Source organism: Enterobacter huaxiensis, assembly GCF_003594935.2.
GTDB classification, from domain to species: domain Bacteria; phylum Pseudomonadota; class Gammaproteobacteria; order Enterobacterales; family Enterobacteriaceae; genus Enterobacter; species Enterobacter huaxiensis.
The window spans coordinates 1891055-1948725 of the sequence record NZ_CP043342.1; the positions used below are offsets into that span (position 1 = coordinate 1891055).

Annotated in this window: 52 protein-coding genes (1 of these 52 cut by a window edge); 36 read left to right on the plus strand and 16 right to left on the minus strand. The window is 56.5% G+C overall.

Annotated features, from left to right (window positions below; translation table 11 throughout):
- Positions 1 to 613 precede the first annotated feature (613 nt).
- From flhD to cheW, 6 genes are all read left to right on the plus strand, one after another.
- Entirely contained in the window at positions 614 to 964 is a 351-nt protein-coding gene (gene flhD / locus D5067_RS09020) for a flagellar transcriptional regulator FlhD (RefSeq protein WP_199746099.1), read from the plus strand.
- The gene (flhC, locus tag D5067_RS09025; protein ID WP_199746100.1) at positions 961 to 1545 is read left to right on the plus strand and encodes a flagellar transcriptional regulator FlhC; all 585 of its coding nucleotides are present in this window, start codon (positions 961 to 963) and stop codon (positions 1543 to 1545) included. The genes flhD and flhC overlap by 4 nt, the downstream gene beginning before the upstream one ends.
- Positions 1546 to 1668: 123 nt before the next feature.
- Positions 1669 to 2556, plus strand: a complete 888-nt coding sequence (motA, locus tag D5067_RS09030) for a flagellar motor stator protein MotA (protein WP_119937193.1) — start codon at positions 1669 to 1671, stop codon at positions 2554 to 2556.
- Complete coding sequence (gene motB, locus D5067_RS09035; protein ID WP_119937194.1) at positions 2553 to 3482, plus strand: flagellar motor protein MotB; 930 nt, start codon at positions 2553 to 2555, stop codon at positions 3480 to 3482. Before motA ends, motB begins: the two co-directional genes overlap by 4 nt.
- Before the next feature lie 4 nt (positions 3483 to 3486).
- Positions 3487 to 5499, plus strand: a complete 2013-nt coding sequence (gene cheA / locus D5067_RS09040) for a chemotaxis protein CheA (protein ID WP_119937195.1) — start codon at positions 3487 to 3489, stop codon at positions 5497 to 5499.
- Between the two features lie 19 nt (positions 5500 to 5518).
- The gene (cheW, locus tag D5067_RS09045; protein ID WP_119937196.1) at positions 5519 to 6022 is read left to right on the plus strand and encodes a chemotaxis protein CheW; all 504 of its coding nucleotides are present in this window, start codon (positions 5519 to 5521) and stop codon (positions 6020 to 6022) included.
- Between the two features lie 97 nt (positions 6023 to 6119).
- Here cheW and D5067_RS09050 read toward each other — a convergent pair whose 3' ends face one another.
- Positions 6120 to 7379, minus strand: coding sequence for a dicarboxylate/amino acid:cation symporter (locus D5067_RS09050; protein WP_119937197.1), 1260 nt, complete (start codon positions 7377 to 7379; stop codon positions 6120 to 6122).
- A 429-nt stretch (positions 7380 to 7808) separates the two neighbouring features.
- On the opposite strand from D5067_RS09050, the gene D5067_RS09055 reads away from it, so the two are divergent.
- The 11 genes from D5067_RS09055 to cheZ all read left to right on the plus strand — a co-directional run bounded on the left by D5067_RS09055 (position 7809) and on the right by cheZ (position 19428).
- Entirely contained in the window at positions 7809 to 8381 is a 573-nt protein-coding gene (locus D5067_RS09055) for a Csu type fimbrial protein (protein ID WP_119937198.1), read from the plus strand.
- A gap of 8 nt (positions 8382 to 8389) precedes the next feature.
- Positions 8390 to 8935 carry a Csu type fimbrial protein gene (locus D5067_RS09060; RefSeq protein ID WP_119937199.1) on the plus strand — a complete coding sequence of 182 codons (546 nt, stop codon included), beginning with the start codon at positions 8390 to 8392 and terminating at the stop codon, positions 8933 to 8935.
- Positions 8936 to 8951: 16 nt separating this feature from the next.
- The gene (locus D5067_RS09065; RefSeq protein ID WP_119937200.1) at positions 8952 to 9713 is read left to right on the plus strand and encodes a fimbrial biogenesis chaperone; all 762 of its coding nucleotides are present in this window, start codon (positions 8952 to 8954) and stop codon (positions 9711 to 9713) included.
- Positions 9689 to 12073 (plus strand): fimbria/pilus outer membrane usher protein, encoded by a 2385-nt coding sequence (locus tag D5067_RS09070; protein ID WP_119937201.1) that lies wholly within the window; start codon positions 9689 to 9691, stop codon positions 12071 to 12073. The genes D5067_RS09065 and D5067_RS09070 overlap by 25 nt, the downstream gene beginning before the upstream one ends.
- The gene (locus tag D5067_RS09075; protein ID WP_119937202.1) at positions 12070 to 13035 is read left to right on the plus strand and encodes a Csu type fimbrial protein; all 966 of its coding nucleotides are present in this window, start codon (positions 12070 to 12072) and stop codon (positions 13033 to 13035) included. Before D5067_RS09070 ends, D5067_RS09075 begins: the two co-directional genes overlap by 4 nt.
- Positions 13036 to 13118: 83 nt before the next feature.
- Positions 13119 to 14786, plus strand: a complete 1668-nt coding sequence (gene tar, locus D5067_RS09080) for a methyl-accepting chemotaxis protein II (RefSeq protein ID WP_119937203.1) — start codon at positions 13119 to 13121, stop codon at positions 14784 to 14786.
- A gap of 44 nt (positions 14787 to 14830) precedes the next feature.
- On the plus strand, positions 14831 to 16432 hold the full coding sequence (gene tap / locus D5067_RS09085) for a methyl-accepting chemotaxis protein IV (RefSeq protein ID WP_119937204.1): 1602 nt from the start codon (positions 14831 to 14833) through the stop codon (positions 16430 to 16432).
- A 19-nt stretch (positions 16433 to 16451) separates the two neighbouring features.
- The gene (gene cheR, locus D5067_RS09090; protein WP_119937205.1) at positions 16452 to 17321 is read left to right on the plus strand and encodes a protein-glutamate O-methyltransferase CheR; all 870 of its coding nucleotides are present in this window, start codon (positions 16452 to 16454) and stop codon (positions 17319 to 17321) included.
- The gene (locus D5067_RS09095) at positions 17318 to 18367 is read left to right on the plus strand and encodes a protein-glutamate methylesterase/protein-glutamine glutaminase (protein WP_119937206.1); all 1050 of its coding nucleotides are present in this window, start codon (positions 17318 to 17320) and stop codon (positions 18365 to 18367) included. The genes cheR and D5067_RS09095 overlap by 4 nt, the downstream gene beginning before the upstream one ends.
- A gap of 16 nt (positions 18368 to 18383) precedes the next feature.
- The gene (cheY, locus tag D5067_RS09100) at positions 18384 to 18773 is read left to right on the plus strand and encodes a chemotaxis response regulator CheY (protein ID WP_010432528.1); all 390 of its coding nucleotides are present in this window, start codon (positions 18384 to 18386) and stop codon (positions 18771 to 18773) included.
- 10 nt (positions 18774 to 18783) lie between these two features.
- Positions 18784 to 19428 (plus strand): protein phosphatase CheZ, encoded by a 645-nt coding sequence (cheZ, locus tag D5067_RS09105; protein ID WP_119937207.1) that lies wholly within the window; start codon positions 18784 to 18786, stop codon positions 19426 to 19428.
- 48 nt (positions 19429 to 19476) lie between these two features.
- Here cheZ and D5067_RS09110 read toward each other — a convergent pair whose 3' ends face one another.
- From D5067_RS09110 to D5067_RS09125, 4 genes are all read right to left on the minus strand, one after another.
- The gene (locus tag D5067_RS09110; RefSeq protein WP_119937208.1) at positions 19477 to 20643 is read right to left on the minus strand and encodes a fimbrial protein; all 1167 of its coding nucleotides are present in this window, start codon (positions 20641 to 20643) and stop codon (positions 19477 to 19479) included.
- The gene (locus D5067_RS09115; RefSeq protein ID WP_235843300.1) at positions 20633 to 23104 is read right to left on the minus strand and encodes a fimbria/pilus outer membrane usher protein; all 2472 of its coding nucleotides are present in this window, start codon (positions 23102 to 23104) and stop codon (positions 20633 to 20635) included. Before D5067_RS09115 ends, D5067_RS09110 begins: the two co-directional genes overlap by 11 nt.
- 92 nt (positions 23105 to 23196) lie before the next feature.
- Positions 23197 to 23889: a fimbrial biogenesis chaperone gene (locus D5067_RS09120; protein ID WP_119937210.1), complete on the minus strand. Its 693-nt coding sequence runs from the start codon at positions 23887 to 23889 to the stop codon at positions 23197 to 23199.
- A 138-nt stretch (positions 23890 to 24027) separates the two neighbouring features.
- On the minus strand, positions 24028 to 24603 hold the full coding sequence (locus D5067_RS09125; RefSeq protein WP_119937211.1) for a fimbrial protein: 576 nt from the start codon (positions 24601 to 24603) through the stop codon (positions 24028 to 24030).
- 506 nt (positions 24604 to 25109) lie between these two features.
- Here D5067_RS09125 and flhB point away from each other — a divergent pair.
- The 5 genes from flhB to bglB all read left to right on the plus strand — a co-directional run bounded on the left by flhB (position 25110) and on the right by bglB (position 31710).
- Positions 25110 to 26258: a flagellar biosynthesis protein FlhB gene (flhB, locus tag D5067_RS09130; RefSeq protein WP_119937337.1), complete on the plus strand. Its 1149-nt coding sequence runs from the start codon at positions 25110 to 25112 to the stop codon at positions 26256 to 26258.
- Entirely contained in the window at positions 26251 to 28329 is a 2079-nt protein-coding gene (gene flhA / locus D5067_RS09135; protein WP_119937212.1) for a flagellar biosynthesis protein FlhA, read from the plus strand. Before flhB ends, flhA begins: the two co-directional genes overlap by 8 nt.
- The gene (gene flhE / locus D5067_RS09140) at positions 28329 to 28721 is read left to right on the plus strand and encodes a flagellar protein FlhE (RefSeq protein ID WP_119937213.1); all 393 of its coding nucleotides are present in this window, start codon (positions 28329 to 28331) and stop codon (positions 28719 to 28721) included. Before flhA ends, flhE begins: the two co-directional genes overlap by 1 nt.
- Positions 28722 to 28982: 261 nt before the next feature.
- Entirely contained in the window at positions 28983 to 30566 is a 1584-nt protein-coding gene (locus D5067_RS09145) for an MFS transporter (RefSeq protein WP_119937214.1), read from the plus strand.
- Between the two features lie 4 nt (positions 30567 to 30570).
- Positions 30571 to 31710 carry a beta-galactosidase BglB gene (gene bglB / locus D5067_RS09150; protein WP_119937338.1) on the plus strand — a complete coding sequence of 380 codons (1140 nt, stop codon included), beginning with the start codon at positions 30571 to 30573 and terminating at the stop codon, positions 31708 to 31710.
- Positions 31711 to 31745: 35 nt separating this feature from the next.
- On the opposite strand, the gene argS is transcribed toward bglB, so the two are convergent.
- Positions 31746 to 33479 (minus strand): arginine--tRNA ligase, encoded by a 1734-nt coding sequence (gene argS, locus D5067_RS09155; RefSeq protein WP_119937215.1) that lies wholly within the window; start codon positions 33477 to 33479, stop codon positions 31746 to 31748.
- 239 nt (positions 33480 to 33718) lie between these two features.
- Here argS and D5067_RS09160 point away from each other — a divergent pair, with 239 nt between their 5' ends.
- On the plus strand, positions 33719 to 34279 hold the full coding sequence (locus D5067_RS09160; protein ID WP_119937216.1) for a VOC family protein: 561 nt from the start codon (positions 33719 to 33721) through the stop codon (positions 34277 to 34279).
- 78 nt (positions 34280 to 34357) lie between these two features.
- Complete coding sequence (gene cutC / locus D5067_RS09165; protein ID WP_119937217.1) at positions 34358 to 35101, plus strand: copper homeostasis protein CutC; 744 nt, start codon at positions 34358 to 34360, stop codon at positions 35099 to 35101.
- A gap of 261 nt (positions 35102 to 35362) precedes the next feature.
- Here the strand turns inward: cutC and cmoB are convergent, their stop codons facing one another.
- From cmoB to D5067_RS09190, 5 genes are read right to left on the minus strand one after another with little or no spacing between them, the layout of a single operon-like run.
- Entirely contained in the window at positions 35363 to 36334 is a 972-nt protein-coding gene (gene cmoB / locus D5067_RS09170) for a tRNA 5-methoxyuridine(34)/uridine 5-oxyacetic acid(34) synthase CmoB (protein ID WP_119937218.1), read from the minus strand.
- Positions 36331 to 37074: a carboxy-S-adenosyl-L-methionine synthase CmoA gene (gene cmoA, locus D5067_RS09175; RefSeq protein WP_119937219.1), complete on the minus strand. Its 744-nt coding sequence runs from the start codon at positions 37072 to 37074 to the stop codon at positions 36331 to 36333. Before cmoA ends, cmoB begins: the two co-directional genes overlap by 4 nt.
- A gap of 40 nt (positions 37075 to 37114) precedes the next feature.
- Positions 37115 to 37510 (minus strand): MAPEG family protein, encoded by a 396-nt coding sequence (locus D5067_RS09180; protein WP_119937220.1) that lies wholly within the window; start codon positions 37508 to 37510, stop codon positions 37115 to 37117.
- Between the two features lie 52 nt (positions 37511 to 37562).
- On the minus strand, positions 37563 to 38381 hold the full coding sequence (locus D5067_RS09185; RefSeq protein WP_119937221.1) for a DUF72 domain-containing protein: 819 nt from the start codon (positions 38379 to 38381) through the stop codon (positions 37563 to 37565).
- On the minus strand, positions 38378 to 38944 hold the full coding sequence (locus D5067_RS09190; RefSeq protein ID WP_119937222.1) for a hydrolase: 567 nt from the start codon (positions 38942 to 38944) through the stop codon (positions 38378 to 38380). The genes D5067_RS09185 and D5067_RS09190 overlap by 4 nt, the downstream gene beginning before the upstream one ends.
- A gap of 264 nt (positions 38945 to 39208) precedes the next feature.
- On the opposite strand from D5067_RS09190, the gene aspS reads away from it, so the two are divergent.
- From aspS to ruvB, 6 genes are all read left to right on the plus strand, one after another.
- The gene (gene aspS, locus D5067_RS09195; RefSeq protein WP_119937223.1) at positions 39209 to 40981 is read left to right on the plus strand and encodes an aspartate--tRNA ligase; all 1773 of its coding nucleotides are present in this window, start codon (positions 39209 to 39211) and stop codon (positions 40979 to 40981) included.
- A gap of 1 nt (position 40982) precedes the next feature.
- Positions 40983 to 41426: a dihydroneopterin triphosphate diphosphatase gene (gene nudB / locus D5067_RS09200; protein WP_119937224.1), complete on the plus strand. Its 444-nt coding sequence runs from the start codon at positions 40983 to 40985 to the stop codon at positions 41424 to 41426.
- 27 nt (positions 41427 to 41453) lie between these two features.
- Entirely contained in the window at positions 41454 to 42194 is a 741-nt protein-coding gene (locus D5067_RS09205) for a YebC/PmpR family DNA-binding transcriptional regulator (protein WP_010432574.1), read from the plus strand.
- A 34-nt stretch (positions 42195 to 42228) separates the two neighbouring features.
- Positions 42229 to 42750, plus strand: coding sequence for a crossover junction endodeoxyribonuclease RuvC (gene ruvC / locus D5067_RS09210; RefSeq protein ID WP_006176048.1), 522 nt, complete (start codon positions 42229 to 42231; stop codon positions 42748 to 42750).
- Between the two features lie 80 nt (positions 42751 to 42830).
- Positions 42831 to 43442 (plus strand): Holliday junction branch migration protein RuvA, encoded by a 612-nt coding sequence (gene ruvA, locus D5067_RS09215; RefSeq protein WP_119937225.1) that lies wholly within the window; start codon positions 42831 to 42833, stop codon positions 43440 to 43442.
- Between the two features lie 8 nt (positions 43443 to 43450).
- The gene (gene ruvB / locus D5067_RS09220) at positions 43451 to 44461 is read left to right on the plus strand and encodes a Holliday junction branch migration DNA helicase RuvB (RefSeq protein WP_119937226.1); all 1011 of its coding nucleotides are present in this window, start codon (positions 43451 to 43453) and stop codon (positions 44459 to 44461) included.
- 84 nt (positions 44462 to 44545) lie between these two features.
- On the opposite strand, the gene znuB is transcribed toward ruvB, so the two are convergent.
- Both znuB and znuC read right to left on the minus strand, forming a co-directional pair.
- Positions 44546 to 45331 (minus strand): zinc ABC transporter permease subunit ZnuB, encoded by a 786-nt coding sequence (znuB, locus tag D5067_RS09225; protein WP_119937227.1) that lies wholly within the window; start codon positions 45329 to 45331, stop codon positions 44546 to 44548.
- The gene (znuC, locus tag D5067_RS09230; RefSeq protein ID WP_119937228.1) at positions 45328 to 46083 is read right to left on the minus strand and encodes a zinc ABC transporter ATP-binding protein ZnuC; all 756 of its coding nucleotides are present in this window, start codon (positions 46081 to 46083) and stop codon (positions 45328 to 45330) included. The genes znuB and znuC overlap by 4 nt, the downstream gene beginning before the upstream one ends.
- 77 nt (positions 46084 to 46160) lie before the next feature.
- Here znuC and znuA point away from each other — a divergent pair, with 77 nt between their 5' ends.
- The 3 genes from znuA (at position 46161) to lpxM (ending at position 49532) form a co-directional block, all read left to right on the plus strand.
- Positions 46161 to 47105 (plus strand): zinc ABC transporter substrate-binding protein ZnuA, encoded by a 945-nt coding sequence (znuA, locus tag D5067_RS09235; protein ID WP_125913469.1) that lies wholly within the window; start codon positions 46161 to 46163, stop codon positions 47103 to 47105.
- A 15-nt stretch (positions 47106 to 47120) separates the two neighbouring features.
- A complete protein-coding gene (gene mepM / locus D5067_RS09240) occupies positions 47121 to 48440 on the plus strand; it encodes a murein DD-endopeptidase MepM (protein ID WP_119937230.1) in 1320 nt (439 codons plus the stop codon).
- A gap of 120 nt (positions 48441 to 48560) precedes the next feature.
- Entirely contained in the window at positions 48561 to 49532 is a 972-nt protein-coding gene (lpxM, locus tag D5067_RS09245; protein WP_119937231.1) for a lauroyl-Kdo(2)-lipid IV(A) myristoyltransferase, read from the plus strand.
- 39 nt (positions 49533 to 49571) lie between these two features.
- Here the strand turns inward: lpxM and pyk are convergent, their stop codons facing one another.
- Positions 49572 to 51014 carry a pyruvate kinase gene (gene pyk / locus D5067_RS09250; protein ID WP_119937232.1) on the minus strand — a complete coding sequence of 481 codons (1443 nt, stop codon included), beginning with the start codon at positions 51012 to 51014 and terminating at the stop codon, positions 49572 to 49574.
- Positions 51015 to 51129: 115 nt separating this feature from the next.
- Entirely contained in the window at positions 51130 to 51999 is an 870-nt protein-coding gene (locus D5067_RS09255) for a MurR/RpiR family transcriptional regulator (RefSeq protein WP_119937233.1), read from the minus strand.
- 357 nt (positions 52000 to 52356) lie between these two features.
- On the opposite strand from D5067_RS09255, the gene zwf reads away from it, so the two are divergent.
- The 3 genes from zwf (at position 52357) to kdgA (ending at position 56558) form a co-directional block, all read left to right on the plus strand.
- Entirely contained in the window at positions 52357 to 53832 is a 1476-nt protein-coding gene (gene zwf, locus D5067_RS09260; RefSeq protein WP_119937234.1) for a glucose-6-phosphate dehydrogenase, read from the plus strand.
- 233 nt (positions 53833 to 54065) lie between these two features.
- Positions 54066 to 55877, plus strand: a complete 1812-nt coding sequence (gene edd, locus D5067_RS09265; RefSeq protein WP_119937235.1) for a phosphogluconate dehydratase — start codon at positions 54066 to 54068, stop codon at positions 55875 to 55877.
- A 39-nt stretch (positions 55878 to 55916) separates the two neighbouring features.
- Positions 55917 to 56558, plus strand: a complete 642-nt coding sequence (gene kdgA, locus D5067_RS09270) for a bifunctional 4-hydroxy-2-oxoglutarate aldolase/2-dehydro-3-deoxy-phosphogluconate aldolase (protein WP_006811025.1) — start codon at positions 55917 to 55919, stop codon at positions 56556 to 56558.
- 42 nt (positions 56559 to 56600) lie between these two features.
- On the opposite strand, the gene purT is transcribed toward kdgA, so the two are convergent.
- Positions 56601 to 57671 carry the 3' portion of a formate-dependent phosphoribosylglycinamide formyltransferase gene (gene purT, locus D5067_RS09275; protein WP_119937236.1) on the minus strand. 108 nt of this gene lie beyond the right edge of the window, so 1071 of the gene's 1179 nt are visible here — the last part of the coding sequence; its start codon lies off the right edge, out of view — the gene reads right to left on this strand; its stop codon occupies positions 56601 to 56603.

Consider the following 57671-nt stretch of genomic DNA (forward strand, 5'->3'; position numbering starts at 1 on the left):
CACATTTTCTATTCTGCATCATTAAATCGTTTTAACGGGTTATTAACGCAAACGAGATGATAACCCTGCGAAACTTAATCTTTGCCCCTGCGTGCTAACTTCTTGTTTTGCATCTGAAAATAAGTACGTCCCAAAAGCCGGTCAAGCCCCTGTTGCCTGGCCCTGCTAAAGCCAGAGGGAAAAGCAAAACCTGGCGCCTTTCACTTCATTCATCTGCATGGGTATTCGTTCATTAAGAATATAAACGAGTGCCGATTGGTGGAAAAATGGACAATTTACAAGTCGTGCTGATGGATTTATAGGATATATTCGCTTAAATTTTGTGACGCAGATCACATTTTTTTTAAATTTTGGGGCGGGCTGCATTGTATGTGTCAAAACTGACGAGTAGAGTTTGCGTCGAATTAGGAAAAATCTTAGTTATTTGTAAGAAATGATAAAAGGTGTAACGACGCTACCGCGTTGTATGGTTGTTGCATGTTTTACGGCATACAAACCTTAATTCAACTATGCATTTGGCCTTTTCTTTTTTATACCGGGTGATTTCCCGGCGACATCACGGGGTGCGGTCTTTCCGCATAAAAATAATAGTTGGTTATTCGGGATGGGAAAAATGCATACATCCGAGTTGCTAAAACATATCTATGACATCAATTTGTCGTATTTACTGCTCGCGCAGCGTTTAATTAGTCAGGATAAGGCGTCCGCAATGTTCCGTCTGGGCGTTAGCGAAGAAATGGCAACCATGTTGGGCGGAATAACGCTCCCTGAAATGGTGAAACTTGCTGAAACGAATCAACTCGTTTGCCAGTTCCGTTTCGACAGCCCGCAGACCATCACGCGTCTTACCCAGGAATCTCGCGTTGACGATCTTCAGCAGATCCATACCGGTATTCTTCTCTCCACGCGTCTGCTCAACGAAATCAGCCAGCCTGATGACGCAGCCCGCAAGAAAAGGGCTTGAAAATGAGCGAGAAAAGCATTGTTCAGGAAGCTCGTGACATACAGCTGGCAATGGAACTCATTACGCTCGGTGCGCGTTTACAAATGCTGGAAAGCGAGACGCAGCTGAGCCGTGGTCGCCTTATTAAGCTGTATAAAGAATTACGGGGTAGCCCACCACCGAAAGGTATGCTGCCGTTTTCAACAGACTGGTTTATGACATGGGAGCAGAACATTCACGCCTCGATGTTCTGTAACGCATGGCAGTACCTGCTGAAGACGGGGCTGTGCAGCGGCGTCGATGCCGTGATCAAAGCCTATAAACTTTACCTTGAGCAATGCCCACAGCAGGAAGAGGGTCCCCTGCTGGCGCTGACCCGCGCATGGACGCTGGTGCGTTTTGTTGAAAGCGGAATGCTTGAACTGTCACGCTGCAACTGCTGTGACGGTAACTTTATCACCCATGCACACCAGCCTGCTGGCAGCTTCGCCTGCAGTTTATGCCAGCCGCCATCCCGCGCAGTAAAAAGACGTAAACTTTCCCGGGATGCTGCCGATATTATTCCACAACTGCTGGATGAACAGATCGAACAAGCTGTTTAACCCGAACGTGTGGGCAAGATTCCAGCAGCGGTAAGCCATTACCGCTGCTTTTTTTTACCCCGCATTCCGGTTACGCGCTCGAAATGAACGTCCTGCCATAGTCACTAGCGGAAGGATGATGTCGTGCTTATCTTATTAGGTTACCTGGTAGTTCTCGGTACAGTTTTCGGCGGTTACATGATGACCGGCGGGCACCTTGGAGCACTCTATCAACCGGCTGAACTTATTATCATCGGCGGCGCAGGGGTAGGGGCTTTTATCGTTGGCAACAACGGTAAATCGATCAAGGGTACGCTGAAAGCTATTCCACTGCTGTTCCGCCGTTCGAAGTACACCAAAAGCATGTACATGGATCTGCTGGCGCTGCTCTATCGCCTGATGGCGAAGTCACGCCAGCAGGGTATGTTCTCGCTGGAGCGTGACATCGAAAATCCGAAAGAGAGCGAAATTTTCGCCAGCTATCCGCGCATTCTGGCGGACGCGATGATGCTTGACTTCATCGTGGATTACCTGCGCCTCATCATCAGCGGCAACATGAACACCTTCGAAATTGAAGCGCTGATGGACGAAGAGATCGAAACCCACGAGAGCGAATCCGAAGTGCCGGCAAACAGCCTGGCGCTGGTGGGCGACTCGCTTCCGGCCTTTGGTATCGTTGCCGCCGTAATGGGGGTAGTTCACGCCCTGGCGTCTGCGGATCGTCCGGCGGCGGAGCTGGGCGCGCTGATTGCCCACGCGATGGTCGGTACCTTCCTCGGTATTTTGCTGGCATACGGATTTATCTCCCCGCTGGCGAGCGTTCTGCGTCAAAAGAGCGCAGAAACCACCAAGATGATGCAGTGCGTGAAGATCACGCTGCTCTCTAACCTGAACGGTTACGCCCCGCCTATCGCCGTTGAATTCGGACGTAAAACGCTCTATTCCAGCGAGCGCCCATCGTTTATCGAGCTGGAAGAACACGTGCGTGCGGTGAAAAACCCAAACCAACAGACGACGGCTGAGGACGCATGAAAAACCAGTCCCATCCGATCGTCATCGTAAAAAAGCGCAAGCATAAGGGGCATGGGCACGGCTCTCACGGCTCCTGGAAAATTGCTTACGCTGACTTTATGACCGCCATGATGGCGTTCTTCCTGGTGATGTGGCTGATCTCCATCTCCAGCCCAAAAGAGCTGATCCAGATTGCGGAATATTTCAGAACGCCGCTGGCAACGGCGGTGTCAGGTGGGCCGCGTATCTCTAACAGCGACAGCCCCATTCCTGGCGGTGGCGATGATTACACCCAGCAGAAGGGTGAGGTAAAAAAAGAGCCGAACATCGACGAACTGAAAAGACGGATGGAGCAGGCGCGCCTGAAAAAACTGCGCGGTGACCTGGATCAGCTGATTGAGGCCGATCCCAAACTGCGCGCGCTGCGCCCGCATCTGAAGATCGATCTGGTGCAGGAAGGGCTGCGTATCCAGATTATTGATAGCCAGAACCGCCCAATGTTTAAAACCGGGAGCGCGGAAGTCGAGCCGTACATGCGCGACATTTTACGCGCCATCGCCCCGGTGCTGAACGGTATTCCCAACCGGGTCAGCCTGTCGGGACACACGGATGATTTCCCGTATGCCAGCGGTGAGAAGGGATACAGCAACTGGGAGCTTTCTGCCGATCGTGCCAACGCCTCGCGTCGCGAGCTTGTGGTGGGTGGGCTTGATGATGGCAAGGTACTGCGCGTGGTCGGCATGGCAGCAACCATGCGCCTCACCGACCGCGGGCCGGATGACGCCATCAACCGTCGTATCAGTCTTTTAGTGCTGAACCAGCAGGCGGAGCAGGCCATCCTGCATGAAAACGCCGAAAGTCAGAATGAGTCACTGGACGATTTAAAACAGCCTGGGGCCGTACCTTCGGCTGCCGTTCCAACATCGCCACCAGCGAATCCGAGGTGATAGCGTGAGCATGGATATTAGCGATTTTTACCAGACCTTCTTTGATGAAGCCGACGAACTGTTGGCTGATATGGAGCAACACCTGCTGGACCTGGTGCCCGAAGCACCGGATTCAGAGCAGCTTAATGCCATCTTCCGCGCGGCGCATTCCATTAAAGGCGGTGCCGGAACCTTTGGTTTTACCATTTTGCAGGAAACCACGCACCTGATGGAAAACCTGCTTGATGAAGCACGACGCGGTGAGATGCAGCTCAATACCGACATTATCAACCTGTTTTTGGAAACCAAAGATATTATGCAGGAACAGCTCGACGCCTACAAAAGCTCGGCAGAGCCTGATGCCGCCAGCTTTGAATACATCTGCAATGCGCTGCGCCAGCTGGCGCTGGAAGCCAAAGGTGAAGTCGCCGTAGTCGCTGAACCGGCGGCCAAACTGAGCGTAGTTGATGCGGTTGCCGCACAAGACGCTCAGCCCGCCAAGCTGCGCGTTGTGCTGTCTCGTCTGAAAGAGAGTGAAGTTAATCTGCTGGAAGAAGAGCTGGGCAACCTGGCGACGCTGAGCAACGTGGTCAAGGGCAAAGACAGCCTGGCCGCGACGCTTGACGACGGCATTGGCCAGGACGATATCGTGGCGGTGCTGTGCTTTGTTATCGAAGCCGATCAAATTACGTTTGAAACGGAAGCCGCAGCGGTTGAAGTGCCCGCAGAGGTGGAAGAGGTTGCTGTCGTTGCGGCGCCTGCCGCGGTACCCGCAGCCCCGGTGCTGAAAGCCGTACCAAATGAATCTGCCGCTCCAGCCCGCGGTGAAAAACCGGCTGCCCGTTCCAGTGAATCCACCAGCATCCGCGTGGCGGTTGAAAAGGTAGACCAGCTGATTAACCTGGTCGGCGAACTGGTGATCACCCAGTCGATGCTGGCCCAGCGTTCAAACGAACTGGACCCGGTGACCCACGGCGATCTGATTACCAGCATGGGTCAGTTACAACGTAACGCCCGCGATCTGCAGGAATCGGTGATGTCCATCCGTATGATGCCGATGGAATATGTCTTCAGCCGCTTCCCGCGTCTGGTGCGCGATCTCGCCGGTAAACTGAATAAACAGATTGAGCTAACGCAGCTAGGCAGCTCAACCGAGCTGGATAAGAGCCTGATTGAGCGCATTATCGACCCGTTAACGCACCTTGTGCGCAACAGCCTCGACCACGGCATCGAGTCCCCGGAGAAGCGCATTGAGGCCGGTAAATCCCCGGTCGGGAACCTGATCCTGTCTGCCGAACACCAGGGCGGCAATATCTGTATCGAAGTGACCGATGACGGTGCGGGACTGAACCGCGACCGCATTCTGGCGAAAGCGATATCGCAGGGCATGAACGTCAACGAAAACATGACTGACGAAGAAGTGGGCATGCTGATCTTTGCGCCGGGCTTCTCGACTGCCGAGCAGGTGACGGACGTTTCCGGGCGCGGCGTGGGCATGGACGTGGTGAAACGTAACATCCAGGAGATGGGCGGCCACGTTGAGATCAAGTCGAAGCAAGGCTCAGGCACCACCATTCGTATCCTGCTGCCGCTGACGCTGGCGATCCTCGACGGCATGTCCGTGAAGGTGGCAAACGAAGTCTTTATCCTGCCGCTGAACGCGGTGATGGAGTCACTGCAGCCGCGTGAGGAAGATCTGCACCCGCTGGCGGGCGGCGAGCGCGTGCTTGAAGTGCGCGGCGAGTACCTGCCGCTGGTGGAGCTGTGGAAAGTGTTCGAAGTGGACGGTGCGAAAACCGAAGCGACGCAGGGCATCGTGGTGATCCTGCAAAGTGCCGGGCGCCGCTATGCGCTGCTGGTCGACCAGCTGATTGGTCAGCACCAGGTGGTGGTGAAGAACCTCGAAAGCAACTATCGCAAAGTGCCTGGCATTTCTGCAGCCACCATCCTGGGTGATGGTAGCGTCGCGCTGATCGTCGATGTGTCGGCGCTTCAGGGATTAAATCGTGAACAACGTGTGGCGTACACAGCCGCCTGATTAAGTAGAAGGTAAAAACATGACCGGTATGAGTAATGTAACGAAACTGGCGGGCGAGCCATCAGGGCAGGAGTTCCTGGTTTTCACTTTAGGTGACGAAGAGTACGGTATCGACATCCTCAAAGTGCAGGAAATTCGTGGTTACGATCAGGTAACGCGCATTGCGAACACGCCGTCCTTTATCAAGGGCGTCACAAACCTGCGCGGCGTGATTGTGCCTATCGTCGACCTGCGCGTGAAGTTCAGCCAGGGCGACGTGGAGTATAACGACAACACCGTGGTGATCGTCCTGAATCTGGGGCAGCGCGTGGTGGGTATTGTGGTGGACGGCGTATCGGATGTCCTGTCGCTGACGTCCGACCAAATTCGTCCTGCGCCGGAGTTTGCGGTAACGCTGTCTACCGAATACCTGACCGGTCTGGGCGCGCTCGGCGACCGCATGCTGATTCTGGTGAACATCGAGAAGCTGCTGAACAGCGACGAGATGGCGCTGCTGGATATCGCGGCGAGTCACGTGGCGTAGGTAAATGCAAAACGGCAACTGTGTTGCCGTTTTTAGTATTTGCACCCTCTCCCTGTGGGAGAGGGCTGGGGTGAGGGCATCAGGCCTCACCCTGCCATTACGCTTCCCGCTCTACCAGCTCAGCTTCCGCTTCACGCGCCTCTTCATTCTGCGACAGCATCGCCGTTGCAATGCCATTCCCCAGCACGTTAATCGCCGAGCGGCCCATATCCAGGAAGTGGTCGATCCCCATCAGCAGCAGAATGCCCGCTACCGGAATGTTAAAGCTCGGAATCGTTGCCGCCAGCACCACCAGCGAAGAGCGCGGCACGCCCGCAATGCCTTTTGACGCCAGCATCAGCGTCAGCATCAATACCGTCACTTCTGTGAAGCTAAGGTGAATGTTATACGCCTGGGCGATAAACATGGAGGCGAAGGAGCAGTACACCATCGAGCCCACCAGGTTGAAGGAGTAGCCAATCGGCAGAACGAACGAGGCGATGCTGCGCGAGCAGCCAAAGCGCTCCAGCTGCTCAAGCGTTTTTGGATAGGCCGCTTCAGAACTGCTGGTGGTAAACGCAACCAGCACCGGATCTTTCAGCATGCTGACCAGGCGGAACACCTCTTTTTTTAGCACCATATAGCCCACCGCCAGCAGCACCAGACAGGTCAGCAGGATCGCCACGTAGTAGCCGCCAATAAAGGACGCATAGTTCAAAAGAATGCCGAGCCCTTGGGTGGCGATAACGGACGAAATGGCGGCGAAAATAGCCAGCGGCGCGACGTACATCACGTAACCCGTTACCTTCAGCATGATGTGGGAAACCACGTCCAGCGCCGCCACCAGGGGGGCGTTGAATTTCTGCCCCAGCGATGCGCCGCCGATCCCGAAGAACATCGAGAACACCACAATCTGCAGAATTTCATTGTCCGCCATCGCCCCGGCGATGCTGGTTGGAATGGTATGAGACAGGAACGCTTTGAGCGTCATTCCGCCAACGGCCAGCCCGGTATCAACGGCTTCGGTCGGTATGGTCAGGTTCAAACCGCTGCCGGGCTGTTCCAGGGTGACGATAAACAGCCCCACCAGAATTGAGAGCACGGACGAGCTGATAAACCAGACCATCGCCTTGCCGCCGACGCGACCAATCGTGGACGTCTCGCCCATTTTCATAATGCCGACCGTGAGAGTGCTGAACACCAGTGGCGCAATCACCATCTTAATCAGCCTCAGGAAAATGTCGGTCAGAAGGGTAATGTTATCTGCCCAGCTTTTGATGGCCTCCGCCGAGGCATACTCGTGTATGGCCGCCCCTGAAAGAATACCCGCCAGCATGAATATCACGATGAAGAGTGTGAGTTTGTTTGCACTTGCCACGAAAAAAGACCCTCTATGCGCTTACGTTTATTCCGCGCTGATACATATAAATTTTTAATTGCAACGCGGAAATTCATTCGGCACATAAATTGAAGTAAAGCGCGTTGGGATACAACTCCTTTTTAATTTTTATTAGTTTTGTTGTAGTTGCCGCAACGATATATTGTGATGCTTATCACACTTTAGTGGATATATCCTCAATGCAAAGAATTTATAACCTCCCTTTTTACGAATAATCTATTGTTTTTTAAATAAATATTATGTCAATAACGCAAAAGGTTTAGGGGCGAAGCGGAAAGTGGTTGAAGCGGTAACCATAAACTAAATTCTGAGTAACCCCCCTCTGAGGAATGTTTAGCGGGGCTAACATATTGAGCTGTATAAATAAAATATGGCAATTGACCGGAAACATCTTCTGGAGGGTGGTAAATGAAAACAAAACGCCTTTTGATATGTGCAGGTGCTCTGCTGACGGCTTCGACAGTCCATCAGGCGCTGGCGGTAACCAGCAGCGGCACGATTGGTGCGACGCTGACGTTGACCAACGGCTGTCTGATCAACGGATCGCCTACCCAAAACGGTATCAACTTCGGGACGCTGGATTTCGGGACCCATCCTGCAACGTTTTCCACGCTGACCACCCAGCTGACCGGGGCCAGCGGAGGGAACACTTTCACCATTCAATGTACAACCGCCAGCTATACGGTAGCGATCACCGGGAACACCAACGCCACGGCCCCCGGCACCGTCGTCGGTACGCCAGGCACGCCCGCGCGCTATTTGATCAATACCGCGAATGCGGCCCAGGGCGTGGCCTATAGCCTCTATAGCGACAGCGGATTTAACAACATCATCGCCAACAACGCGGCGCTGCCCATCGCCTCAACGGCGGGAGGGGTGAATAGCTACACCCTGTACGGGCGTATAACCGGAGGGGGTAACAGCGTCACGGTTGTACCGGGAACCTACACCGACACCATCAACGTCAGCGTAACCTACTAGCTCCAGCCATGAAGGCATTTTTACGTCTGCGCAAAAGCGCAGAGGGATCCCTGCACCCTTTTTTTGCGCTGGCGGTGGGGCTGATGTTAGCCCCCATCGCCGGGGCGGTGACGTCACAGTCCTTCAGGGTCAGCGCTACCGTGGTGCCGGGCTGCTCAATAACCACCGGCACCGGCGGGGTTTACGGCACCCTGGATTTTGGCACCCATACCGGGGTAGAAAGCGCTCCGGTTAGCACCAGTTTTGTCCCCAACGGCGCGCTGTCCATCGCCTGTACGCCGGGGGTGGCGCTGAGCATGAGCATAAACGGGGGGCAGAACTACGCCTCCGTTCGGCGAATGACGCGCTCAGGCGCAGCCGACGCGGTGGGCTACCGCCTCTACAGCAGCAGTTCGCTGGCGGCGAACAGCGAGATTGGGGTTAACCAGGCCATTCCGGTGACCTATACCAACAGCAACAACATTGCGCTGCCACTGTTTGGCGTGGCGCTTCTGACCGGATTCAGCCCGGCAGGTTCGTATTCAGATCAGCTCACCGTGACCTTGTCATGGTGATAAAGGGAGAGCATCGATGAAGCCATTATTCAGGCGGTTTTGCCTGGTCAGTCTGTTGGGCGTAACGGCCGTTGCCGCGAGCGAGGCGCGTGCGGCGGCGACCATTTTGCTATGGCCTATCGATCCGTGGCTCTCGGCCGATGCCAAAGCGACGGAGCTATGGATCCAAAATCAGGGAAACAGCGCCACGACAATGCAGGTGCGCATTGTACGCTGGAAGCAGGAGGGGGGATATGAACGCTATACCGCACAGCAGGATGTGGTCGCCAGCCCGCCGATTGTCACCATCGGAAAGGGCAGCAAGCAGCTTATTCGCCTGATTAAGCAGGGCTCCATCCCGATGGGCGTTGAGCAAGCGTACCGCATCATCGTGGATGAGATCCCCCAGCCCGACGCTAAAGCCGACCCCACCATCGGCCTCAAGCTGCAGATGCGCTATTCCATTCCGCTCTTTGTCTACGGACAAGGCATTCCGACAATACCCGAGGGCGCGCACCATGCCTTTGTTGAGACGAGAAACCTGAGCTGGCGGGTGACGCAGGAAGGCGGTCACCCGGCGCTCGAGGTGCGTAACAAGGGGGATGTACACGTCAGGCTCAGCCAGGTGGCGCTGGAGCAGGGAGGGCAGAAACGCACGGTTGCCGACGGACTGCTGGGCTATGTCCTGCCCAACAGCACCCGCAGCTGGCCGATACCGACAGGAATTCGCCAGCCCAGCCGGATGAGTGCGCAGATTAATGCCAGGGATACGCAATGGCAGTCGACCCCCGTCAACTGAAACCGGCGATGATAATCCTGCTCTGCGTCAGTACCAGCACCTGGGCCGAGCCCGGCGATGACAGCCTGCCGCCGCCCCCGGAGGCCCGGTCGGTGAACGATGAGGCGATTTTCCAGCTCGCCCTCGTGCTGAACCACTATGATACTGGTCTCGTGGTGCCGGTGACGCAACGCAGCGGCGCTTACTTTATCTCCAGCGCCGATCTTCTTCGCGCCGGGCTGCCGCCTGAGCGCGTGCCGAACGGAGAGGTCAATCTGTCCACGCTTGCGCAGGTGCGCGTGGAGTATGACAGCGCCGCACAGCGCCTGCTGATGACCGTGCCCCGCGACTGGGTTTCATCCCGCGTCACCTCCTTCAGCGGACAGACGGCGCAGAGCAAACCCCACTATGGCCGCGGGGCGCTGCTCAATTACGATTTTTATACCAACCGTACCGAGCACGCTGGCGGGCAGGCGTCGCTCTGGCATGAGTTCCGCTATTTCAACGACAACGGCTCGTTTTCCTCTACCGGCTATGCCCGAGAAAACTTCAGCGGCAGCAGCGGGCAGCAGGAAGGCTATGTGCGCTATGACACTACCCTGCTGATGACGAATGAAGATGACGCCACCACCTGGACCGCCGGTGACGTTATCAGCGATGCCCTGAGCTGGAGCAGCAGCGTGCGTATGGGCGGGATTAGCTACGGCCGTGATTTTTCCCTGCGCCCGGATCTGGTGACCTGGCCGCTGCCGGCGTTCTCGGGTGAAGCGGCGGTGCCGACGTCTGTCGATCTCTTTATCAACGGCTACCGTTCGGGTTCCACACAGCTTCAGCCCGGCCCCTTCACGCTTACCAATCTGCCCTACATCAACGGCGCCGGGGACGCGGTGCTGGTCACCACCGATGCCCTGGGACGCCAGGTGAGCACGACGCTGCCGTTCTATGTCACCAGCGATTTGCTCAAGCAAGGATTGAGCGACGGCGCCGTCACCCTGGGGAGCCTGCGGCGCAACTATGGTATTAAGAATTTCGACTATGGCCCGGCGGCAGGCAGCGGATCGTATCGGTATGGCCTGACGGACTGGCTAACGCTTGAAGGCCACGCTGAGGGTGCGGAAGAGCTGGCCCTCGGCGGCGCGGGAACGGTGGTGAAGCTTGGCCGCTTTGGCGTCGTGAACTCCTCTTACAGCCACAGCCGAATGCGCGGCGACGACGGCGGGCAAATCAACTGGGGATACCAGTACAGCACCAGTGAATTCAGCCTCGCGACCCAGCATACCCGGCGCAACCGCGACTTTGGCAACCTGGCGCTGTACGACCAGCCGACGGTGTACGATGAAAACGACAGGCCTATTGCCAGCTTTAGCCGCAATACCGATCAGTACTCTCTGACCTTCAACCTCGGACAGTACGGCAGCATCGGCGCGGCCTGGATTGGCGTCGAAAGCTTCGACAGCCAGAAAACGGAGCTGCTTAACCTCTCCTGGAGCCGCAACCTGTGGGGCTCCAGCAGCATTTACCTGGCGGCCAGCCGTGACCAGCAGCGGGGCGACTGGACGGTCGCGATGTCGCTGCAGGTGCCGCTGGGGGAACGTGACAGTGCCGCCGTCACCTTTGAAAACACCCCGGATGCAGGCAGCACGCAGCGCATCAACTATAACCACTCGATGCCGTCCGACGGTGGCCTGAGCTGGAACATGGCGTGGGCGAACCAGTCGCAGCGCAAAAACTACCAGCAGGGCACGCTGGGCTGGCGCAACAGCAATATTGAACTGCAGGGCGGCGGGTACGGCGAGCAGGACATGATGACGTGGTGGGGCGAGGCGATGGGCTCAATTGTGCTGATGGACGGCGAACTGTTCGCGGCGAATAAAATCAACGACGCGTTTGTGGTGATCAGCACCGACGGTCACCCGGACGTGCCCGTCAGCTACGAAAACCAGCCCGTCGGTAAAACCAATCGTAACGGCTATCTGCTGGTGAGCGGCGTGTCGGCCTATTATCCGGCAAGCTACAGCATTAATACCCTGAATCTGCCTGCCGATACCCGGCTGAAGGAGACGGAGCGGCGCGTGGCGATCCGCCGCAACAGCGGTTATCTGGTGGATTTTCCGATGGAGCAGGAGCGGGTGGCCAGCGTGATCCTCCATGATGCGCAGGGGCAGGCGATCCCGGTAGGAAGCCAGGTGAGGCGCGCCTCGCAGAGCACCGCCGTGGTGGGCTATGACGGTATTGCCTGGCTGGAAAATCTCAGCGATGTGAATCTACTGGACGTGACGACGCCCGCGGGAAAACGCTGCACGGCGTCGCTGACCATTGGCGCAAACCCGGAGCATAAGCTGCAAACCTACGGCCCGCTGACCTGCCGGGGGGGACGGTGAAACGTCTGCTGCTGATGCTCCTGCTGCTGTTCTCCGGCGGCAGCTGGGCGGCCTGTAACGTGAGTACGGTGAATGCCTCGTTTGGCAGCGTCACCTCGTTCGCGCTCAGCGGCACCGGGGAGGTGGCAACCACCGGCACGCTGGTTGTGGCCTGCGATGCGATTTTGAACCTGCTCACCAGCGATTCGGTGACGCTTAACTTCATCTCGGCGTCGGTTTCAGCCAACGGTCGGGCGACCATGAAGCGTACCGACAACGCAACCATCACCGACGTAGTCCCGATCCGCCTGTGCGGGCAGTCTGGCTGCGCGAGCAGTAGCGAAGTGCAGACCACGAAAAGCTATACCTGGGGCGGCAGCACGCTGTTAAATCTGATTGGCGGCAAACAATATAATATTCCACTCTATTTCCGCACCGTTGCAGGCCAGAATGTCACGGCGGGGCCGTATCAGGTGACGCTCAACTTTAGCATCACCTACAGCGTCTGCTCCACAGGGGTGCTCAACCTCTGCCTGTCAGGGCAACAAACCGGAACCACCAACACCAGCATTACGGTGGACATGAACGTCACCAACGACTGCAGCGCGATGACCACGCCTGACGTGAACTTCAACAGCGCGCCGCTGGTGCAAAATTTCCCCACCGTGTCACAGGCTATCGCCGTCACCTGCACCAAGGGCAGCACCTACACCATCGGTATTAACAATGGTGCCAACGCGCTAAACAACGTACGTCGTATGGTTAGCGGCACCAACTATATGAGTTACGACATCTATAAAGAAGCAAGCGGTAACCGCTGGGGCGGCAGCGGTACCGAACGCTGGGCCAGTTCGGCCTCGTCGCAGCTGAGCGCCGACGGTTTACTGCGTACCTATAACTACACCGCCAAAGTCCTCACCAGCCAGGCAACGCCCCCCGCCGGAACCTATACCGACACGCTGATCGTCGACGTCACGTTCTGACCCACGCTTTTCCCTTTCGCAAATGTAAAGTTCCTGTGGCCTGTGCCGATAACACCGTTAATAAATCTATGAGAAGGTGTTGTATGTTGAACCGTATCCGCGTTGTCACAATGCTCATGATGGTGCTGGTCATTTTCGCACTTCTTCAGCTTATTTCCGGTGGCCTCTTTTTCTCGTCGTTAAAACAAAACCAGGACAGCTTCGCGGCCTCGAACGACCTGCGCGTGCAGCAGAGTGAACTCACCACAACGTGGGATCTGATGCTGCAAACGCGCATCAACCTGAGCCGCTCCTCCGCCCGCATGATGATGGATCCGAACAATCAGCAGAGCAGTGCGAAAACGGATCTGCTGAAAAACGCGCGCGCGACGCTTGCGGACGCGGCAAAACATTACGACGCCTTCAAAAAGATTGCCCCGCAGCCTGCAATGGAGCAGGCGAGCGCCAGCATCGATGAAAAATTCAACGCCTACTTTGCAGGCCTGACGGAGCTTATTCAGTTCCTTGAAGGCGGCAACATGGATGCCTATTTCGCACAGCCGACGCAGGGTATGCAAAACGCGCTCGGCGCGGCGCTGGGCGAGTACGCCAGGGCCAGCAGCGATTTGTACCATTCGGCCTTTACGGAAAGCCAGAACGACTACCGCTTTGCCAAATGGCAGATGGCGATCCTCGCGCTGGCGCTGGTCATCGTGCTGATGGCCGTGTGGTACGGCATTCGCCATATCCTTCTTAACCCGCTTGGGCGCGTTATTGCGCACATCCGCGATATCGCCAGCGGCGACCTCACCAAAACGCTGACGGTTTCCGGGCGTAATGAGATCACCGAGCTGGCAAACAGCGTGGACCATATGCAGCGCTCGCTGATGGATACCGTCACCAACGTGCGCAACGGCTCGGATGCGATTTACACCGGCACCAGCGAAATCGCGATGGGTAACAACGATCTCTCGTCCCGCACCGAACAGCAGGCTTCTGCGCTGGAGGAGACTGCCGCCAGCATGGAACAGCTGACCGCCACCGTGAAGCAAAACGCCGATAACGCCCGTCAGGCGTCGAAGCTGGCTGAAAGCGCCTCTGAGACGGCGCAGCGCGGGGGACGCGTGGTGGACGGGGTGGTCAAAACCATGCACGACATTGCCGACAGCTCGAAGAAAATTGCCGACATTATCAGCGTCATCGACGGCATCGCCTTCCAGACCAATATCCTGGCGCTCAACGCCGCCGTTGAAGCGGCGCGTGCCGGTGAACAGGGGCGTGGGTTTGCCGTGGTGGCCGGTGAAGTGCGTAACCTGGCGAGCCGCAGCGCCAATGCGGCGAAAGAGATCAAAGCCCTGATTGAAGACTCCGTTTCACGCGTGGATACCGGCTCGGTGCTGGTGGAAAGTGCGGGTGAAACCATGAATGACATCGTGAATGCCGTCACGCGCGTGACGGACATCATGGGTGAAATCGCTTCTGCATCGGATGAGCAGAGTCGTGGTATTGACCAGGTCGCCCTGGCGGTATCGGAAATGGATCGTGTGACGCAGCAAAACGCCGCGCTGGTGCAGGAGTCCGCCGCGGCGGCCGCTGCGCTGGAGGACCAGGCGAGCCGTCTGAAGATGGCCGTCTCGGCGTTTCGTCTTACTTCCAAACCTACAAATACGGTCAGCTCGCGTGCCTCGTACGCTGAGACAATCGCCGCGCCTGGGGCATCACGCACGCGCGCAGCGGTGACCGGACAAGATGAAAACTGGGAAACATTTTGACTGATATTTAAACCGCGGCTGCTTGCCGCTTATTGGGAGCGTGGATGTTAAATCGTATTCGTATCTCGACCACACTGTTTTTGATTCTGATCCTGTGTGGTGTGTTGCAGGTTGGCAGTAACGGGTTGTCTTTTTGGGCGTTTCGCGATGGCTATCAGAATTTGCAGGAAGTCGAGACGAGTAATCAACAGCGCTCCGCACTGGCACAGACGCGTGCCGTGCTGTTGCAGGCAAGCACCGCGCTGAACAAAGCAGGAACGCTGACCGCGCTGAGCTATCCGCCGGATGATATCAAAGCGTTAATGGCGGTGGCGCGCGGCAGCCTGAAGCAGGCCGACGCGCAGTTTAAAGCCTTTATCTCGCAGGACGCGGTGAGTGAGAAAGGAAAGGCGCTGAAGGTCGCCATGAAGAAAAACTTCGACGTGTGGTACAGCGATCTGGATCACCAGGCCACCTGGCTTGAGAACAACCAGCTCTCTGACTTCCTGACCGCGCCGGTACAAGACTCTCAGGCGGCGTTCGATGGCAGCTTTAACGCCTGGCAGCAGGATATTAATCAGTTCGTTGAACGTGCAGGGGCGGACAGCCGAACCAGCTACCACATGTCCGGGGTGATTTTTGCCACGATGGTGATCCTGGCGGCGCTGCTCACGGGCGGGGCACTGTTCTGGTCGCGCAGGATGATTGTGCAGCCGCTGGCCATCATCAGCAGCCACTTCGACAGCATTGCGAAGGGCAACCTGGCGCGTCCGGTGGCGGTGTACGGCAAGAACGAAATTTCGGCGATTTTTGCCAGCCTGAAGGCAATGCAGGGATCGCTGCGGGAAACGGTGACCGACGTGCGCCAGGGCAGCTACGCCATGCACACCGGGATTTCGGAGATTGCGGCGGGCAATAACGATCTCTCATCGCGAACCGAGCAGCAGGCGGCCTCGCTGGCGCAGACGGCGGCCAGCATGGAGCAGCTGACGGCGACGGTGAGCCAGAACGCCGACAACGCGCGCCAGGCGTCGGACCTGTCAAAGCAGGCCGCCCTGACGGCGAAGAAAGGGGGCGATCAGGCTTCCCACGTTGCCAGCACCATGCAGGACATTGCCGCCAGCTCACAGAAAATTGGCGACATTATTAGCGTGATTGACGGCATAGCGTTCCAGACCAACATTCTGGCACTCAACGCCGCCGTCGAAGCGGCGCGAGCAGGCGAGCAGGGGCGTGGTTTTGCGGTTGTGGCGGGGGAGGTGCGTAACCTGGCGAGCCGCAGCGCTAACGCAGCGAAAGAGATTAAAGGGCTGATTGAAGAGTCGGTTTCCCGCGTCCAGCAGGGATCTGCCCTGGTGGATACGGCGGCAAAAACCATGACCGAGATCGTGACGTCAGTGACGCGCGTTAACGACATCATGGGCGAAATCGCCTCGGCGTCCGATGAACAGCGCCGTGGGATCGAGCAGGTGGCTCAGGCGGTCAGCCAGATGGATCAGGTGACGCAGCAGAATGCCTCGCTCGTGGAAGAAGCGGCGGCGGCAACCGATCAGCTGGCAAACCAGGCTGACCATCTCACCGGGCTGGTGGCGGTGTTTAATGTCAAAGAGCACGTTGAAGCAGTAACAGAAGTCGGGCGGTCGCAGGCCGTGCCAGTTGTATCCTGAATGTGATTAAGAAGGCGCTATGACATCACCCACGCCCACAGGGCAAACGTCATTATTGTTACAGATGACACAGCGCCTCGCGCTGTCCGACGCGCATTTTCGTCGGATATGTCAGTTAATCTACCAGCGTGCGGGGATCGTGCTTGCGGATCATAAGCGAGACATGGTCTACAACCGTCTGGTGCGTCGCTTGCGCACGCTGGGGCTGGATGATTTTGGCCGCTATCTGAGCATGCTCGAAGCGAACCAGAACAGCGCCGAATGGCAGGCTTTTATCAACTCATTGACCACTAACCTGACGGCCTTTTTCCGTGAGGCGCACCACTTCCCGGTACTGGCGGATCACGCGCGCCGCCGCACCGGGGGGGAGTATCGCGTCTGGAGCGCGGCGGCTTCAACCGGGGAGGAGCCGTACTCGCTGGCGATTACCCTCGCCGACACGCTGGGGATGACGCCGGGCCGCTGGAAAGTGTACGCCAGCGATATCGACACCGAGGTGCTGGAAAAAGCCCGCAACGGCGTTTACCGCCAGGACGAGCTAAAAACGCTGTCGCCTCAGCAGCTTCAGCGCTATTTCATGCGCGGAACAGGGCCACATGAAGGGCTGGTGCGCGTACGCCAGGAGCTGGCGAACTGCGTTGAATTCGCCCCGGTCAACCTGCTGGACAAGCAGTACAACGTGCCTGGGCCATTTGACGCGATCTTTTGTCGTAACGTGATGATCTATTTTGATAAAACGACGCAACAGGACATCCTGCGTCGCTTTGTTCCGTTGCTCAAGCCTGACGGTTTACTGTTTGCCGGGCACTCGGAAAACTTCAGCAACCTCGCGCGTGAGTTTAGCCTGCGTGGGCAAACGGTTTATGCGCTGAGTAAGGAAAAAGCATGAGTAAAATCAGGGTATTGTCTGTCGATGATTCGGCGCTGATGCGCCAGATCATGACTGAAATTATCAATAGCCACAGCGATATGGAGATGGTTGCGACAGCGCCCGATCCCCTGGTAGCGCGGGATTTAATCAAAAAATATAACCCCGACGTGCTGACGCTGGATGTTGAAATGCCGCGCATGGACGGCATCGATTTCCTGGAAAAATTAATGCGTCTGCGTCCGATGCCGGTGGTGATGGTCTCCTCCCTGACCGGTAAAGGTTCGGAAATTACCCTGCGCGCGCTTGAGCTGGGGGCGGTGGATTTTGTCACTAAGCCTCAGCTGGGCATTCGCGAAGGGATGCTGGCATACAGCGAGATGATCGCCGAGAAGATCCGCACCGCGTCGCGCGCGAAGCTGGCGGCGCACAAGCCGATGGCCGCGCCGGCGACCCTGAAGGCCGGCCCGTTACTCAGCTCGGAAAAACTGCTGGTGATTGGTGCATCAACCGGGGGAACAGAGGCAATTCGCCATGTACTCCAGCCATTGCCGCTCTCAAGCCCCGGTATTCTTATTACCCAGCATATGCCGCCAGGCTTTACCCGCTCCTTCGCCGAGCGTCTGAACAAACTGTGTCAGATCAGCGTAAAAGAGGCGGAAGACGGCGAGCGCGTGCTCCCGGGCCATGCGTATATCGCGCCGGGCGACAAGCATATGGAACTGTCGCGCAGCGGCGCGAACTATCAAATCAAAATTCATGACGGGCCGCCGGTTAACCGGCACCGTCCGTCGGTGGATGTGCTGTTTCATTCGGTGGCGAAACATGCGGGGCGCAACGCCGTTGGGGTGATCCTGACGGGGATGGGCAACGATGGTGCCGCCGGAATGCTTGCAATGCACCAGGCTGGCGCCTGGACGATTGCGCAGAATGAAGCAAGTTGTGTGGTGTTCGGCATGCCGCGCGAGGCCATCAATATGGGTGGCGTGAGCGAAGTGGTCGATCTTAGCCAGGTAAGCCAGCAGATGCTGGCGAAAATCAGTGCCGGACAGGCAATACGTATTTAAAGAGGAGTGTAGTTTTATGGCGGACAAAGAGCTCAGATTTTTGGTTGTGGATGACTTTTCCACCATGCGTCGCATCGTGCGCAACCTGCTGAAAGAGCTGGGCTTCAACAACGTTGAAGAAGCAGAAGACGGCGTGGATGCGCTGAACAAACTGCAGGCAGGCGGCTTTGGTTTTGTGATTTCCGACTGGAACATGCCGAACATGGATGGTCTGGAACTGCTGAAAACCATTCGTGCAGATGCCGGTATGGCCTCCCTGCCGGTGCTGATGGTGACGGCGGAAGCGAAGAAAGAGAACATCATTGCAGCAGCACAGGCGGGCGCAAGCGGCTACGTGGTGAAGCCGTTTACGGCCGCGACCCTGGAAGAGAAGCTCGGCAAGATCTTCGAGAAACTCGGCATGTGAGGTGATGGATATGTTGCAACCTGCTATGAAACCCGTTGAAGAACATTCACCCAGCGACATTATTGCCCGCATTGGCAGCCTGACGCGCATGCTGCGTGACAGCCTGCGCGAGCTGGGGCTGGACCAGGCCATCGCCGAAGCAGCGGAAGCAATTCCGGATGCGCGTGACCGTCTGGACTACGTTGTGCAGATGACCGCACAGGCGGCCGAGCGCGCGCTAAACAGCGTTGAAGCCTCACAGCCGCACCAGGATGCGATGGAGAAGGGCGCGAAAGCGCTGACCACGCGCTGGGATGAGTGGTTTGAAAACCCTATCGAGCTGGCCGATGCGCGCGAGCTGGTAACCGATACCCGCCAGTTCCTGGGCGATGTACCGGGCCACACCAGCTTCACCAACGCCCAGCTGCTGGACATCATGATGGCGCAGGATTTCCAGGACCTGACCGGTCAGGTGATCAAACGCATGATGGATGTGATCCAGGAGATTGAGCGCCAGCTGCTGATGGTGCTGCTGGAAAACATCCCTGAACCGGCCGCCCGTCCAAAACGCGAGAACGAAAGCCTGCTCAATGGCCCACAGCTCGACGCCACCAAAGCGGGCGTTGTGGCAAGCCAGGATCAGGTGGACGACCTGCTGGACAGCCTTGGGTTCTGATTGTGCTGATGACCCTCAGGTTGTGGTTTCAACCTGAGGGTATTTCCATTAGCGAAGGTCCATTTTCACCGTGACGTTACCTTCGAAACGGCCCGGCACGGGGTGAGCGTCTGTGGTACTCACCGGGACGGCCTGAATTTTGATGACGCCATTTCCCTGCTCGTCCATCGTCACCGGAAACGCATAGGTACCGTCCAACGCAACGTCCCGGCTGTTTTCATCGTACACCCGCACGCCGAGATCGTCTCTTTCAAGCAGCTTTGCAATATACGGCGTACTGCTATCCACCACGCCCTGATCGGCAGACAGCGTGAGTTTTATCCGGTCAGTATTTCCCACCGCGTTATCATCACAGTGGTAGGCAATATCCACGTTTTTGAGGGCATAACCTTGCGGTGGCTGCCCTTTACTGACGAATTGCTTGCTGACGATACTGCCAAATTCAACCTCAATGGTGCTGCCCGCGTTAATCGTGCAGCTTAGCGGGGCCGATAGCGTGCCGCTAAACCAGATATCTGATACGTGTTCCGCCTCTGCGGGATCGCAGCTTGCACCGGTACCAATATAGAGACAGGCATAGTTCTGGGCGACGATTGTCGGCGGGATCGCTTCCTCTCCCAAAATGGGTTTTTTAACGCGCAGCATGACCGCAATGACGTTCCAGCGGAAATTACGCTTTATCTCAGCGGCGCCCGTGGGTTTGGTCTCATTGCTGCAGACGCTGGCATCGCCCTCGGTTTTCGCGAGTGAATTTTCTATCACGCTATTCATGCTACCCAGCGGGGTAGGGTATTCATTGACAGGCACGGGCGTCAGGGATTTACCGTCCGGTGAGTTGACAGCATCGGCATAGGCTGTGATACCGGCGTCGATCTTATCGGTCAAATAGCCATAGCCGTTTGTACCTGCCGTAAGCGGACTGCCCGCCAGGGTTTTTTCATAGATCATGCTCGATGAAAACAGGTTTCCCGGACACGTGCAGTTGGCCACCATGTCGGCACCGCTGCCGACCAGATGGTCGGGCACTTCATAATCATGATTGACGATGTTATCGCCTGACGTGAATTCGTGGTCGAATACGGTCGCGTAAGTTTGCGGGGCACCGAAGCAGTTATGCAGTATCGTGACGCCAGCCCAGCCTGGGCGGGCAGAGACCAGGCCCAGAGCGCAAATCAATGAGGCCGTCGTGGCGTGTTTCTTGAGTTTAATTAACATGCGGTTGTTCCTGGTGACATAGCGCGCTAACGGAGCGAATACCGTTAGGGCTTTCATTTTCTCCATCGGCTGGTTGTGCAATGCGGGCGCTGCACTGCTGGTCAGAAGTATTCCCCCATTTCACCGTGAGCCGCGCGGTTTCTCCAATGCCTGCCAGATAGACGGTGCCGGTATCATCGACAATGCCGCTCATAACCGGTGCGTCGCTGGTCGCTATAGCCCCAAACGGGACGAGCTGGCCGTTTGTACGCTTCAGCGTGATTAACAGGCGATAACCCGTGTGAGCATCAAAACGCGCCATTACCGCCGCGTTGCGAGAAGGGATGACGGTGGCAGACGTGTCGCTGCTGTCCACGTTTTCCGGGAGGCTTGAGGTGTCGATGCGAATGTGATTTTCCTGATACGGGGTTAGCGAAGGAATGACGGCGTTGCCCTGCCAGTCAGTCTGAACGCCGCGCTGGTTCTGGAAACGGACGCCAGAGGCGTCGTTGGCGTTCACGATGGCAAACTGATTGCCTAAAGGCTGAGCCAGCGTGACGCCCTGTGGATGCGCAACGATACCGCCGCTGATACCGTAGTTGAGCCGTCTGGAATCATTGGAGGAGGCGTAATACCCGGCGTTCAGATTGGCGTATTGCGAACGGTAGCTGCCGTACACGCTGCTGGTATCTTCTCCGTCGTGGTTTGTATGGCTCTGCTGCAGCGAGTAGCTCAGGCGTTCATCGTCCAGCAGCGTGCCGCTTAGTCCGACGTTTTGGCGCGTGTACCCCTGTTTAGTGTTACTGATGTTATAGCTGCTCCAGGCGCGGGGTAGCCATCTGGAAAGCGGAACGCTCAGGCCGAAGGAGACCATCCGGTCCGACTCTTCACCGTTCGTTCTGCTGTAGCTGTAGGCCATGTGGTAGCTCACACCGGCATAAACGGTGTTAAATCCAACCGACAGGCTGCGCTCTTTATTCGAGGTCCCCCAGTAATCCTGCTGATAGCCGTTGAGGTAAAGGCTCAAGCCGCCAATGGCCTGGCTGACGCTGGCCTGAATGCGGTTGCGCTTATTGTAATGGAACAGTAAGTCTTCTTCGTGTCCATCCAGCTTTTGATTGGCATCGGCAAAACTGTAGTAACCGCGGCTGGAATAGCGATAGCTGCCCAGGCTGAAGTTGGTGTTGGTCGAATCAAGTTTGCCCGTATAGAGCAGACGCCAGGACTGGCCGGTATGCTGGCTGTCATCGTCAAGTCTCGCATCGGCAAGGGTCACGTCCGCCGATAATGAACCCAGTGGCCCCAGCGCCACGCCAAAACCCGTATTGGCAGCGCTATAGTCTTTAGACAGCGTCAGCCCGCCAAACCAGGTAAGCAGGTTGTTTAAACCGTAAATCATGCTTCCCTGTAGAAAGTCGGGTTCTTTTTGCTCGCTGCCGCTGTCAGCACGATAACGGCCCGCCGTCATTTCATACTTGATATGGCCCGGGCGCTGCATAACCGCGATGCTGGAGTAGGGCTGTGTAAAGTGGTGCTCTGTGCCGTCAGCCTCTTTGACCGTGACCTCCAGATCCCCGCTATTGGTGGTGGAGTAGAGGTCATCGATCTCAAACGCACCTGGCGCGACGTTCTGCTGATAGATGAGATATCCGTTCTGGCGCACGGAGACTTCGGCATTCGAGCTGGCGATACCGCGAATGACGGGGGCATAGCCGCGCTGGCTGTAGGGCAGCATCTCTTCATCGGAGGCGAGATTAACCCCGCGATACTGCAGGCTATCAAATACTTCACCGCGGGTATTACTCTCACCGGCGGTAAATTGTGCCTTCAGGACGTCTACGTCGTGTTGCAGGAAGGTGTTGATCGTCTCCCACCGGTTTTCGTTATCCGAGTTGCTCCACGTTGAGTAGTTGCGCATCCGCCAGCCGCCAATATTCGCGCCGGTACGCAAATTCAGGTACTGGTTTGTGGTGCTGTTGTTACCGCTATCGTTGTTTTGCGAACCTGAAAAAGCATAGTCACTGAACAAGACGGGTACGCCATCGTCCCAGCGTGACGGATCGATATAGTCTCGACCGGTTCCGCTTATCGCAGCCTGGGGTATGCTGAGCGTTAGCGTCATCGTCGAAAACTCAAGCCGGGCAGATGCCTGAGGTATATAGCTGCCTAACGTGTCGGGTAATGTGGAACGGGCAGGGATTTTCAGCAGTTGGGGATAGCGATCGACATTAATTCCCCAGGCACGCAGCATATCTGGCGTCAGCTGGGGCATCAGTGCTCCGTCAGGCGCGCTGACGTAGGCGATAACGGCGTCGTTAAGGCGACGGCCATTAACTACTACGCTTGATGGATAAGTACCGGGAAGCTGCGCATTGGATTTTGAAAACAGTGAGAGATCGATATCCTGTTGGGTCAACATGTCCCCTTCCAGCGAGGAGGGGGAGAAACGGTACTCCCTGGCATGCGCAGCGCAGTTCGCCATGATTAAGATGCTGCCAAGGCAGCGAAGCAGCGGGTTCAGCTTAAAAAACCGCTCGCATGACAAATAATTACGTCCTGTAATCATTATAAACGTTAATCCTGCGTCAGGGTTGAAGTGTATTTTTCAGAAGCATTGCCGTAATCGGTGATACAGCGCCAGCTGACGCTCGTCCCCTTTACGCTCTCGGGGAGAGGAATGTCGACGCTGGATTTGGGGCTGACCATATCGGCTTTCTCTATCTTTGTTTCCCCCAGGGTTAGCGAGTCAAACACGCTGTAAAATGCCCCGGCATTGAGGGCGGTAAGCTGCCGATCGTGACGTACGAAGCGCAGATTTTTGCAGGACTCCGATGGCGAACCGTCTAGACCGGCAGGGCGCCAGAACATTTTCAGGCGCGTTTTATAGATAAGACGCAGCACGTTTTTATTGGCATCATCCGTTGCCGTGGCGGGGACGGTTCGCACGTTCATATAGAACAGCGACTCTTTATCGCCGGGTAACGCCGCACCGTTCCAGGTAATTCGCAGACTTTGCTCTTTTTGCGGGTCGAGACGAAAGAGCGGCGGGGTCACGATAAACGGCCCGCGGGTTTTGCCATCACCCGTATCCGTCCAGGACTGAATCAGCCAGGGCAGTTCTTTATCATTATTTTGCAAGGGCAGGGCAACTTCCTTTTTCGTGGCATCGTAGATTATGCGTGTACGGCCGATCTGTATTCCCGTCGCGTGACATAGCGTGCTCACAATAACGGGAAGGCATAATAAGGCTTTAGTGGTTTTGCGCATGGAGAAACCCTTATTAAAGGAGGTTGAGGTGAAGGAGATAATAGTCCGGAACCGGACCCGAACTATTATCTGAGCATGACTCCTTAAACGTCATGGCGCTTAAAAATATATATATGCTGAATATCAAGAGGACGTTTATTAGCGATAGAGAATATTTACCGTCATATCTGCATCAGCAGGACCGGCAGTAACCTCACTGGCAAATGACTTGTAGCGGGCATTAAAATCAGCCTTAATGGTATCAGAGGCTCTTGTGGCCAGTTCGATATAGATCTGCCCTTCAGCACCGTCCATGGTGATTAACTGGTTATTCTTGCCTGCAGGACTGACGGCTACGCCGATACCGGTGGCTGCGGTGTCGCCCGCGGTAGTAATTTTACTGACGTCAAGCAGCGTAGAGGTATTGGTCAGCGTTGTTGGGCCGTTGAACGTGAGCTGTACGGCCGGAAGCCCGTCGCTTTTTAACGGGCAGTTTATCAGCGTAATCGAAAACGGCATCAGCGTGGTTTCAGAACCCACATCAGTAAAGACTGATTTAGGATAGGTACCCAGAGGGATCGTGCTATCTGTACCATTGTTACCCTCAATCGTACAGCTTGGTTCAATAATTTCACCCGTGAAGTGAATAGTCCCCGCATTCATTTCGGCAGCGAAGGCGCCCATCGACGCGGTGGCGAACGCCAGGCCAGCAATAATATTCTTTTTGAAGTCCATCTAAAATCCTCCTTAATGTGAAAATTATTTGGCATGTCGTTTGCTTTCTTCCGAAAAACAAATGATGCCGCGCCGAAGTATAGCGTTTAAATTTCCTCAGGTAAGGGATGTTCAGGACTCATGTTATAAAGTGTATCTCGCTTATTATTATTTTGGGGTTGATGAATGTGAGCGTTTGGATTACCGATAATTATTGGAGGTTACATATTTAGATCATTCCTGCAAAATAAAGGGAGGTAAGTTCACGATTATTGTTAATTTATGGCGATAATTACTTCCGCGTGGCGCTACGCTTACAGTCACGCTTAATTCATTTTGTAATATAAACCACGCAAAAAAGCGCTGGACATTCCTCCTTCAGTCATTATTTGAACGCCTAATCCCGCCCAACGGATACGCGACGCGTTTAAACTGGCTAAAAAGGCCCGGTTATACGTTTTTTTCAACCCATTGATGAGGCGGCATGCTGGCATGATACCCCTGACTTAATGGGCTGCGAGCGTACCGTGTCAGAAGAGAGCGACGACAAAACAGAAGCCCCCACACCCCACCGACTTGAAAAAGCGCGTGAGGACGGGCAAATCCCCCGATCCCGAGAACTGACATCCCTACTGATCCTTGTCGTAGGCGTGTGCATTATCTGGCTGGGTGGGGAGTCGCTCGCCCGCAAACTGGCGGGAATGCTCTCTTCCGGGTTGCGTTTTGACCACAGCATGGTCAACGATCCAAACCTCATACTCGGGCAAATCATTATTCTGATTAAAGGCGCGATGCTTGCCCTGCTGCCGCTGATCGTCGGCGTGGTACTGGTGGCCATTATCTCGCCCATCATGCTGGGCGGTCTGGTGTTTAGCGGCAAATCGCTGCAGCCAAAATTTTCCAAACTCAACCCGTTCCCCGGTATTGCAAAGATGTTCTCTGCCCAAACCGGCGCGGAACTGGTTAAAGCGATCCTCAAATCTACCCTGATGGGCAGCGCTGCCGGGTTTTACCTGTGGCACAACTGGCCTGAAATGATGCGCCTTATCAGCGAATCGCCGCTCAGCGCCATGAGTAATGCCATGAACCTTATTGGGCTGTGCTCGCTGCTGGTGGTGCTGAGCATTATCCCGATGGTGGGTTTCGACGTTATCTTCCAGATTTATTCCCACATCAAGAAGCTGCGCATGTCGCGTCAGGATATTCGCGATGAGTATAAGCAGATGGAAGGTGACCCGCATGTGAAAGGGCGTATTCGCCAGATGCAGCGCGCCGCCGCGCGTCGACGCATGATGGAAGACGTGCCGAAAGCCGACGTTATCGTCACCAACCCGACCCATTACTCCGTTGCGCTGCAGTACGACGAGAACAAAATGAGCGCGCCAAAAGTGGTGGCGAAGGGGGCTGGGCTTATCGCGCTGCGTATTCGTGAAGTGGCGACTGAAAACCGCGTACCTATTCTTGAAGCACCGCCGCTGGCGCGTGCGTTATACCGTCACGCTGAAATCGGACAACAGATCCCGGGACAACTCTACGCCGCCGTGGCGGAAGTGTTGGCCTGGGTATGGCAGCTGAAGCGCTGGCGTTTAGCAGGCGGACAACGACCTGTGAAACCTGAAAACCTTCCGGTGCCTGACGCGCTGGATTTTTTGAACGAGAAGGACACTGATGGCTAATCTGGTGGCAATGTTGCGCCTGCCCGGCAACCTGAAATCGACCCAATGGCAGATCCTTGCCGGACCGATTCTGATCCTGCTAATTCTGTCGATGATGGTGCTGCCGCTCCCGGCGTTCATCCTCGATCTGCTTTTTACCTTCAACATTGCGCTGTCCATCATGGTGCTGCTGGTGGCAATGTTCACCCAGCGAACCCTGGAGTTCGCCGCGTTCCCGACCATTCTGCTGTTTACGACCCTGCTGCGGCTGGCGCTGAACGTGGCGTCAACGCGTATCATCCTGATGGAGGGCCATACCGGCGGCGCGGCGGCGGGTAAAGTAGTAGAGGCCTTCGGCCACTTCCTGGTGGGCGGCAACTTTGCCATCGGTATCGTGGTGTTCGTTATTCTCGTTATCATCAACTTTATGGTTATCACCAAAGGTGCGGGGCGTATTGCCGAAGTAGGCGCGCGCTTCGTGCTGGACGGGATGCCGGGTAAGCAGATGGCAATCGACGCCGACCTGAACGCCGGGCTGATTGCGGAAGATGAAGCGAAAAAACGCCGCTCGGAAGTGACGCAGGAAGCGGACTTCTACGGCTCAATGGACGGTGCGAGTAAGTTTGTTCGCGGCGATGCCATCGCCGGTATTCTCATCATGGTAATCAACGTGGTCGGCGGCCTGCTGGTGGGCGTCCTGCAGCACGGTATGGACATGGGCCACGCGGCGGAAAGCTATACGCTGCTGACCATCGGTGACGGTCTGGTCGCCCAGATCCCGGCGCTGGTTATCTCAACCGCAGCGGGCGTTATCGTGACGCGCGTAAGTACCGACCAGGATGTCGGCGAGCAGATGGTGGGGCAGCTGTTCAGCAACCCCCGCGTGATGCTGCTGTCGGCGGCGGTGTTGGGCCTGCTCGGGCTGGTGCCGGGGATGCCAAATCTGGTGTTCCTGCTGTTCACCGCTGCGCTGCTCGGACTCGCCTGGTGGATGCGCGGACGCGAAATGAAACCGGCGGCAGAGCCGGTGCCGGTGAAAATGCCGGAAAATACCCAGGCCGTGGAGGCCACCTGGAACGACGTTCAGCTGGAGGATTCTCTGGGGATGGAAGTAGGGTATCGCCTGATCCCCATGGTGGACTTCCAGCAGGACGGTGAACTGCTTGGCCGTATCCGCAGTATCCGCAAAAAATTCGCCCAGGATATGGGCTTCCTGCCGCCGGTGGTTCACATCCGTGACAACATGGATCTCCCGCCCGCCCGTTACCGCATTCTGATGAAAGGCGTGGAGATTGGCAGCGGTGACGCTTACCCGGGCCGCTGGCTGGCGATTAACCCCGGCACGGCGGCGGGCACGCTGCCGGGTGAACAAACTATCGACCCGGCCTTTGGCCTGGCGGCAATCTGGATTGAAAGCGCCCTGAAAGAGCAGGCGCAGATTCAGGGATATACCGTAGTCGAAGCCAGTACCGTGGTGGCGACGCATCTTAACCATCTGATTGGTCAGTTCTCCGCCGAGCTGTTTGGCCGTCAGGAGGCGCAGCAGCTTCTTGACCGCGTCACGCAGGAGATGCCGAAGCTGACGGAGGATCTGGTGCCGGGCGTGGTGACGCTGACTACACTGCATAAGGTTCTGCAAAACCTGCTCGACGAAAAAGTCCCCATCCGCGATATGCGCACCATTCTGGAAACGCTGGCCGAGCATGCACCGCTGCAAAGCGATCCGCACGAGCTGACGGCGGTCGTGCGCGTGGCGCTGGGCCGTGCGATTACCCAGCAGTGGTTCCCGGGTACGGGCGAAGTGCAGGTCATTGGGCTGGATACGCCGCTTGAGCGCCTGCTGCTTCAGGCGCTGCAGGGCGGTGGCGGCCTTGAGCCGGGGCTGGCAGACCGCCTGCTGGCGCAAACGCAGGAGGCGCTGGCGCGCCAGGAGATGCTGGGCGCGCCGCCGGTGCTGCTGGTCAACCACGCCCTGCGTCCGCTGCTGTCTCGCTTCCTGCGCCGTAGCCTGAACCAGCTGGTGGTGCTGTCGAATATGGAGCTGTCGGATAACCGCCATATTCGTATGACGGCAACCATTGGAGGGAAATAATGCGCAGGTGGTTCTGGATACTCTTTTTCCCGCTGATGGCGCAGGCCGCCGGAGAGGGAACGTGGCAGGCCAGCAGCATGGGCGTCACGCTCAGCAATCGCGGGGTGGCAATGTCTTCGCGTCCGCTGTCGCCGCCTGAGCCGGTCTCAGGCCTGATGACGCTGGTGGTCTGGAACTACAGGCTGATTGGCCCAACGCCTGCCGGGCTGCGGGTGCGGCTCTGCTCCCAGACCCGCTGCACGGAAATCGATGGCGAAAACGGCACCACCCGGGGGCTGAACGGGGTCCCTGCGGTTGAGCCTTTACGCTTCATCTGGGAAGTGCCGGGCGGAGGGCGCATGATCCCGGCGCTGAAGGTTCAGAGCAACGCCGTCATCGTTAACTACCGCTAGCTGCCCGCCTTTTAGCCAGCCATCAGGCGATTCTGATGGCTGGATCGCAAAAATGACCTCGCCTTTTGATGCAATAGAAACGCTGTTTTATAAATCAGTGACACGCGTAACGACACTCTTTGCATTTTTGCCATCCCCCTCAGCGTGGTGGCAGAAACAGAAAGGTATCAGCAGGTCGATAATTCTACTGTAGCCGTGTAAAAACTCCCGGATGAGGTTTGCTTACAGGGAGTCTCCCAAAACTGATTAGGGTTGACGGCAATGAAAACACGTAAAATTGGACTCGCAAATTATCTTGCATATGGGTCAGGCGATTTCCTCGGCGCGGGGACCACCGCGCTGACGGCCGCCTGGCTTTTGTATTTTTATACAACCTTCTGTGGACTTTCCCCTATTGAAGCAACCTTTATCTTTGCCGCGGCAAGGGTGCTGGATGCGGTAGTCAGCCCGCTGATGGGCTTTTTAACGGATAACTTTGGTACGACCTGGCTCGGTAAGCGTTTTGGTCGCCGAAAGTTCTTTATCCTGCTGGGGATCCCGTGCGTGTTCAGCTACTCGCTGATGTGGGTGGGGGACATGAGCTTCTGGTACTACCTGCTGACCTATCTGGTGTTTGATATCGTCTACACCATGATTCTGGTGCCGTACGAAACGCTGGTACCGGAAATGACCGACGACTTTAAGCAGAAAACCAAGTTCTCCGGCGCGCGCATCTCTATGGCGCAGATGTCCGCCATTCTGGCCTCATTCCTGCCGGGGATCCTGCTGACCCACTTTGGTAAAGACAACGCAATTTCCTTCTTCTATGCGAGCCTGGTCTTCTCCGTGCTGTGCGCCCTGATGCTGACCTTCGTGTGGTTCTTTACCTGGGAACGCCCGCGTGAAGAGTGGACCGAAGCGGCGCTGCGTGCTGAAGAAGAGAAGAAAAAGCTGACGCTGGGCCAAAGCCTCAACCGCCTGTTTGTGGAGTTAAGCTCGACGCTGCGCATTAAGATTTTCCGTCAGCATCTTGGCATGTACCTCGGGGGCTATATTGCCCAGGACGTCTTTAACGCCGTCTTCACCTATTACGTGGTGTTCGTGCTGATGCAGGAAGCCTCAATGGCCTCTAACCTGCTGGGTACGATGGCTATCTTCCAGTTCCTGGCCGTAATCGGGATGATCCCGCTGTGCATTCGCTTCGGGCCTGCGCCGTCCTATCGCATGGTCGTGGTGCTGTTTGGTCTGGCGTCGGTCTCTTACGCCGTGCTCTATTACGCGGGGCTGAGCGATGTTTACGCCTTGCTGCTGCTGGTTTCTGCCATTGCCGGGCTGGGCCGCGGCGGTATCAACTATGTACCCTGGAACACCTACACCTACATTGCTGACGTCGATGAAGTCATCACCGGCCAGCGTCGTGAAGGGATCTTCGCGGGCATTATGACCCTGACCCGTAAAGCCTCTCAGGCGGGTGCCGTGATGCTGGTTGGGATCGTGATGCAGATGTCCGGCTTTGTCAGCGGCCAGAAGGTTCAGCCTGCGGAGGTGAGCCACACCATTCTGATGATCCTGAGCGTGGGTACCATTCTGGTACTGTTCTGCGGCTTCCTGGTTTCCCTGCGCTTCAAGCTCAATTTGCAGACCCACAGCACGCTGCGCGAAGAAACGGCCAAAATGCGTGAGTCGGGCCATGCGGTTGTGGAAACCGCAACGCCGCAGGCCCGTGCCACCGTCGAGATGCTGGCCGGTATGCCGTACAACTGCCTGTGGGGCAATAACAACATTGGTTATCTGAATCGTAATAAGCCGGCGGCCCCTTCGCTAAAGGACCGCGCGGTACTGAATTCGACATACAACAGAGGTTAAGATGATGAAAGTTTGGCCTGTCAAACATAGCCCGCTACTGCGTCAGCCCGAGCGTTTTATCGCCAGGGATGAGCTGAAGTCGCTGATTGAAAAGGTGACGCATAACCTGGTCAATATCCATGACAAAACGGGGCAATTTTTGCTGCGGCTGGACGACGGGCGCGTGATCGACACCAAAGGCTGGGAAGGATGGGAGTGGACGCATGGCGTCGGTCTGTACGGTATCTGGCAGTACTACTGTCAGACCGGCGATGAAGGTATGCGCGACATTATTGACGGCTGGTTTGCCAACCGTTTTGCGGAAGGTGCCACCACCAAAAACGTCAACACCATGTCGCCGTTCCTGACGCTGGCCTACCGCTATGAAGAGACTAAAAATCCCGCCTGGCTGCCGTGGCTGGAAAGCTGGGCGGAATGGGCGATGAACGAGATGCCGCGCACCGAGCACGGCGGCATGCAGCACATCACCCTGGCGGAAGAGAACCACCAGCAGATGTGGGACGACACGCTGATGATGACGGTCCTGCCGCTGGCGAAAATCGGCAAGCTGCTCAATAAGCCGGAGTACGTGGAAGAGGCGGTCTACCAGTTCCTGCTGCACGTGCAGAACCTGATGGATCGGGAGACCGGCCTGTGGTTTCACGGCTGGAACTACGACGGCAACCATAACTTCGCTAACGCCCGCTGGGCGCGCGGCAACAGCTGGCTCACCATCGTCATCCCGGATTTCCTCGAACTGGTGGATCTACCGGAAAATAACGCCGTGCGTCGTTATCTGGTTCAGGTGCTGAATGCGCAGATAGATGCGCTGGCGAAATGTCAGGACGAGAGCGGGCTATGGCATACGCTGCTGGACGATCCAGACTCTTATCTTGAGGCGTCAGCTACGGCAGGGTTTGCTTACGGGATCCTGAAGGCGGTCCGCAAGCGCTATGTTGGTCCTGAGTATGCCGACGTTGCTGAAAAAGCGATTCGCGGCATTGTGAAAAACATCTCGCCGGAAGGGGAGCTCCTGCAAACGTCGTTCGGTACGGGAATGGGAAGCGATCTGGAGTTTTACCGTCAGATCCCACTCACCTCCATGCCGTATGGGCAGGCGATGGCGATTCTCTGTTTGACGGAGTATTTGCGGAAGTATTTTTGACAATAAAAAACCCGGCGCTTGCCGGGTTTTTTGTATTACATACGATCTACGGTTTCGATACCCAGGGTATCCAGACCCAGCTTCAGGGTCTTCGCCGTGAGCTGCGCCAGCTTAAGGCGGCTGTTACGTACCGCTTCGCTCTCGGCGGAGAGAATAGGGCAGTGCTCGTAGAAGCCGGAGAACAGGCCCGCCAGATCGTACAGGTAAGCACACATCACGTGCGGCGTACCGTCACGCGCGACAACCGTCAGCGTTTCTTCGAACTGCAGCAGGCGCGCGGCCAGCTGCGCTTCGCGATCTTCAGTGATGGTCACTGCGGCATTTGCCAGCACGCTTTCGTCGATATCCGCTTTACGGAACACGGAGAGCACGCGGGTGTAGGCATACTGCATGTACGGTGCCGTATTGCCTTCAAACGCCAGCATGTTGTCCCAGTCGAAGATATAGTCGGTGGTGCGGTTCTTGGAAAGATCCGCGTATTTCACCGCGCCGATACCGACGGCGTTCGCCAGTTTTTCCAGCTCGTCGGCAGGCATGTCCGGGTTCTTCTCCGCGACCAGACGGCGGGCGCGTTCCAGCGCTTCGTCCAGCAGGTCGGAGAGCTTCACGGTGCCGCCCGCGCGGGTTTTGAACGGCTTGCCGTCTTTACCCAGCATCATGCCGAACATGTGGTGTTCCAGCGGAACTGAATCCGGCACGTAACCGGCTTTACGCACGATAGTCCACGCCTGCATCAGGTGCTGGTGCTGGCGCGAGTCGATGTAATACAGCACGCGGTCAGCGTGCAGGGTTTCATAGCGATATTTCGCACAGGCGATATCGGTGGTGGTATACAGGTAGCCGCCATCCTTTTTCTGGATGATGACGCCCATCGGTTCGCCTTCCTTGTTTTTGTACTCATCAAGGAACACAACCGTTGCGCCTTCGCTCTCCACGGCCAGACCTTTAGCTTTCAGGTCCGCCACAATGCCGGGCAGCATTGGGTTGTAGAGACTTTCACCCATCACGTCGTCACGCGTCAGCGTAACGTTCAGGCGGTTATAGGTCAGCTGGTTCTGAGACATGGTGATGTCGACCAGCTTGCGCCACATTTCCAGGAAGTACGGGTCGCCGCCCTGCAGTTTAACCACGTAGCTGCGCGCGCGCTCGGCGAAGGCTTCGTCTTCGTCGTAGTGCTTTTTAGCTTCGCGGTAGAAGCCTTCCAGGTCAGCCAGCGCCATTTCGCCCGCGTTTTCCTGCTGCTGTTTTTCAAGATACGCGATCAGCATACCGAACTGAGTGCCCCAGTCGCCCACGTGGTTCGCGCGGATCACCTTATGGCCGAGGAATTCATTGGTACGTACGGAGGCGTCGCCGATAATGGTGGAGCGCAGGTGACCAACGTGCATTTCTTTCGCCACGTTTGGCGCAGAGTAGTCAATCACAATCGTCTGTGCTTTCGGCTGGGTGACGCCCAGACGATCGGACTTCAGCGCTGCGTCAACGCTGCTTGCCAGGAAAGCGGGCTCGAGGAAAATGTTGATAAAGCCCGGACCGGCAATTTCCGTTTTGCTGGCGATACCGGTGAGATCCAGATGCGTCAGTACCTGCTCAGCGAGCTGTCGCGGCGGCATGCCCAGTTTTTTAGCCACTGCCATCACGCCGTTAGCCTGATAGTCGCCAAACTGTACTTTTGCTGACTGACGAACCTGCGGTTCGCAATCCGCAGGCGCACCTGCGGCAATCAGTGCCTGACTGACTTTTTCTGAGAGAAGAGCCTGAATATTCACCTGGATACCTTACGTTTTTGCTGCGGGTGAACAACGCCCCGCAGCAGTTAAAGAATTTAGGGCGGGAGTATACTGCAAATGCCCTCTTGCGTCAGCACCGCGCGGGCTGAAGATTGCTCAGAATCCAGGCTAAGAAGGAGTGCATAATCATGCAGTAATAGATTCCAGGATTCTGCGGTTGGTCGAAAGAGGGGAACAGAGTAAATTAGCGGCTTTGCGACACGATAAGAGACTGACTTATGGCGAACTGGCACTCCATTGACGAACTGCATGATATTTCCGCAGATTTACCGCGTTTCACCCAGGCGTTCACAGAACTTGCCACCCGTCTCGGTCTGGATATCGCGCCGCTTGAAGCCGATCACATCTCCCTGCGCTGCCATCAGAATGCGACGGCCGAGCGCTGGCGCCGTGGGTTTGAACAGTGCGGTGAACTGCTTTCCGAGAACATCATCAACGGTCGTCCCATTTGCCTGTTCAAGCTGTATGAGCCGGTTTGCGTCGCGCACTGGCAGTTCACCGTGGTAGAGCTGCCGTGGCCGGGCGAGAAACGTTATCCGCATGAGGGCTGGGAGCATATCGAAATTGTGCTGCCGGGCGAGCCGGAAACGCTCAATGCCCGTGCGCTGGCGCTGCTTTCTGACGAGGGGTTAAGCCAGCCGGGCATCTTTGTTAAGACCAGCTCTCCAAAGGGCGAGCGTGAGCGTTTACCTAACCCCACGCTCGCCGTAACGGACGGGCAGGTGACGGTGAAGTTTCACCCGTGGACGATCGAGCAGATCGTCGCCAGTGAAGCGTAAGAGATGTGAGTTCACGCCGGGACCGGAAGCGGACGGCGTGTCATGATGATTCGTTGAGTGGAATTTAAGGAGGATGGAATGGCGCTGCTGGAGATTTGTTGTTACAGCGTGGAGTGTGCCGTCACCGCGCAAAATCAGGGGGCTGACCGCATTGAGCTATGCGCGGCACCGAAAGAGGGGGGCCTGACGCCATCCTACGGCGTACTAAAGTCTGCTCGTCAGGCTGTCGCTGTGCCTGTACACCCAATCATTCGCCCGCGCGGCGGTGATTTTTGTTACACGGCGGGTGAATTCAGTGCCATGCTTGATGATATCGCGCTCGTTCGCGATCTGGGCTTCCCGGGGCTGGTGACTGGCCTGCTGAACGAAGACGGTGCCGTCGATCTGCCGCGCATGCGCCAGATTATGACCGCTGCGAAGGGAATGGCCGTCACTTTTCATCGCGCCTTTGATATGTGTAAAGATCCGCTTCAAGCGTTTGATGCGCTTGGAGAACTTGGCGTAGCGCGTATCCTCACATCAGGCCAAAAGTCGTCCGCTGAAAAAGGACTGCAATTAATTACGGAACTAAAAGCACATTCCGGTGTTCCAATAATCATGGCGGGCGCAGGAGTACGCGCCAGCAATCTGGAACTGTTTTTAAACGCAGGGGTTGAAGAGCTTCATAGCTCAGCGGGTAAATGGATACCGTCACCCATGCGCTATCGCAATACAGGGTTGTCTATGTCGACGGATGCTGAAGCGGATGAGTACTCACGCTACGGTGTAGATGGAGAGTCGGTTGCGGTAATGAAATCGATGATTGAGCGCCATCACGTGTAGCAACGTACCGATTTTTACCGCGCATCATGTCGCCCAATATGATGCTTGCTTGTACCAGGCCCCTGCAATTTCAACAGGGGCCTTTTTTTCTCCTTCATATTTCAAGCCACAGCCGCGTTGGCCGCCTCGCTCACCCCGGTCACTTACTGATGTAAGCTCCGGGGATTCGCTGCGTTGCCGCCTTGCTGCAACTTCAACTATTTTGGAGAAAACGTGCGATGCGTAGGCCGGGTAAGGCGTAGCCGCCACCCGGCTAAAAGGCTACGGCTTGGTCGCAATCAGCACCGCACGCATCGGGGCCGGGTAGCCTTCGATGGTTTTGCTGTGGTCGGCTGGGTCGAGGAACTGCTCAAGCGATTCGGTGATCATCCAGTCGGTGCGGCGCTGTTCTTCAATAGAGGTGACGCTAACATCGGCAATCCGCACATCGACAAACCCGCACTTCTCCAGCCAGTTTTTCAGCGCCAGCGCGGAAGGAATGAAGTAGACGTTGCGCATCTGCGCGTAGCGATCGCCCGGCACCAGAACCGCATGTTCATCACCTTCAATCACCAGCGTTTCCAGCACCAGTTCGCCGCCGCTGACCAGCTGGTCTTTCAGCTGCCAGAGATGTTCAAGCGGGGAACGGCGGTGGTACAGCACGCCCATTGAGAACACGGTATCAAACGCTTTTAGGGCGGGGAGCTGTTCGATGCCCAGCGGCAGCAAATGCGCGCGCTGGTCGTTGCCGAGCAGCTTTCGCACCGCTTCAAACTGGCACAGGAACAGCTGCATCGGATCGATACCGACCGCCAGATGCGCGCCCGCGCCAATCATGCGCCACATGTGGTAGCCGCTGCCGCAGCCCACGTCCAGAATGGTGCGGCCGCTCAGGTCGGACAGGTGGGGCAGAACGCGATCCCATTTCCAGTCTGAACGCCATTCGGTATTGATGTTCACGCCGTAAAGCGAAAACGGCCCTTTGCGCCACGGCATGAGGTTGCGCATCAACGTCTCTATGCGGTTGGTTTGGCCTTCTGAAAGCGGCGCTTCGCTTTCTGCGGTTACGCTGTGCAGCAAATCAAGACGGTGAGGCGTCAGCTCCGGCAGAAACTCCACCGCGTTCGACCACTGCTTTAACAGGCCATGCTGCTGATCGCGCTGCCAGGCGGCGATTTGCGCGGGCAGGGTTTCCAGCCAGTGGGAGAGGTGATTTTTTGCAATCAGCTGATAAAAGTTGCTGAACTCGATCATGCTGCATCCTCAGCTTTCAGCGCCACCAGAGAGCCAAAGTTAAAGCACTGGAACCACAGCTCGCTGTGTTCGAATCCAGCTTTACGCAGGCGCGCTTTATGCGCTTCAACGGAGTCCGTCAGCATCACGTTTTCCAGCATGCTGCGTTTCTGGCTAATCTCCAGCTCGCTGTAGCCGTTCGCACGTTTGAAATCATGGTGCATGTTGAACAGCAGTTCGCCCACGTCTGCGTCTTCGAAGCTGAACTTCTCGGAGAGCACCAGCGCGCCGCCCGGGTTGAGGCCTTTATAAATTTTGTCCAGCAACAGCTGACGGTCTTCAGGCACCAGGAACTGCAGGGTAAAATTCAGAACCACCATCGAGGCGTTTTTGATTTCGATGTCGCGAATATCGCCTTCCACCACGTCCACCGGCGTAGGCGCTTTGTAGGCGTCAATGTGGCGGCGGCAGCGTTCAACCATCGCAGGGGAGTTGTCGACGGCAACGATCTTGCAGCCATCCTGACGTACGTTACGACGGATCGACAGCGTTGCCGCGCCGAGCGAGCAGCCCAGGTCGTAGACCTGCGTGCCGGGCTGAACGAAGCGCTCAGCCAGCATGCCGATCATAGAAATGATGTTGGAATAACCGGGAACAGAGCGCTGGATCATATCCGGGAAGACTTCGGCTACCCGTTCATCAAAGGTCCAGTCGCCCAGGCTGGCGATAGGCGCGGAAAAAAGCGTGTCGCGATCTGACATAACGTAAAAATCCGGGAAAAATAAAGGGGCGTATTGTGCGCTAACGGAAGGAGAAAACCAACTCCCACGGCATATACCACAGGTTAGCCAGCACCATCAGCACAAGCGAACACCATGTGGCGCTCATGCCGGAGCGACGCCAGCGGAATAAGCGATGGTGAAAGCCGTAATAATGCATTAACCGACCCGCAATCAGCAGCAGGCCGCAGACGTGTACCATCCAGGTTTCTGCCCCGTTCATTTCCATAAACAGCAGCAGGATCAGCGCAACGGGAATGTACTCGACCGCGTTACCGTGAACGCGGATGGCGCTCTGCAGTTCGGAGAAACCGCCGTCACCGTAGGAGACGCGGTATTGCATTCTCAGGCGCACAACGTCGAATGAAAACTTAATCAGCAGTAATGCACCTAACACTGCATACAGCGCGCTGACCATACAAACTCCCTGTTATTTGGCAGATGGCACATCTCTATGATAGGGGGTGAAGTCAGAAAAGAGAAGATTGTTGTGGGATAGCGGGAGCGCTGCCTACCGACGGCACCGCAGCCTGCAAGGCCTGCCAAAGAGCATCGACCAGTTGGGGGGCCTGAGCGATGTCAGGGGTGTGTAAAAAGAGATAGGGCGTGGTGCTTTGCTCCCATTTCGCCAGCGTTTGCAGCCAGACGGCGAACATGTCCTGATTTTGCTGCATATTGTCGCTACCGATAAACCTGACCATAGGGTTTTTCGCCGTCACGATGGCGTGGACCGGCACTTTCGGTTTTTTACGCTGAGCGTCAACGATGGCCTCATTATGGGGGACTGCGCTGTGCACCGGACGGCTGTCGAGGATGACGCGGTTAATGGAGCGATCGAGCAGCCCGCGGTTAAGCGCTTTTTCTGCTTCGCCTTTCGCAAAGAAGTCCTGATGTCGGACTTCAACGCCGTAGGTAAATTCCCGGGGCAGGGCATCCAGGAACTGCCACAGCGCGGGCAAATCACGTGGGCCAAAGGTCGCGGGAAGCTGCAGCCAGTACTGGCCGATGCGGTTAGCCAGCGGAGACATCCGCGTGAAGAACTCTTCGGTTAAATCACCACAGTTTTGCAGCGCGGCGTTGTGCGAAATAGTCGCCGGGAACTTAAAGCAGAAGCGAAAATCGTCGGTCGTTTGTTCCCGCCAGTGCGCGACAATCTCTGCCCGGGGAAGCGCGTACAGCGTGGTATTACCCTCGACGCAGTTGAAGTGTCGGGCATACTCTTCCAGGCTTGTGATGCCAAGGCGCACCCATTTCGGGTGCGACCACTGGGGCAGGCCCACGTACATCATAGGGCGCTTAAAATCTCGTCCGTGCTGCGCACGCGACCAATGCGCGGGAAGATATGGGTCATGCTGCCCTGATGCTGATCCGCAGAGGCCGCGCTGCACGCATCCTCGGCAACCACCAGGTTAAAGCCCAGCTCCCAGGCGTTGCGGGCGGTAGACTCCACGCCGATGTTGGTGGAGATCCCGCACAGGATGATGGTGTCGATACCGCGACGGCGCAGCTGCAGCTCCAGATCGGTGCCGTAAAAGGCGCCCCACTGGCGTTTGGTCACTTCGATGTCGCTGTCGCGTTTGCCCAGCGATACCGGATACGTCCACCAGTTTTCGGGTAGCGCATGCGCCGCGGCCTGCGCATCTACCGGCTGTTTTAATGCTTCGGCAAAATCTGCGGACCAGCCGACGCGTACCATGACAACGGGCGCACCGCCGGCACGGCATTTTTCCGCCAGACGGGCGGCGCGGCTGACCACATCATCAGCGGCGTGCGGGCCACCGGCGAAAGGAAGGATCCCTTCCTGCAAATCAATCACCACAAGGGCGGTTTTGGTGGCATCGAGTGTCAACATAGTAACTCCAGTTAAATTAATCGCTTCCGGTACACCTTACGACGTGATGGCCTGTTATCGGTCGGATAATTTTGTTAATTTTTGTGAGAATAGACAATAAGAGTGCAGCAAACGAGCGTCAGGCCACGCTTCTCTCTTATCGTCAGGCGGAATTTCCAGTATAATAGCCGCCTTTTTTCATCCAGTTGTGACATACAGAAAGCTGCGACATAGTAGCCTGCACATCAGGCAACGTTTAGCCGGCGGCTAATTAAGGGATATCTCATGCGTACAGAATATTGCGGGCAGCTGCGTCAGTCCCACGTCGGGCAGCAGGTTACCCTGTGTGGTTGGGTCAACCGTCGTCGTGATCTTGGTAGCCTTATCTTCATCGATATGCGCGACCGCGAAGGTATCGTTCAGGTGTTCTTCGATCCGGATCGCGCAGAGGCGTTGAAGCTGGCTTCTGAACTGCGTAATGAGTTCTGCATTCAGGTCACCGGCACCGTGCGTGCGCGTGACGAGAAAAACGTAAACGCAGACATGGCGACCGGTGCAATCGAAGTGCTGGCGTCCGATCTGGTTATTATCAATCGTGCTGAAGCGCTGCCGCTGGACTCCAACCACGTCAACACCGAAGAAGCGCGTCTTAAGTATCGTTACCTGGATCTGCGTCGCCCGGAGATGGCCCAGCGCCTGAAAACCCGTGCGAAAATCACCAGCCTGGTGCGCCGCTTTATGGATGACCACGGTTTCCTCGATATCGAAACCCCGATGCTGACCAAAGCCACGCCGGAAGGCGCGCGCGATTATCTGGTCCCGTCCCGCGTGCATAAAGGCAAATTCTACGCGCTGCCGCAGTCTCCTCAGCTGTTCAAACAGCTGCTGATGATGTCGGGCTTCGACCGCTACTATCAGATCGTCAAATGCTTCCGCGACGAAGACCTGCGCGCTGACCGTCAGCCTGAATTTACCCAGATCGACGTGGAAACCTCCTTCATGACCGCCGAACAGGTGCGTGAAGTGATGGAAGCCCTGGTGCGCGGCCTGTGGAATGACGTGAAAGGCGTTGCGCTGGGCGACTTCCCAATCATGACCTTCGCCGAAGCCGAGCGTCGCTACGGTTCTGACAAACCGGACCTGCGTAACCCTATGGAGCTGGTGGACGTTGCAGACCTGGTGAAATCCGTCGAGTTCGCGGTATTTGCTGGCCCGGCTAACGATGCCAAAGGTCGCGTAGCGGCCCTGCGCGTTCCGGGCGGTGCTGCCCTGAGCCGTAAGCAGATCGACGACTACGGTAACTTCATTAAAATCTACGGCGCGAAAGGTCTGGCCTATATTAAGGTGACCGAGCGTGCGAAAGGCCTGGAAGGTATCACCAGCCCGGTCGCTAAGTTCCTGAACGCAGATATCGTAGAAGCAATTCTTGAGCGCACCGGCGCGCAGGATGGCGACATGATCTTCTTCGGCGCGGACAACAAGAAAGTGGTTGCGGATGCGATGGGCGCGCTGCGTCTGAAGCTCGGCAAAGACCTGAACCTGACCGATGAAAACAAATGGGCGCCGCTGTGGGTTATCGACTTCCCAATGTTTGAAGAAGACGGTGAAGGCGGTCTGACCGCAATGCACCACCCGTTCACCTCGCCAAAAGACATGAGCGCGGCGGAGCTGAAAGCGGCACCGGAAGACGCGGTCGCGAACGCTTACGATATGGTCATCAACGGCTACGAAGTGGGCGGCGGTTCCGTGCGTATTCACAGCGGCGAAATGCAGCAGACCGTGTTTGGCATTCTCGGCATTAATGAGCAAGAGCAGCGCGAGAAGTTTGGCTTCCTGCTGGATGCCCTGAAGTACGGTACGCCTCCGCACGCGGGTCTGGCATTCGGTCTTGACCGTCTGACCATGCTGCTGACCGGCACCGATAACATCCGTGACGTTATCGCCTTCCCGAAAACCACTGCCGCGGCGTGTCTGATGACCGAAGCGCCAAGCTTTGCCAACCCGGCCTCTCTGGCCGAGCTGGGCATTGACGTGGTGAAGAAGGAAGAGAAGAACTGATATGACATACAAGCTTCCCGTTTCGGTCCTGGTGGTCATTTATGCAGAAGACACGAAGCGGGTGCTGATGTTGCAGCGGCGCGACGATCCTGATTTCTGGCAGTCGGTTACCGGCAGCCTGGAAGAGGGGGAGACCGCGCCGCAGGCCGCCGCGCGTGAAGTAAAGGAAGAGGTCACCATTGACGTTGCCTGCGAGCAGCTGACCCTGAAGGACTGTCAGCGCACGGTGGAGTTTGAAATTTTTAGCCATTTACGTCATCGCTATGCGCCGGGTACCGAGCGCAATACGGAGTCGTGGTTCTGTCTCGCGCTCCCCCATGAACGGGAGATCGTGTTTACCGAACACCTGACCTACCGCTGGGTGAATGCGGCGGACGCCGCCGCACTGACCAAGTCGTGGAGCAACCGGCAGGCGATTGAAGAATTTGTAATTAACGCAGCCTGAGAAGGCGCGATTTTTGGAGAACTTTTTATGGCAGGTCATAGTAAGTGGGCCAACACCAAACACCGCAAAGCGGCACAGGATGCCAAGCGCGGTAAAATCTTTACCAAAATCATTCGTGAGCTGGTAACAGCAGCGCGTCTGGGCGGCGGCGATGCGGGTTCCAACCCACGTCTGCGCGCGGCTATTGATAAAGCACTGTCTAATAACATGACGCGTGACACCCTGAACCGTGCAATCGCACGCGGCGTGGGCGGTGATGAAGACGCGAACATGGAAACCATCATTTATGAAGGTTACGGCCCTGGCGGTACTGCGGTCATGGTTGAATGTCTGTCTGACAACCGTAACCGTACCGTTGCAGAAGTGCGCCACGCGTTCACCAAAACCGGTGGCAACCTGGGCACTGACGGCTCCGTGGCTTACCTGTTCAGCAAAAAAGGCGTCATCTCCTTCGAGAAAGGCGACGAAGATGCGATCATGGAAGCGGCGCTGGAAGCCGGTGCGGAAGACGTGGTGACCTTCGACGACGGTGCTATCGACGTCTACACCGCGTGGGAAGAGATGGGTGCCGTGCGCGACGCGCTGGAAGCGGCTGGCCTGAAGGCGGATAACGCTGAAGTGTCCATGATCCCGTCAACCAAAGCCGATATGGATGCGGAAACCGCGCCTAAGCTGCTGCGTCTGATCGACATGCTCGAAGACTGCGACGACGTTCAGGAAGTGTATCACAACGGTGAAATCTCTGATGAGGTTGCAGCGACTCTCTAATGAGAGCGTATAAATCCGTTACGGGAGACGCGTGATGTCGATTATTCTCGGGATTGACCCAGGCTCACGCATCACCGGTTATGGCGTTATCCGTCAGGTTGGACGCCAGCTAACCTACCTGGGCAGTGGCTGTATACGCACCAAAGTTGACGATCTGCCGTCGCGCCTGAAGCTCATTTATGCGGGCGTGTCGGAGATCATCACCCAGTTTCAGCCTGACTACTTCGCCATTGAGCAGGTCTTTATGGCGAAAAATGCCGATTCGGCGTTAAAGCTCGGGCAAGCGCGCGGTGTCGCCATCGTCGCTGCCGTGAACCAGGATTTGCCCGTATTTGAATACGCGGCAAGGCAGGTGAAGCAGACGGTAGTGGGCATTGGTAGCGCGGAGAAGAGCCAGGTGCAGCACATGGTGCGTACTTTGCTGAAGCTCCCCGCGAACCCGCAGGCCGACGCCGCCGATGCGCTGGCGATTGCGATTACCCACTGCCACGTCAGCCAGAACGCGATGCAAATGAGCGAGTCGCGGCTCAATCTGGCGCGAGGCAGGTTACGATAGTGAAAAATCAGGCTGGATGTTTATCCAGCCTTTTTTTATTATGTCGGCAGATAATTTATTCCAGAACGCAGGAGCGTCACGTGATAGGCAGACTCAGAGGCATCATCATTGAAAAACAACCCCCGTTAGTGCTGCTGGAAGTGGGTGGCGTGGGCTATGAAGTCCATATGCCGATGACCTGCTTCTACGAGCTGCCTGACGCGGGCAAAGAGGCAACTGTCTTTACCCAGTTTGTGGTGCGTGAAGATGCCCAGCTGCTTTACGGCTTTAACAACAAGCAGGAGCGTACCCTGTTCCGCGAGCTGATTAAAACCAACGGCGTGGGGCCAAAGCTGGCGCTTGCTATCCTCTCTGGTATGTCTGCACCGCAGTTTGTGAATGCGGTTGAGCGCGAAGATCCCGCGGCGCTGATTAAGCTTCCGGGCATTGGTAAGAAAACCGCCGAGCGTCTGATTGTCGAAATGAAAGACCGCTTCAAAGGCCTGCATGGCGACCTCTTTACGCCTGCAACCGATCTGGTGCTAACCTCTCCTGGTGCGCCAGCAGCGGATGACGCCGAGCAGGAAGCGGTTGCTGCACTTGTGGCGCTGGGCTATAAACCTCAGGAGGCCAGCCGTATGGTGAGCAAAGTTGCTAAACCGGATGCCAGCAGTGAAACCCTGATTCGTGAAGCGCTGCGCGCTGCATTGTGAGGTAAAGGATGATTGAAGCAGACCGTCTGGTATCGGCAGGCACCCTTCAGGCAGAGGACGTGGTGGATCGCGCGATCCGCCCGAAGCTGCTGGATGAGTATATTGGCCAGCCACAGGTCCGTTCCCAGATGGAGATTTTCATCCAGGCGGCTAAGCTGCGCGGCGACGCGCTCGATCACCTGCTGATTTTCGGCCCTCCTGGCCTAGGCAAAACCACGCTGGCAAATATCGTTGCCAATGAAATGGGCGTGAACCTGCGCACCACCTCCGGTCCGGTGCTGGAGAAAGCGGGCGATCTGGCGGCGATGCTGACCAACCTTGAACCTCACGACGTGCTGTTTATCGATGAGATCCACCGCCTGTCACCGGTGGTGGAAGAGGTGCTCTACCCGGCGATGGAAGACTATCAGCTGGATATCATGATCGGCGAAGGTCCGGCTGCTCGCTCCATCAAAATCGATCTGCCGCCGTTCACCCTGATTGGCGCGACGACGCGTGCCGGGTCGTTGACCTCTCCGCTGCGCGACCGCTTTGGTATTGTGCAGCGCCTGGAGTTTTATCAGGTTGCAGATCTTCAGCATATCGTTGGCCGCAGCGCGCGCTACATGGGGCTGGAGATGAGCGAGGAAGGGGCGTTTGAAGTGGCGAAACGCTCTCGCGGTACGCCGCGTATTGCTAACCGTCTCTTGCGCCGCGTGCGTGACTTTGCCGAAGTGAAGCACGACGGCACGATTTCCGTTGATATTGCCGCCCAGGCGCTGGATATGCTCAACGTCGATGCGGAAGGCTTCGACTATATGGACCGCAAGCTGCTGCTGGCCGTGCTGGACAAGTTCTTCGGCGGCCCGGTCGGGCTGGACAACCTGGCGGCAGCCATTGGGGAAGAGCGTGAGACGATTGAGGACGTGCTGGAGCCGTATCTGATCCAGCAGGGCTTTTTACAGCGTACCCCGCGTGGACGTATGGCAACGGTGCGGGCTTGGAATCATTTTGGAATTACTCCGCCCGCAATGCCATAAAAAATGCCGGGTGGCGGCTACGCCTTACCCGGCCTGCGGAACGGTTTTGTAGGCCCGGTAAGCGAAGCGCCGCCGGGCAAAATATCAAACCGCGGCTTTCTTCATCATACTGAAAATAAACAGCACCGCCGCGCACAGCACCACCGACGGTCCCGCTGGCGTGTCGTAAAACGCCGAGAAGGTTAACCCGCCCGTTACCGCAATCATTCCGATAACCACTGCCACACCCGCCATCTGCTCCGGCGTACGGGCAAAGCGTCGCGCCGTTGCCGCAGGAATGATCAGCAAAGAGGTGATAATCAGCGCCCCGACAAACTTCATCGCCACGCCGATGGTTAACGCCGTCACCAGCATCAGCAGCAGCTTCACGCGCTGAAGCTTCACTCCGTCGACAAACGCCAGATCCGGGCTGACGGTCATCGCCAGCAAATTCCGCCATTGCCACAGCAAAATACCCAGCACCAACACGACCCCGATGGCGATAGAGATCAGATCCTCCGGCGTAACGGCGAGAAGATCGCCAAACAGGTAGGCCATCAGGTCAACGCGGATGTTCGACATCAGGCTCACCACCACCAGACCCAGCGACAATGCGCTGTGCGCCATAATGCCAAGCAGCGTATCAATGGCAAGGTGAGGGCGTTTTTCCAGCCAGACCAGACCGGCGGCAAGCAGCAGCGTCACGACGATAACGGCGTAAAACGGATTCACATCCAGCAGCAGGCCAAAGGCAACGCCCAGCAGAGAGGCGTGAGCAAGGGTATCGCCGAAATAGGACATTCTGCGCCATACCACAAACGAGCCAAGCGGGCCCGCGGCGCAGGCAAGCATAATCCCGGCCAGCCAGCCGGGCAGTAACAGTTCAATCATGAGTGTCCATTTCCCCGGCGCAGGACAATTCGTCCCTGTAAATCATGGCGGTGATTGTGATTATGGCGATAAATGCCAAGCTGCTCTGCGCCCCGGTGGCCAAACATGGAGATAAATTCAGGGTGCATCGACACCACTTCCGGCGTTCCGGAACAGCAGATGTGGTGGTTCAGGCACAGCACTTCATCGGTTTTCGCCATGACCAGATGCAGGTCGTGGGAGACCATAAGCACGGCACAGTCGAGCTCGCGGCGGAGCTGATCGATCAGGTCATACAGCGCAACCTGACCGTTGACGTCCACACCCTGCGTGGGTTCATCCAGTACCAGCAGCTGTGGGCTACTGAGCAGCGCGCGGGCAAGCAGCACTCGCTGGGTTTCGCCCCCGGAGAGTTTTTGCAGGGGAGCGTCAACGAGGTGGCCCGCCTGCACGCGCTTCAGCGCAGGGAGGATGTCCGCTTTATGCGTGCCGGGACGCAACCGCAGAAAGCGGCTAACCGTCAGCGGCAGCGTGGCGTCCAGGTGTAATTTCTGCGGCACATAGCCAATACGCAGCTTGTCTTCGCGTTTGATCACTCCTTTATCAGGTGCTACCAGGCCGAGCACCACGCGCACCAAGGTAGATTTGCCGGCACCATTAGGGCCAAGCAGCGTCAGAATCTTACCGGGCTTCAGATCCAGCGAAACATCAGAAAGGACGCGGCGCTGGCCAAAGGAGACCGAAATATTTTCGAGAGAAACCAAAGTCGTCATATCAATTTAAGCTTGCAGAAGTCATCGAATGTTATAATATCACATTCCACTCATTCATTACGATGATTAGTCGCATTATGTTACATAAAAATACGCTTCTTTTCGCAGCATTATCCGCTGCCCTTTGGGGTTCGACAGCACAAGATGTTAACGCCGCCGTTGTCGCTTCGCTAAAACCGATTGGATTCATTGCTTCTGCCATCGCAGACGGGGTGACTGATACCCAGGTATTGCTCCCTGATGGTGCATCCGAGCATGATTATTCATTGCGTCCTTCGGATGTAAAACGCTTACAAAACGCAGACTTAGTGGTTTGGATTGGCCCAGAGATGGAAGCCTTCATGCAAAAGTCAGCTAAGCAGATCCCGGCAGAAAAACAGGTCACGATTGCCGAACTGTCGGGCGTAAAACCCTTGCTCATGAAAGGGTCTGATGATGACGGTGACGAAGAGGGTCATCATCATGCAGAGGACGAAAAAGGTGATGCACATCACCATCATGGCGAGTACAACATGCACCTCTGGCTCTCCCCAGAGATAGCGCGGCTGTCAGCGGTTGCAATCCATGACAAATTAGTGGAACTTATGCCGCAAAGTCGAGTCCAACTCGACGCCAACCTGAAAGCGTTTGAAGCTCAATTAGCGGCAACCGACAAGCAGGTGGGTACCGAGCTCGCACCGCTAAAAGGAAAAGGGTATTTCGTTTTTCATGACGCCTATGGCTATTACGAAAAACACTACGGCCTGACCCCGCTGGGGCACTTTACCGTCAACCCTGAAATCCAGCCTGGTGCGCAGCGTTTACATGAAATCAGAACACAGCTGGTTGAGCAAAAAGCGACATGCGTTTTTGCTGAGCCACAGTTCAGGCCAGCGGTCGTAGAAGCCGTGGCCAGGGGAACGTCCGTGCGCATGGGAACCCTTGACCCGCTTGGTACGAACATCCAGTTGAGCAAAGCGAGCTATTCGCAGTTTCTCAGTCAACTGGCGAATCAGTATGCGAGCTGCCTGAAAGGAGATTAACGAGGAAGTGAATACGTGCAACAGATAGCCCGCTCTGTCGCCCTGGCATTTAACAATCTGCCTCGACCCCATCGCGTTATGCTGGGGTCGCTTACAGTTCTCACCTTAGCGGTCGCCGTTTGGCGGCCCTATGTTTACCACCCGAGTTCTGCCCCTATCATCAAAACCATCGAGCTTGAGAAAAGCGAGATTCGTTCGCTGCTGCCCGAGGCCAGTGAACCTATCGACCAGGCCGCGCAGGAAGATGAAGCCATCCCTCAGGATGAGCTGGATGACAAAATTCAGAATGAAGCGGGGATCCATGAATATGTCGTCTCCACTGGCGATACGCTGAGCAGCGTTCTTAACCAGTACGGCATTGATATGGGAAATATCAGCCAGCTTGCAGCCTCGGACAAAGAGCTGCGTAACCTGAAAATTGGTCAACAGCTCTCCTGGACCTTGACCGCTGACGGTGATTTACAGCGCCTGACGTGGGAGATGTCCCGTCGCGAAACCCGCACCTACGATCGCACTGCTAACGGTTTTAAGATGACCAGCGAAATGCAGCAGGGCGACTGGGTGAACAGCGTGATGAACGGTACCGTTGGCGCAAGCTTTGTATCCAGCGCGCGTGACGCGGGCCTGACCAGCGCTGAAATCAGCTCGGTTATCAAGGCCATGCAGTGGCAGATGGATTTCCGTAAGTTGAAAAAAGGCGATGAATTCTCCGTGCTGATGTCCCGCGAAATGCTGGACGGAAAACGTGAGCAAAGCCAGCTGGTCGGCGTACGCCTGCGTTCCGACGGCAAAGATTATTACGCCATTCGTGCGGAAGACGGCAAGTTCTATGACCGCAGCGGTACAGGGCTTGCGAAAGGCTTCCTGCGCTTCCCAACGGCGAAACAGTTCCGCGTCTCCTCCAACTTCAACCCGCGCCGTCTGAACCCGGTGACCGGGCGCGTAGCGCCGCACCGTGGCGTTGACTTCGCTATGCCGCAGGGCACGCCTGTGCTGTCGGTCGGGGATGGTGAAGTGGTCATGGCAAAACGCAGCGGTGCTGCAGGGTATTACGTTGCCATTCGTCATGGTCGCACTTACACCACCCGCTATATGCACCTGCGTAAGCTGCTGGTTAAACCGGGTCAGAAAGTGAAACGCGGTGACCGCATTGCGCTTTCCGGTAATACCGGGCGCTCAACGGGTCCACACCTGCACTATGAAGTGTGGATCAACCAGCAGGCGGTGAATCCGCTGACGGCGAAGCTTCCGCGCACCGAGGGGCTGACCGGTAAAGATCGTACTGATTACCTGGCACAGGTCAAAGAAGTGATGCCGCAGTTACGCTTCGACTAAGCCATCACGTTTTATTAAAAAGCCGGCGCCCTTTTGCGCCGGCTTTTTCTTTTGTGTGCGAGCGGCTGCATCGCTACACTATCTGAATAAATTTTTGCGTCACCAGACCCTGGAACCCGCATGGAAACCAAAAAAAACAATATTGAATACATTCCTGAGTTTGAAAAATCTTTCCGCCACCCGCGTAACTGGGGCGCCTGGCTTGGCGTTTACGCGTTTGCAGGGATTGCGATGTTGCCCGCCACCGTGCGCGATCCGGTACTGGGCAAAATCGGCCGCCTCGCCGGGCGTCTGGGTAAAAGTGCGCGCCGTCGTGCGCAGATTAACCTCTATTACTGCTTCCCCGAAAAAAGCGACGCCGAGCGTGAGGCGATCATTGATGCCATGTATACCACTGCGCCTCAGGCGATGGCGATGATGGCCGAGCTGGCGCTAAAAGGTCCGGAGAAAATCGTCAAGCGCGTTGACTGGAAAGGGCTGGAAATCATTGAAGAAATGCGTCGCAATGATGAGAAGGTGATTTTCCTGGTGCCTCACGGCTGGGGTGTGGATATTCCGGCGATGCTCATGGCTTCTCAGGGACAGAAAATGGCAGCGATGTTCCATAACCAGGGTAACAAGATCTATGATTTTGTCTGGAACACCGTGCGCCGTCGTTTTGGCGGACGCCTGCATGCGCGTAACGACGGCATCAAACCGTTTATCCAATCGGTACGTCAGGGGTACTGGGGATATTATTTGCCGGATCAGGATCATGGCCCGGAGCACAGTGAATTCGTCGATTTCTTTGCCACCTACAAAGCCACGCTGCCTGCGATTGGTCGCCTGATGAAGGTTTGCCGTGCTCGCGTGATCCCGCTGTTTCCGGCCTACGATGGCAAAACGCATCGCCTGAGCATCGAGGTGCGTCCGCCGATGGATGATTTGCTGACTGCAGACGACAACACCATCGCCCGTCGTATGAATGAAGAGGTGGAACTGCTGGTGGGGCCGCATACCGAACAGTACACGTGGATACTGAAGCTGCTGAAAACGCGTAAACCGGGTGAAACAGAGCCGTACAAGCGTAAAGAGCTTTTCCCGAGGAAATAATAAATTCCCCTCTCCCCTTAGGGAAGAGGGGATCGGATCTTACTCTACGGTCAGTACGCGGGTGGTATTGGTTGAGCCGATGGTGCTCATCACATCACCCTGCGTCACGATGACAATATCACCGGACACCAGATAGCCTTTGTCGCGCAGCAGGTTCACCGCATCGTGCGCTGCGGCAACGCCGTCGCTGGTGCTGTCGAAGTAAACCGGCGTCACGCCGCGATACAGCGCCGTCAGGTTCAGCGTACGCTCGTGGCGAGACATCGCGAAAATTGGCAGGCCGGAGCTGATACGCGAGGTCATCAGCGCGGTACGACCGGATTCGGTCATGGTGATGATCGCGGTAACGCCCTTCAGGTGGTTGGCGGCGTACATCGCAGACATCGCGATCGCTTCTTCCACGTTATCGAACTGAATATCCAGACGGTGTTTAGACACGTTGATGCTTGGGATCTTCTCAGCGCCCAGGCAAACGCGCGCCATTGCCGCGACGGTTTCGGCAGGGTACTGGCCCGCAGCCGTTTCAGCTGACAGCATAACCGCATCGGTACCATCCAGTACGGCGTTCGCCACGTCCATCACTTCTGCACGGGTTGGCATTGGGTTAGTGATCATCGACTCCATCATCTGGGTCGCAGTGATCACCGAACGGTTCAGCTGGCGCGCGCGGCGAATCAGTGCCTTCTGGATGCCGACCAGTTCCGGGTCGCCAATTTCCACGCCCAGGTCACCGCGGGCAACCATCACCACGTCAGAGGCCAGAATCACGTCGTCCATGGCGTCCTGGTCGCACACGGCTTCAGCACGCTCCACTTTTGCGACGATCTTCGCATCGCAGCCGGCATCGCGTGCCAGGCGGCGAGCATAGTTCAGATCTTCGCCGCAGCGCGGGAAGGAGACGGCCAGATAGTCCACGCCAATTTGCGCCGCGGTCACGATGTCCGCTTTGTCTTTTTCGGTCAGCGCTTCTGCAGAGAGGCCACCGCCGAGCTTGTTGATACCTTTATTGTTGGAGAGCGGGCCGCCGACGGTCACTTCGGTGAACACCTTCATCCCCTGAACTTCCAGCACTTTCAGCTGAACGCGACCGTCGTCGAGCAGCAGGATATCGCCTGGCACTACGTCCGCAGGCAGGCCTTTATAGTCGATCCCGACTTTCTCTTTATCGCCTTCGCCTTTGCTCAGGTTGGCGTCGAGCAGGAATTTATCACCGATATTGAGGAAAACTTTTCCCTCTTTGAAGGTCGAAACACGGATTTTTGGACCCTGGAGATCCCCGAGGATGGCAACATGGCGGCCCAGTTTAGCCGCGATCTCACGTACCTTGTCTGCACGTAGTTTATGGTCTTCTGGTGTACCGTGAGAGAAGTTCATACGCACCACGTTGGCGCCTGCGGCGATAATCTTTTCAAGATTATTATCGCGATCGGTTGCCGGGCCTAAGGTGGTTACGATCTTGGTTCTGCGAAGCCTTCTGGACATGTAATACTCCGTTGACTGAAACAACTTTGGTGTTGCGTGAACAATGAATCGGCCGTCTTCTGCTACAAGGCAGCAGGGAGGGGACCGAATGCCGTAAATCGTTACAACTTAGTTATTAGGGAACATCGCTCTTTATAAGCAATTCTTTATCAAAACGCGATTCCTTCAGCGCTTCCTTGACCCGCTTCAAGTTATCCCTGAATTTTGCACCCCGACGCAGGGTAAAGCCGGTCGCCAGCACGTCAATCACCGTGAGCTGCGCCAGACGCGACACCATGGGCATATACATGTCGGTGTCTTCCGGCACGTCGAGCGTGATGGCGAGGGTCGCCTCTCGCGCCAGCGGCGTACCTGCCGTGGTCAGGGCGATCACCATGGCATCATTTTCACGCGCCAGCTGCGCCAGTTCAACCTGGCTTTTCGTGCGCCCGGTGTGCGAGATCAGGACCACCACATCATCTTCACTGCAGTTCATACAGCTCATGCGTTGCAGCACGATGTCATCGGAATAGATAACGGGAACGTTAAAGCGGAAAAATTTGTTCATGGCATCATGCGCAACGGCGGCGGAGGAGCCAAGGCCAAAGAAGGCGATTCGTTTGGCCTGCGTCAGCAAATCCACGGCGCGATTCACCGAACTCATATCCAGAGACTGGCGGACATGGTCGAGGGTCGCCATGGCGGACTCAAATATTTTCGCCGTGTAGGCATCAACGCTGTCGTCTTCATCGACATTGCGATTAACATAGGGCGTGCCGTTTGCCAGACTTTGGGCAAGATGCAGTTTAAAATCAGGGAAGCCGCGCGTTTCAAGGCTTCTGCAGAACCGATTAACCGTCGGTTCGCTGACGCCCGATTCCTGAGCCAGAGCGGCGATGCTTGAATGAATCGCCTGAGCGGGAGAGGCGAGAATAACTTCAGCCACTTTTCGCTCGGATTTGCTAAGGTGTTCCAGTTGAAACTGGATTTTTTCCAGCATGTTCATTGTTAACAAGGCGCTCATGGGGGAAGAAACGATTTCATTTATAGATGAAATCTTGATTCGATTTAGCCGATATTACCCCTGTGTTTTCCTAAAGGGTAACAGTCGACATGAAAAGCTGTTGTTTTTTTTCATTACTTGATCGATGTCGGGTTTTACAGTGGCCCAACAGAACAAAGAATCAGCGGTTTTTACGTCATTGCTGATGCGCACAGGCTTGAAGCCTGAAAAACCGCGGTATCGCACGCGACGTTAAGCGCTAATGGTTTCAGGAATGACGTAAAAGCAGTACAGTGCATTGTAATAAAATTACAACGATACCTGGCAGAAGCACCAGGTGATCCAACTGAGGAGAATGACATGGCGGTAACGCAAACAGCCCAGGCATGTGACCTGGTCATTTTCGGCGCGAAAGGCGATCTTGCACGCCGTAAATTGCTGCCTTCCCTGTATCAACTGGAGAAAGCGGGCCAGCTTCATCCGGATACCCGTATCCTGGGTGTAGGGCGCGCCGACTGGGACAAGGACGCGTATACAAAAGTCGTGCGCGAGGCGCTCGAAACTTTCATGAAAGAGAAAATTGATGAAAGTTTGTGGGACACGCTGAGCGGACGCCTGGATTTCTGCAACCTGGACGTGAACGACGTGAGTGCGTTCTCCCGTTTGGGCGAGATGCTGGATCAAAAAAACCGCGTCACTATTAACTATTTCGCGATGCCGCCAAGCACCTTCGGCGCCATCTGTAAAGGGCTTGGCGAAGCGAAGCTGAATGCCAAACCCGCACGCGTGGTCATGGAGAAACCGTTGGGCACCTCGCTTGCGACCTCACGTGAAATCAATGACCAGGTGGGCGAGTACTTCGAAGAGTGCCAGGTTTACCGTATCGACCACTATCTCGGTAAAGAGACGGTGCTGAACCTGCTGGCGCTGCGCTTTGCTAACTCCCTGTTCGTGAACAACTGGGATAACCGCACCATCGATCACGTAGAAATCACCGTGGCCGAAGAGGTGGGTATTGAGGGTCGCTGGGGTTACTTTGACCAGGCCGGCCAGATGCGCGACATGATCCAGAACCACCTGCTGCAAATTCTGTGCATGATTGCGATGTCACCACCGTCAGACCTGACGGCGGACAGCATTCGTGACGCAAAAGTGAAGGTATTGAAATCACTGCGTCGTATCGACCGTTCTAACGTGCGTGAGAAGACCGTTCGCGGCCAGTACACCGCCGGGTTTGCTCAGGGTAAAAAAGTCCCTGGCTACCTGGAAGAAGAGGGCGCGAACAAGGCCAGCAACACCGAGACCTTTGTGGCGATCCGTGTTGATATCGACGACTGGCGCTGGGCGGGCGTTCCGTTCTACCTGCGCACCGGCAAACGTCTGCCAGCAAAATGCTCCGAAGTGGTTGTCTACTTCAAAAACCCAGAGCTGAACCTGTTCAAAGAGTCATGGCAGGAGCTGCCGCAGAACAAGCTGACCATTCGTCTGCAGCCGGACGAGGGCGTGGATATCCAGATCCTGAACAAAGTGCCGGGGCTGGATCACAAGCACAACCTGCAAACCACTAAGCTGGATCTGAGCTACTCCGAAACCTTCAACGAAACGCACCTGGCGGATGCTTACGAGCGTCTGCTGCTGGAAACCATGCGCGGTATCCAGGCGCTGTTCGTCCGCCGCGACGAAGTGGAAGAGGCGTGGAAATGGGTCGACTCCATCACCGAGGCCTGGGCAGCCGATCAGGATGCGCCTAAACCGTATCAGGCAGGCACCTGGGGACCTGTCGCCTCCGTGGCGATGATCACCCGCGACGGTCGCTCCTGGAACGAGTTCGAGTAGGGCATTCCTCTAGCCCGAAGGTGTTATTTTACCGGTAACATGATCTAACTCAGTAAGTGACACTTTTTTAATCTTTTAAGCTCCGCGTGGATTCACCCGCGGAGCTTTTTTTATTACACTGCCGGAAGCGATTTTGCCCCTGAGCTCCGGACACCAAGCGTTTCAGCGTTGTTAACAACTGCCAGCGACTTTGTAAACTCCCGAGCCCGGACAGATAAATTAGAGGAGCTTTTATGAATCCGACATTGTTACGCGTAACACAACGCATTGCAGAGCGCTCGAAAGAGACCCGTTCTGCCTACCTCGCCCGTATCGAACAAGCGAAGAGTGAGACGGTCCATCGCTCCCAGCTGGCCTGTGGTAACCTGGCTCACGGCTTCGCCGCCTGTCAGCCTGGCGATAAAGACTCGCTGAAAAGCATGCTGCGTAACAATATCGCCATCATCACCTCCTATAACGACATGCTCTCCGCGCACCAGCCGTACGAGGTCTACCCGAACATCATCCGTAAAGCACTGCACAGCGTAAACGCGGTGGGGCAGGTTGCAGGCGGCGTACCGGCGATGTGTGACGGTGTGACTCAGGGTCAGGATGGCATGGAGCTGTCGCTCCTGAGCCGCGAAGTGATTGCGATGTCTGCGGCGGTCGGCCTGTCGCATAACATGTTCGATGGTGCGCTTTATCTCGGCGTGTGCGACAAGATCGTCCCGGGCCTGGTGATGGCGGCGCTGTCGTTTGGTCATCTGCCGGCGATCTTTGTCCCGTCGGGTCCGATGGCAAGCGGCCTGCCAAATAAAGAAAAAGTGCGTATTCGCCAGCTGTATGCGGAAGGCAAAGCTGACCGTCAGGCACTGCTGGAAGCAGAAGCCGCGTCCTACCATGCGCCAGGCACCTGTACCTTCTACGGTACGGCCAACACCAACCAGATGGTGGTGGAGTTTATGGGGATGCAGCTTCCTGGCTCCTCCTTTATCCAGCCGGATGCGCCGCTGCGTCAGGCGTTGACCGAAGCCGCGGCTCGTCAGGTCACCCGCCTGACCGGAAACGGCAACGAGTGGATGCCGATGGGCAAAATGGTTGACGAGAAGGTCGTGGTCAACGGCATTGTCGCGCTGCTGGCAACGGGGGGCTCAACCAACCACACCATGCACCTGGTGGCGATGGCGCGCGCGGCGGGTATTTTGATCAACTGGGATGACTTCTCCGACATCTCTTCCGTGGTGCCGCTGATGGCGCGCCTGTATCCGAACGGTCCGGCCGATATCAACCACTTCCAGGCGGCGGGCGGCGTACCGGTGCTGATGCGCGAACTGCTGAAAGGCGGCCTGCTGCATGAGGACGTCAACACGGTGGCGGGCTTTGGTCTGCAGCGCTACACCCTGGAGCCATGGCTGAACAACGGCGAGCTGGACTGGCGCGACGGCGCGAGCGCTTCTCTGGATGCGCAGGTGATTGCGACCATCGATAAACCGTTCTCTCAGCACGGCGGCACGAAGGTGCTGAGCGGCAACCTTGGCCGTGCGGTCATGAAAACCTCAGCCGTTCCGGAAGAGAACCAGGTTATCGAAGCGCCGGCCGTAGTATTTGAGAGCCAGCACGACGTTCTGCCTGCCTTCGACGCCGGTCTTCTCGACAAAGACTGCGTGGTGGTTGTCCGCCATCAGGGGCCAAAAGCCAACGGGATGCCAGAATTACATAAACTTATGCCACCACTTGGTGTATTATTGGACCGCCGTTTCAAAATTGCGCTAGTGACCGATGGACGCCTCTCTGGCGCATCGGGTAAAGTGCCTTCTGCTATTCACGTGACCCCGGAAGCCTACGATGGCGGCTTGCTGGCGAAAGTCCGCGACGGCGACATGATTCGCGTAAACGGTCAAACCGGTGAGCTCACCCTGCTGGTCGATGAAGCAGAGCTGGCGGCACGTAAGCCCCATATTCCTGACCTGAGCGCGTCGCGCGTGGGTACCGGCCGTGAAATGTTTGGTGCGCTGCGTGAGAAACTGTCCGGCGCGGAGCAGGGCGCAACCTGTATTACGTTTTAAGACGACTTGATTTTAACGATCTGGCGAGAGAAAACTCTGATGAAAAACTGGAAAACAAGTGCAGAAGCAATCCTGACAACGGGCCCCGTCGTGCCGGTTATCGTGGTGAATAAACTGGAGCACGCCGTACCGATGGCGAAAGCGCTGGTTGCAGGTGGTGTACGTGTACTGGAAGTGACGCTGCGTACCGCGTGTGCGATGGACGCAATCCGCGCTATCGCCAAAGAAGTGCCGGACGCCATTATCGGTGCAGGTACCGTTCTGAATGCACAGCAGCTGGCTGAAGTAACCGAAGCCGGCGCGCAGTTCGCGATCAGCCCAGGCCTGACTGAGCCGCTGCTGAAAGCCGCGACCGAAGGCTCTATTCCTCTGATCCCGGGTATCAGCACCGTATCAGAACTGATGCTGGGCATGGACTACGGTCTGAAAGAGTTCAAATTCTTCCCGGCCGAAGCGAACGGCGGCACCAAAGCGCTGCAGGCGATCGCAGGCCCGTTCTCTCAGGTGCGTTTCTGCCCAACCGGCGGGATCTCCCCGGCGAACTACCGTGACTACCTGGCGCTGAAAAGCGTGCTGTGCATCGGTGGCTCATGGCTGGTTCCGGCGGATGCGCTGGAAGCAGGCGACTGGGATCGCATCACCAAACTGGCTCGCGAAGCGGTTGAAGGTGCGAAACAGTAAGCTATTCGCAGTGTGAAAAACGGGCCATCTGGCCCGTTTTTTTTATCCTGCTACCTTAACGCTCGCAGCGGCGGTTTTTGCTCGTGCAACGGCATCGTCGACCGAATCGCCGGTTGCTAATGCCACGCCCAGGCGGCGCGTGCCGTCAATCTCCGGCTTGCCGAACAGACGGACCTGCAGGCCTGCGCCTGCGGCACCTTCCACATTATCAAACGTCACATTCTGGCTGGTCAGCTGGGGCAGGATCACCGCCGATGCCGCCGGGCCATACTGGCGAATGCCGCCAACCGGCAGGCCGAGGAAGGCGCGAACGTGCAGCGCGAACTCTGAGAGATCCTGGGAAATCAGCGTGACCATGCCGGTATCGTGCGGGCGAGGGGAGACTTCGCTGAAAATCACCTCATCACCGCAAACGAACAGCTCCACGCCGAACAGGCCATAGCCGCCCAGCGCCAGAACAGTTTTGCGGGCGATTTCCCGAGCACGCTCAAGCGCCAGGGCGCTCATCTGCTGCGGCTGCCACGATTCACGGTAGTCGCCATCCTCCTGACGGTGACCAATAGCGTCGCAGAAGTGGACGCCGTCCACCGCGCTGACGGTCAGCAGGGTAATTTCAAAATCAAACTTCACTACCCCTTCGACGATAACCCGTCCGGCACCGGCGCGACCGCCCTGCTGGGCGTAGTCCCAGGCCTTGTCCAGCGCGCTGCCGTCGCGAATAAAGCTCTGTCCTTTACCGGAAGAGCTCATCACCGGCTTAATGATGCACGGGTAGCCAATCTCCTCGACGGCCTTCAGGAACTCGCCTTTATCGCCCGCAAAACGGTAGCTGGACGTCGGGAGCTGCAGCTCTTCCGCTGCCAGACGACGTATCCCCTCCCGGTTCATCGTCAGCTTTGCGGCGTTGGCGCAGGGCACCACGCGCTGGCCTTCCTGCTCAAGAGCAAGCAGCGTATCTGTTGCTATGGCTTCAATTTCGGGCACCACGAAATCCGGTTTTTCTTTCGCGACAAGCGCGCGCAGCGCCTCACCGTCCAGCATGTTTATCACATAAGAACGATGGGCAACGTGCATTGCAGGGGCATCGGGATACCGGTCAACGGCAATAACCTC

Coding starts and splice junctions, on each gene's coding strand:
- ruvC (WP_006176048.1), top strand. CDS start 42,229: ATGTCGATTATTCTCGGGATTGACCCAGGCTCACGCATCACCGGTTAT.
- znuB (WP_119937227.1), bottom strand. CDS start 45,331: ATGATTGAACTGTTACTGCCCGGCTGGCTGGCCGGGATTATGCTTGCC.
- D5067_RS09160 (WP_119937216.1), top strand. CDS start 33,719: ATGGCGAACTGGCACTCCATTGACGAACTGCATGATATTTCCGCAGAT.
- cutC (WP_119937217.1), top strand. CDS start 34,358: ATGGCGCTGCTGGAGATTTGTTGTTACAGCGTGGAGTGTGCCGTCACC.
- kdgA (WP_006811025.1), top strand. CDS start 55,917: ATGAAAAACTGGAAAACAAGTGCAGAAGCAATCCTGACAACGGGCCCC.
- pyk (WP_119937232.1), bottom strand. CDS start 51,014: ATGTCCAGAAGGCTTCGCAGAACCAAGATCGTAACCACCTTAGGCCCG.
- D5067_RS09190 (WP_119937222.1), bottom strand. CDS start 38,944: ATGTTGACACTCGATGCCACCAAAACCGCCCTTGTGGTGATTGATTTG.
- cheW (WP_119937196.1), top strand. CDS start 5,519: ATGACCGGTATGAGTAATGTAACGAAACTGGCGGGCGAGCCATCAGGG.
- cheY (WP_010432528.1), top strand. CDS start 18,384: ATGGCGGACAAAGAGCTCAGATTTTTGGTTGTGGATGACTTTTCCACC.
- D5067_RS09185 (WP_119937221.1), bottom strand. CDS start 38,381: ATGATGTACGTGGGCCTGCCCCAGTGGTCGCACCCGAAATGGGTGCGC.
- D5067_RS09060 (WP_119937199.1), top strand. CDS start 8,390: ATGAAGGCATTTTTACGTCTGCGCAAAAGCGCAGAGGGATCCCTGCAC.
- D5067_RS09115 (WP_235843300.1), bottom strand. CDS start 23,104: ATGGCGAACTGCGCTGCGCATGCCAGGGAGTACCGTTTCTCCCCCTCC.
- ruvB (WP_119937226.1), top strand. CDS start 43,451: ATGATTGAAGCAGACCGTCTGGTATCGGCAGGCACCCTTCAGGCAGAG.
- D5067_RS09095 (WP_119937206.1), top strand. CDS start 17,318: ATGAGTAAAATCAGGGTATTGTCTGTCGATGATTCGGCGCTGATGCGC.
- tar (WP_119937203.1), top strand. CDS start 13,119: ATGTTGAACCGTATCCGCGTTGTCACAATGCTCATGATGGTGCTGGTC.
- D5067_RS09120 (WP_119937210.1), bottom strand. CDS start 23,889: ATGCGCAAAACCACTAAAGCCTTATTATGCCTTCCCGTTATTGTGAGC.
- flhE (WP_119937213.1), top strand. CDS start 28,329: ATGCGCAGGTGGTTCTGGATACTCTTTTTCCCGCTGATGGCGCAGGCC.
- cheR (WP_119937205.1), top strand. CDS start 16,452: ATGACATCACCCACGCCCACAGGGCAAACGTCATTATTGTTACAGATG.
- cmoB (WP_119937218.1), bottom strand. CDS start 36,334: ATGATCGAGTTCAGCAACTTTTATCAGCTGATTGCAAAAAATCACCTC.
- D5067_RS09255 (WP_119937233.1), bottom strand. CDS start 51,999: ATGAACATGCTGGAAAAAATCCAGTTTCAACTGGAACACCTTAGCAAA.
- cmoA (WP_119937219.1), bottom strand. CDS start 37,074: ATGTCAGATCGCGACACGCTTTTTTCCGCGCCTATCGCCAGCCTGGGC.
- znuA (WP_125913469.1), top strand. CDS start 46,161: ATGTTACATAAAAATACGCTTCTTTTCGCAGCATTATCCGCTGCCCTT.
- D5067_RS09055 (WP_119937198.1), top strand. CDS start 7,809: ATGAAAACAAAACGCCTTTTGATATGTGCAGGTGCTCTGCTGACGGCT.
- cheZ (WP_119937207.1), top strand. CDS start 18,784: ATGTTGCAACCTGCTATGAAACCCGTTGAAGAACATTCACCCAGCGAC.
- D5067_RS09205 (WP_010432574.1), top strand. CDS start 41,454: ATGGCAGGTCATAGTAAGTGGGCCAACACCAAACACCGCAAAGCGGCA.
- D5067_RS09065 (WP_119937200.1), top strand. CDS start 8,952: ATGAAGCCATTATTCAGGCGGTTTTGCCTGGTCAGTCTGTTGGGCGTA.
- flhA (WP_119937212.1), top strand. CDS start 26,251: ATGGCTAATCTGGTGGCAATGTTGCGCCTGCCCGGCAACCTGAAATCG.
- zwf (WP_119937234.1), top strand. CDS start 52,357: ATGGCGGTAACGCAAACAGCCCAGGCATGTGACCTGGTCATTTTCGGC.
- flhD (WP_199746099.1), top strand. CDS start 614: ATGCATACATCCGAGTTGCTAAAACATATCTATGACATCAATTTGTCG.
- D5067_RS09125 (WP_119937211.1), bottom strand. CDS start 24,603: ATGGACTTCAAAAAGAATATTATTGCTGGCCTGGCGTTCGCCACCGCG.
- D5067_RS09145 (WP_119937214.1), top strand. CDS start 28,983: ATGAAAACACGTAAAATTGGACTCGCAAATTATCTTGCATATGGGTCA.
- edd (WP_119937235.1), top strand. CDS start 54,066: ATGAATCCGACATTGTTACGCGTAACACAACGCATTGCAGAGCGCTCG.
- D5067_RS09180 (WP_119937220.1), bottom strand. CDS start 37,510: ATGGTCAGCGCGCTGTATGCAGTGTTAGGTGCATTACTGCTGATTAAG.
- bglB (WP_119937338.1), top strand. CDS start 30,571: ATGAAAGTTTGGCCTGTCAAACATAGCCCGCTACTGCGTCAGCCCGAG.
- D5067_RS09070 (WP_119937201.1), top strand. CDS start 9,689: ATGGCAGTCGACCCCCGTCAACTGAAACCGGCGATGATAATCCTGCTC.
- tap (WP_119937204.1), top strand. CDS start 14,831: ATGTTAAATCGTATTCGTATCTCGACCACACTGTTTTTGATTCTGATC.
- motB (WP_119937194.1), top strand. CDS start 2,553: ATGAAAAACCAGTCCCATCCGATCGTCATCGTAAAAAAGCGCAAGCAT.
- D5067_RS09110 (WP_119937208.1), bottom strand. CDS start 20,643: ATGTTAATTAAACTCAAGAAACACGCCACGACGGCCTCATTGATTTGC.
- lpxM (WP_119937231.1), top strand. CDS start 48,561: ATGGAAACCAAAAAAAACAATATTGAATACATTCCTGAGTTTGAAAAA.
- nudB (WP_119937224.1), top strand. CDS start 40,983: ATGACATACAAGCTTCCCGTTTCGGTCCTGGTGGTCATTTATGCAGAA.
- aspS (WP_119937223.1), top strand. CDS start 39,209: ATGCGTACAGAATATTGCGGGCAGCTGCGTCAGTCCCACGTCGGGCAG.
- znuC (WP_119937228.1), bottom strand. CDS start 46,083: ATGACGACTTTGGTTTCTCTCGAAAATATTTCGGTCTCCTTTGGCCAG.